At 69.6% G+C, this 56,716-nt stretch carries 57 protein-coding genes and 1 pseudogene (2 of these 58 only partly in view); 42 read left to right on the forward strand and 16 right to left on the reverse strand.

Translation table 11 applies throughout. The features are described from left to right. The 3 genes in view from VKV57_11180 to VKV57_11190 are tightly spaced (each overlapping or abutting the next) and all read right to left on the reverse strand, a layout consistent with a single transcriptional unit that may run on beyond the window. On the reverse strand, nt 1-526 hold the beginning of the coding sequence (locus VKV57_11180; GenBank protein HLW60469.1) for a molybdopterin cofactor-binding domain-containing protein. It extends 1,982 nt beyond the left edge of the window; the window shows 526 of its 2,508 coding nt (coding positions 1-526); its start codon is at nt 524-526; its stop codon lies off the left edge, out of view. Beyond that, nucleotides 523-1,017: a (2Fe-2S)-binding protein gene (locus tag VKV57_11185; GenBank protein ID HLW60470.1), complete on the reverse strand. Its 495-nt coding sequence runs from the start codon at nt 1,015-1,017 to the stop codon at nt 523-525. The genes VKV57_11180 and VKV57_11185 overlap by 4 nt, the downstream gene beginning before the upstream one ends. Next, nucleotides 1,014-1,835: an IclR family transcriptional regulator gene (locus tag VKV57_11190; GenBank protein ID HLW60471.1), complete on the reverse strand. Its 822-nt coding sequence runs from the start codon at nt 1,833-1,835 to the stop codon at nt 1,014-1,016. Before VKV57_11190 ends, VKV57_11185 begins: the two co-directional genes overlap by 4 nt. Nucleotides 1,836-2,051: 216 nt before the next feature. On the opposite strand from VKV57_11190, the gene VKV57_11195 reads away from it, so the two are divergent. From VKV57_11195 to VKV57_11285, 19 genes and pseudogenes are all read left to right on the forward strand, one after another. Further along, nucleotides 2,052-2,852 (forward strand): SDR family NAD(P)-dependent oxidoreductase, encoded by an 801-nt coding sequence (locus tag VKV57_11195; GenBank protein ID HLW60472.1) that lies wholly within the window; start codon nt 2,052-2,054, stop codon nt 2,850-2,852. A gap of 191 nt (nt 2,853-3,043) precedes the next feature. Continuing rightward, entirely contained in the window at nt 3,044-4,687 is a 1,644-nt protein-coding gene (locus VKV57_11200; protein ID HLW60473.1) for an FAD-binding oxidoreductase, read from the forward strand. Continuing rightward, entirely contained in the window at nt 4,684-6,048 is a 1,365-nt protein-coding gene (locus VKV57_11205; GenBank protein HLW60474.1) for a (Fe-S)-binding protein, read from the forward strand. The genes VKV57_11200 and VKV57_11205 overlap by 4 nt, the downstream gene beginning before the upstream one ends. 81 nt (nt 6,049-6,129) lie before the next feature. Further along, nucleotides 6,130-7,269, forward strand: a complete 1,140-nt coding sequence (locus VKV57_11210) for an ABC transporter substrate-binding protein (GenBank protein HLW60475.1) — start codon at nt 6,130-6,132, stop codon at nt 7,267-7,269. A gap of 12 nt (nt 7,270-7,281) precedes the next feature. Next, nucleotides 7,282-8,196, forward strand: a complete 915-nt coding sequence (locus VKV57_11215; protein HLW60476.1) for a branched-chain amino acid ABC transporter permease — start codon at nt 7,282-7,284, stop codon at nt 8,194-8,196. Next, nucleotides 8,193-9,206 (forward strand): branched-chain amino acid ABC transporter permease, encoded by a 1,014-nt coding sequence (locus tag VKV57_11220; protein ID HLW60477.1) that lies wholly within the window; start codon nt 8,193-8,195, stop codon nt 9,204-9,206. Before VKV57_11215 ends, VKV57_11220 begins: the two co-directional genes overlap by 4 nt. Continuing rightward, nucleotides 9,203-9,994, forward strand: a complete 792-nt coding sequence (locus VKV57_11225; GenBank protein HLW60478.1) for an ABC transporter ATP-binding protein — start codon at nt 9,203-9,205, stop codon at nt 9,992-9,994. Before VKV57_11220 ends, VKV57_11225 begins: the two co-directional genes overlap by 4 nt. After that, the gene (locus tag VKV57_11230; protein ID HLW60479.1) at nt 9,994-10,737 is read left to right on the forward strand and encodes an ABC transporter ATP-binding protein; all 744 of its coding nucleotides are present in this window, start codon (nt 9,994-9,996) and stop codon (nt 10,735-10,737) included. The genes VKV57_11225 and VKV57_11230 overlap by 1 nt, the downstream gene beginning before the upstream one ends. Nucleotides 10,738-10,742: 5 nt before the next feature. Beyond that, complete coding sequence (locus VKV57_11235) at nt 10,743-11,723, forward strand: 2-dehydropantoate 2-reductase (protein HLW60480.1); 981 nt, start codon at nt 10,743-10,745, stop codon at nt 11,721-11,723. Between the two features lie 56 nt (nt 11,724-11,779). Continuing rightward, nucleotides 11,780-11,908: pseudogene (locus tag VKV57_11240) on the forward strand (helix-turn-helix domain-containing protein). A 225-nt stretch (nt 11,909-12,133) separates the two neighbouring features. Beyond that, nucleotides 12,134-12,544: an IclR family transcriptional regulator C-terminal domain-containing protein gene (locus VKV57_11245; protein HLW60481.1), complete on the forward strand. Its 411-nt coding sequence runs from the start codon at nt 12,134-12,136 to the stop codon at nt 12,542-12,544. Then, nucleotides 12,534-14,285, forward strand: coding sequence for a 2-oxoacid:acceptor oxidoreductase subunit alpha (locus VKV57_11250; protein HLW60482.1), 1,752 nt, complete (start codon nt 12,534-12,536; stop codon nt 14,283-14,285). The genes VKV57_11245 and VKV57_11250 overlap by 11 nt, the downstream gene beginning before the upstream one ends. Beyond that, entirely contained in the window at nt 14,270-15,145 is an 876-nt protein-coding gene (locus VKV57_11255; protein HLW60483.1) for a thiamine pyrophosphate-dependent enzyme, read from the forward strand. The genes VKV57_11250 and VKV57_11255 overlap by 16 nt, the downstream gene beginning before the upstream one ends. Beyond that, nucleotides 15,142-16,506: a phenylacetate--CoA ligase family protein gene (locus tag VKV57_11260; GenBank protein ID HLW60484.1), complete on the forward strand. Its 1,365-nt coding sequence runs from the start codon at nt 15,142-15,144 to the stop codon at nt 16,504-16,506. Before VKV57_11255 ends, VKV57_11260 begins: the two co-directional genes overlap by 4 nt. Nucleotides 16,507-16,519: 13 nt before the next feature. After that, entirely contained in the window at nt 16,520-17,719 is a 1,200-nt protein-coding gene (locus VKV57_11265; protein ID HLW60485.1) for an ABC transporter substrate-binding protein, read from the forward strand. Between the two features lie 61 nt (nt 17,720-17,780). Further along, entirely contained in the window at nt 17,781-18,644 is an 864-nt protein-coding gene (locus tag VKV57_11270) for a branched-chain amino acid ABC transporter permease (GenBank protein ID HLW60486.1), read from the forward strand. Next, on the forward strand, nt 18,641-19,564 hold the full coding sequence (locus tag VKV57_11275; protein ID HLW60487.1) for a branched-chain amino acid ABC transporter permease: 924 nt from the start codon (nt 18,641-18,643) through the stop codon (nt 19,562-19,564). Before VKV57_11270 ends, VKV57_11275 begins: the two co-directional genes overlap by 4 nt. Continuing rightward, nucleotides 19,546-20,304 carry an ABC transporter ATP-binding protein gene (locus VKV57_11280; protein ID HLW60488.1) on the forward strand — a complete coding sequence of 253 codons (759 nt, stop codon included), beginning with the start codon at nt 19,546-19,548 and terminating at the stop codon, nt 20,302-20,304. Before VKV57_11275 ends, VKV57_11280 begins: the two co-directional genes overlap by 19 nt. Next, nucleotides 20,301-21,017: an ABC transporter ATP-binding protein gene (locus VKV57_11285; protein HLW60489.1), complete on the forward strand. Its 717-nt coding sequence runs from the start codon at nt 20,301-20,303 to the stop codon at nt 21,015-21,017. The genes VKV57_11280 and VKV57_11285 overlap by 4 nt, the downstream gene beginning before the upstream one ends. Before the next feature lie 31 nt (nt 21,018-21,048). Here the strand turns inward: VKV57_11285 and cofE are convergent, their stop codons facing one another. The 5 genes from cofE to VKV57_11310 all read right to left on the reverse strand — a co-directional run bounded on the left by cofE (nt 21,049) and on the right by VKV57_11310 (nt 26,742). Further along, on the reverse strand, nt 21,049-21,846 hold the full coding sequence (gene cofE, locus VKV57_11290; GenBank protein ID HLW60490.1) for a coenzyme F420-0:L-glutamate ligase: 798 nt from the start codon (nt 21,844-21,846) through the stop codon (nt 21,049-21,051). A gap of 129 nt (nt 21,847-21,975) precedes the next feature. Then, nucleotides 21,976-22,968, reverse strand: coding sequence for a TIGR03557 family F420-dependent LLM class oxidoreductase (locus tag VKV57_11295; GenBank protein ID HLW60491.1), 993 nt, complete (start codon nt 22,966-22,968; stop codon nt 21,976-21,978). 177 nt (nt 22,969-23,145) lie between these two features. Beyond that, nucleotides 23,146-24,159 (reverse strand): LLM class flavin-dependent oxidoreductase, encoded by a 1,014-nt coding sequence (locus VKV57_11300; protein HLW60492.1) that lies wholly within the window; start codon nt 24,157-24,159, stop codon nt 23,146-23,148. After that, nucleotides 24,156-25,445, reverse strand: a complete 1,290-nt coding sequence (locus tag VKV57_11305; GenBank protein HLW60493.1) for a pitrilysin family protein — start codon at nt 25,443-25,445, stop codon at nt 24,156-24,158. The genes VKV57_11300 and VKV57_11305 overlap by 4 nt, the downstream gene beginning before the upstream one ends. Then, nucleotides 25,438-26,742, reverse strand: coding sequence for a pitrilysin family protein (locus VKV57_11310; GenBank protein ID HLW60494.1), 1,305 nt, complete (start codon nt 26,740-26,742; stop codon nt 25,438-25,440). The genes VKV57_11305 and VKV57_11310 overlap by 8 nt, the downstream gene beginning before the upstream one ends. Before the next feature lie 230 nt (nt 26,743-26,972). Between VKV57_11310 and VKV57_11315 the strand changes: the two genes are divergently transcribed. Continuing rightward, complete coding sequence (locus VKV57_11315; GenBank protein ID HLW60495.1) at nt 26,973-27,785, forward strand: crosslink repair DNA glycosylase YcaQ family protein; 813 nt, start codon at nt 26,973-26,975, stop codon at nt 27,783-27,785. Nucleotides 27,786-27,842: 57 nt separating this feature from the next. Here the strand turns inward: VKV57_11315 and VKV57_11320 are convergent, their stop codons facing one another. Beyond that, on the reverse strand, nt 27,843-28,313 hold the full coding sequence (locus tag VKV57_11320) for a peroxiredoxin (GenBank protein HLW60496.1): 471 nt from the start codon (nt 28,311-28,313) through the stop codon (nt 27,843-27,845). Nucleotides 28,314-28,477: 164 nt separating this feature from the next. Here VKV57_11320 and VKV57_11325 point away from each other — a divergent pair, with 164 nt between their 5' ends. Next, nucleotides 28,478-28,921: an OsmC family peroxiredoxin gene (locus VKV57_11325; protein ID HLW60497.1), complete on the forward strand. Its 444-nt coding sequence runs from the start codon at nt 28,478-28,480 to the stop codon at nt 28,919-28,921. A 49-nt stretch (nt 28,922-28,970) separates the two neighbouring features. Here VKV57_11325 and VKV57_11330 read toward each other — a convergent pair whose 3' ends face one another. Beyond that, on the reverse strand, nt 28,971-30,350 hold the full coding sequence (locus tag VKV57_11330; GenBank protein ID HLW60498.1) for a M20/M25/M40 family metallo-hydrolase: 1,380 nt from the start codon (nt 30,348-30,350) through the stop codon (nt 28,971-28,973). A gap of 140 nt (nt 30,351-30,490) precedes the next feature. Between VKV57_11330 and VKV57_11335 the strand changes: the two genes are divergently transcribed. The 3 genes from VKV57_11335 to menC are packed head-to-tail and all read left to right on the forward strand — an operon-like array spanning nt 30,491 to nt 33,537. Then, nucleotides 30,491-31,543, forward strand: coding sequence for a M42 family metallopeptidase (locus VKV57_11335; GenBank protein HLW60499.1), 1,053 nt, complete (start codon nt 30,491-30,493; stop codon nt 31,541-31,543). A 15-nt stretch (nt 31,544-31,558) separates the two neighbouring features. Then, complete coding sequence (locus VKV57_11340; protein HLW60500.1) at nt 31,559-32,428, forward strand: GNAT family N-acetyltransferase; 870 nt, start codon at nt 31,559-31,561, stop codon at nt 32,426-32,428. Then, nucleotides 32,425-33,537, forward strand: a complete 1,113-nt coding sequence (gene menC, locus VKV57_11345) for an o-succinylbenzoate synthase (protein ID HLW60501.1) — start codon at nt 32,425-32,427, stop codon at nt 33,535-33,537. Before VKV57_11340 ends, menC begins: the two co-directional genes overlap by 4 nt. 43 nt (nt 33,538-33,580) lie before the next feature. Here the strand turns inward: menC and VKV57_11350 are convergent, their stop codons facing one another. Continuing rightward, on the reverse strand, nt 33,581-34,015 hold the full coding sequence (locus VKV57_11350; GenBank protein HLW60502.1) for a cupin domain-containing protein: 435 nt from the start codon (nt 34,013-34,015) through the stop codon (nt 33,581-33,583). A gap of 149 nt (nt 34,016-34,164) precedes the next feature. Between VKV57_11350 and VKV57_11355 the strand changes: the two genes are divergently transcribed. From VKV57_11355 to VKV57_11400, 10 genes are all read left to right on the forward strand, one after another. After that, nucleotides 34,165-34,530: a hypothetical protein gene (locus VKV57_11355; protein ID HLW60503.1), complete on the forward strand. Its 366-nt coding sequence runs from the start codon at nt 34,165-34,167 to the stop codon at nt 34,528-34,530. A gap of 115 nt (nt 34,531-34,645) precedes the next feature. Beyond that, a complete protein-coding gene (locus VKV57_11360; protein ID HLW60504.1) occupies nt 34,646-35,566 on the forward strand; it encodes a TIGR01777 family oxidoreductase in 921 nt (306 codons plus the stop codon). Between the two features lie 41 nt (nt 35,567-35,607). Beyond that, nucleotides 35,608-36,075, forward strand: coding sequence for a ribose-5-phosphate isomerase (locus tag VKV57_11365; GenBank protein ID HLW60505.1), 468 nt, complete (start codon nt 35,608-35,610; stop codon nt 36,073-36,075). A gap of 8 nt (nt 36,076-36,083) precedes the next feature. Further along, entirely contained in the window at nt 36,084-36,569 is a 486-nt protein-coding gene (locus VKV57_11370; protein ID HLW60506.1) for a DinB family protein, read from the forward strand. A gap of 115 nt (nt 36,570-36,684) precedes the next feature. Next, on the forward strand, nt 36,685-37,536 hold the full coding sequence (locus VKV57_11375) for a methyltransferase domain-containing protein (protein HLW60507.1): 852 nt from the start codon (nt 36,685-36,687) through the stop codon (nt 37,534-37,536). A 38-nt stretch (nt 37,537-37,574) separates the two neighbouring features. Then, on the forward strand, nt 37,575-39,203 hold the full coding sequence (locus VKV57_11380; protein ID HLW60508.1) for an ABC transporter substrate-binding protein: 1,629 nt from the start codon (nt 37,575-37,577) through the stop codon (nt 39,201-39,203). A 63-nt stretch (nt 39,204-39,266) separates the two neighbouring features. Further along, nucleotides 39,267-40,214: an ABC transporter permease gene (locus tag VKV57_11385; protein HLW60509.1), complete on the forward strand. Its 948-nt coding sequence runs from the start codon at nt 39,267-39,269 to the stop codon at nt 40,212-40,214. Between the two features lie 4 nt (nt 40,215-40,218). Continuing rightward, nucleotides 40,219-41,121 carry an ABC transporter permease gene (locus tag VKV57_11390; protein ID HLW60510.1) on the forward strand — a complete coding sequence of 301 codons (903 nt, stop codon included), beginning with the start codon at nt 40,219-40,221 and terminating at the stop codon, nt 41,119-41,121. Nucleotides 41,122-41,123: 2 nt separating this feature from the next. Further along, nucleotides 41,124-42,266: an amidohydrolase/deacetylase family metallohydrolase gene (locus tag VKV57_11395; GenBank protein HLW60511.1), complete on the forward strand. Its 1,143-nt coding sequence runs from the start codon at nt 41,124-41,126 to the stop codon at nt 42,264-42,266. 38 nt (nt 42,267-42,304) lie between these two features. Continuing rightward, nucleotides 42,305-43,624, forward strand: coding sequence for an FGGY family carbohydrate kinase (locus VKV57_11400; GenBank protein ID HLW60512.1), 1,320 nt, complete (start codon nt 42,305-42,307; stop codon nt 43,622-43,624). 15 nt (nt 43,625-43,639) lie between these two features. Here the strand turns inward: VKV57_11400 and VKV57_11405 are convergent, their stop codons facing one another. Next, nucleotides 43,640-43,930: a hypothetical protein gene (locus VKV57_11405; GenBank protein ID HLW60513.1), complete on the reverse strand. Its 291-nt coding sequence runs from the start codon at nt 43,928-43,930 to the stop codon at nt 43,640-43,642. Between the two features lie 320 nt (nt 43,931-44,250). On the opposite strand from VKV57_11405, the gene chrA reads away from it, so the two are divergent. Then, nucleotides 44,251-45,456, forward strand: a complete 1,206-nt coding sequence (chrA, locus tag VKV57_11410; GenBank protein ID HLW60514.1) for a chromate efflux transporter — start codon at nt 44,251-44,253, stop codon at nt 45,454-45,456. Between the two features lie 180 nt (nt 45,457-45,636). Next, nucleotides 45,637-46,278, forward strand: coding sequence for a molybdenum cofactor guanylyltransferase (locus VKV57_11415; protein HLW60515.1), 642 nt, complete (start codon nt 45,637-45,639; stop codon nt 46,276-46,278). A gap of 10 nt (nt 46,279-46,288) precedes the next feature. Here VKV57_11415 and VKV57_11420 read toward each other — a convergent pair whose 3' ends face one another. After that, on the reverse strand, nt 46,289-49,048 hold the full coding sequence (locus VKV57_11420; protein HLW60516.1) for a UPF0182 family protein: 2,760 nt from the start codon (nt 49,046-49,048) through the stop codon (nt 46,289-46,291). 41 nt (nt 49,049-49,089) lie between these two features. Here VKV57_11420 and VKV57_11425 point away from each other — a divergent pair, with 41 nt between their 5' ends. The 3 genes from VKV57_11425 (at nt 49,090) to VKV57_11435 (ending at nt 50,470) form a co-directional block, all read left to right on the forward strand. Beyond that, a complete protein-coding gene (locus VKV57_11425) occupies nt 49,090-49,401 on the forward strand; it encodes an iron-sulfur cluster assembly protein (GenBank protein HLW60517.1) in 312 nt (103 codons plus the stop codon). Nucleotide 49,402: 1 nt separating this feature from the next. Beyond that, complete coding sequence (locus VKV57_11430) at nt 49,403-49,792, forward strand: hypothetical protein (GenBank protein ID HLW60518.1); 390 nt, start codon at nt 49,403-49,405, stop codon at nt 49,790-49,792. Nucleotides 49,793-49,882: 90 nt separating this feature from the next. Further along, on the forward strand, nt 49,883-50,470 hold the full coding sequence (locus tag VKV57_11435; GenBank protein ID HLW60519.1) for a YetF domain-containing protein: 588 nt from the start codon (nt 49,883-49,885) through the stop codon (nt 50,468-50,470). Nucleotides 50,471-50,495: 25 nt separating this feature from the next. On the opposite strand, the gene VKV57_11440 is transcribed toward VKV57_11435, so the two are convergent. Both VKV57_11440 and VKV57_11445 read right to left on the reverse strand, forming a co-directional pair. Next, nucleotides 50,496-51,725 carry an FAD-binding oxidoreductase gene (locus VKV57_11440; GenBank protein ID HLW60520.1) on the reverse strand — a complete coding sequence of 410 codons (1,230 nt, stop codon included), beginning with the start codon at nt 51,723-51,725 and terminating at the stop codon, nt 50,496-50,498. A gap of 53 nt (nt 51,726-51,778) precedes the next feature. Further along, a complete protein-coding gene (locus VKV57_11445) occupies nt 51,779-52,288 on the reverse strand; it encodes a hypothetical protein (GenBank protein ID HLW60521.1) in 510 nt (169 codons plus the stop codon). 262 nt (nt 52,289-52,550) lie between these two features. On the opposite strand from VKV57_11445, the gene VKV57_11450 reads away from it, so the two are divergent. The 3 genes from VKV57_11450 to VKV57_11460 are packed head-to-tail and all read left to right on the forward strand — an operon-like array spanning nt 52,551 to nt 56,310. Further along, nucleotides 52,551-53,198, forward strand: coding sequence for a hypothetical protein (locus tag VKV57_11450; protein ID HLW60522.1), 648 nt, complete (start codon nt 52,551-52,553; stop codon nt 53,196-53,198). Continuing rightward, nucleotides 53,199-53,480, forward strand: a complete 282-nt coding sequence (locus VKV57_11455) for a hypothetical protein (GenBank protein HLW60523.1) — start codon at nt 53,199-53,201, stop codon at nt 53,478-53,480. It begins immediately after the preceding gene. Beyond that, nucleotides 53,446-56,310 carry a DNA polymerase domain-containing protein gene (locus VKV57_11460; GenBank protein ID HLW60524.1) on the forward strand — a complete coding sequence of 955 codons (2,865 nt, stop codon included), beginning with the start codon at nt 53,446-53,448 and terminating at the stop codon, nt 56,308-56,310. The genes VKV57_11455 and VKV57_11460 overlap by 35 nt, the downstream gene beginning before the upstream one ends. Nucleotides 56,311-56,328: 18 nt before the next feature. Here the strand turns inward: VKV57_11460 and VKV57_11465 are convergent, their stop codons facing one another. Then, nucleotides 56,329-56,716 carry the 3' end of a serine hydrolase gene (locus VKV57_11465; protein ID HLW60525.1) on the reverse strand. Its footprint extends 488 nt past the window's final position, so the window shows 388 of its 876 coding nt (coding positions 489-876); the start codon falls outside the window, past its right edge; its stop codon occupies nt 56,329-56,331.

The raw sequence follows: 56,716 nt of genomic DNA on the forward strand, positions 1-56,716 counted from the left end.
GATCCGCCTCGGCGAACCCCCCCGCGAGATCGCCAAACTCCAAGGAGACATTCTTGTGGACGTTGGGGACGGGACCGTCGCCGTACTCCTGCACCCGGACCTCCGTCTCCCCGACCGCATCTTCGATGGTCATGACCGCGGGGAGCGGCTCGTACTCCACCTCGATCGCCTCGCACGCCCGCTCGGCGGTCTCCTCGTCGGCGGCGGCGACGGCGGCGATGGGATCGCCCACGTACCGGACCTTCTCCAGGCAGAGCGCCTCCTCGTCTTGGCTGCTCGGCATGATGCCGAACCTGACGGGAAGGTCGGTCCCGACAATCACGGCGTGCACCCCGGGCAAGGCGCGGGCACGGGACACGTCGAGCCGCTTCAGCCGGGCGTGAGGCAGGTGGCTGCGCAGGAGCTTCCCGTAGAGCATTCGGGGAAGGATGAGGTCGTCCGCAAAATGCGTCTCGCCGGTCGTCTTCGCGGGTCCGTCGACCTTCGCCCACGGCCGGCCGATGAACCGGTATCCGTTCCCGCTCACCGGCCGTCTCCCTCCCCGCGGCCGCCCCGCATCCGTGCGGCCGCCAGTTCCACAGCCTCTAAAATCTTGAGGTAGCCGGTGCATCGGCACAGGTTGCCGGCGAGCGACTCGGCCACCTCCTGCCTGGTCGGGGTCGGGGTGCGATCCAGCAGGGCCTTCGCCGCGAGGAGGATCCCCGGGGTGCAGTAGCCGCACTGTGCCGCCCCGAGTTCGGTGAAGGCGACTTGGAGGGGGTGCAGATGGCCCCCGCCGGCCAGCCCCTCCACCGTCGTGATCTGGTGTCCCTGGAGCTCCACCGGCAGGGCAAGGCAGCTCAGCACAGGAGTTCCGTCGACGAGCACGGTACAGGTACCGCACTCCCCCAGTTCGCACCCGTGCTTGGTCCCGGTAAGCCCCAAGTCCTCGCGCAGCACCTCGAGGAGCGTCTTGTGCACCGGCACGATCAGGTCGTGGTCCTCTCCGTTGACCCGGAGCCCGAGCGTCGTCTTCACGCCGGTCTCCTCCTTCCCCCCATCGATCCCTCGCGCGGGACGGCCAGCGACGCCGACAGGGTTCTGGCCGCCGAGCGCAGCGGCCCGGCCAGTCGGCGCAGGGAGCCCGGCGAGACCCGCGCGCACACGGCTACGACGGATAGCGCCCCGATCGCCTCGGCGGAGCGAGCGGGCGTCCCGCGGAACACGGGGGCGGACAGGGCGCAGACCCCCGGCAGGTACTCCATCGCATCGATGGCCACGCCGGCCCGGCGGACCCGCTCCAGCTCCCGTCGGTAGCGCCCGGGATCTCGGATCGACCGGGGGGTGTAGGCGGGCAGCCGGGAAGGCAGATCGTCCCCGGGGGCCGCGAACGCCCAGAGCACCTTGGCGACAGATCCGGCGAGCGGCGGGAGGCGGTGGCCGTGGGGGGCGGTGACCTTGAGCTGCTGCGGAGATTCTTCGCTCGCCGCGATCACGCTGCCCGCGCCGTCTCGCAGGTGCAGCGTCACCGTCTCGCCCGACACACGGCGCAGGCGAAGCAGGTGAGGGCGCGCGAGCGCGCCGAGGTCCTGTCGATCCAGCGCCGCGCGGCCCAATGCGGCAACCGCCGGACCGAGCCGGTAGCGCCTGGTCGCGGGGTCGCGCTCGACCAGCCGGTGCCGCGCCAGCGTCGTGAGGATGCCGTGGGCGGTGCTCTTGTGAATCCGGAGGAGGCGCGCCAGATCAGTGAGGGTGCCGCCTCCCGGACCGCGGCTCAACACCTCGAGGATCCCGGCCGCCCGATCGACGGCGGGCACCGCACCGTTGTGCCTCTGGGGGACCGCGACCGCGGACATGCGTCTGTTCTCCTTGGCGAACAAGAGTTATTTGGACAGAACAACGCATACCCACGATATCCCGCGGGCTCCCGCGGGTCAAGCTCCCGGACAGACCGACAGGCCCCCTGGGGGTGGGGCCGCTTCCGGCGGGGAGGGGAATCAGGGCGCGTCGAGAACTGCGAGACCCGATCCGCTCGGCACCCGTCGACCGGATCCACGCGGAGGGTCCAAGCGATGAACCTGGGATTGGCCGGGAAGACCGCCATCGTCACCGGCGGCAGCGCGGGCATTGGCCTGGCGTGCGCGACCGCGCTGCACGAGGAAGGCGTGAGCGTGGTGATGGTGGCGCGCGACGAACGACGCCTTGCGGAGTCGGCGAGGGCATTGGCCGGGCGGCCTGGCGCGGGCGGAACTCCGGCCGTCCATCCGGTGCCGGGGGACATCGCCCGAGCCGAGGACGTTGCCCGGGTGGTCGCGGCCGCCCGCGACCGTCTCGGCCGCATCGACATCCTCGTGAACAACGCCGGGGCCGCGCGGGCGGGAGCGTTCCTGGACCTCGCCGACGACGTCTATCTCGATGCCTGGACGCTGAAGCTGCTCGGGTACATCCGCATGGTGCGCGCGGTGGCACCCCAGATGATCTCGCAACGGGACGGCCGCATCGTCAACATCATCGGCGGCGCCGGCCGCACCCCGGAGGCGGTGTTCCTTCCCGGCAGCACGGCGAACGCCGCGCTCCTCAACTTCACCCGCGGCGTTTCGAAATTCCTCGCGGAGCACAACGTCCGCATCAACGCCATCTCCCCCGGCACGACCGCCACCGCGCGCGCCGACCGGTTGGCCGCCCAGCGCGCCGCGGCGGGCGGGATGAGCGTCGAGGATGCGAAGGCCCAGATGGCCGGGGCCATCCCGCTCGGCCATCTCGTCGATCCGGCCGAGATCGCCGCCCTGACCGTGCTGCTGGTCTCGGATCGCGTGCCCTCCATGACCGGAACCGAGATCTTGATCGACGGAGGCCAGACCCCCGGGGTGTGATGCGGCGGCGGGCGGGCGCGGCGGTGGTCCGATCGGGGCCTCGCCGGCGCCGCGCCTGGAGGGTTTCGCGGCCCCCGAGTATAAGCACGGACCGGCCGGTTCTAGCTGGAGGGAAGTCGTTCCGTTCTCTGGAACGCCGGATCCGCGGGCGTGGGTGCCCGCCCGCGGGAATTTGGGGAAGGGAGTGCACCGTGGCGATCCCGGTCCTGACGCGGCCCGCCGTGCTGCCGAAAGGGGTCAGCCCTCGCACGTTCAGCCGGGCGATCCGCGAGTTCACCCGCATCGTCGGCGACCGCAACGTCTCGGTGTCCTCCGCCGAACTCGTCCCCTACGCCCACGACGTCATCATGATCCCCCCGATCTGGCCGTCCGCGGTGGTCCGCCCCGGCTCGGTCGAAGAGATCCAGCGGGTCGTCCGCGTCGCCAACGCGCTCCGGATCCCGCTGTGGCCGCTCAGCACCGGGAAGAACATCGCCTACGGGCGGATGATGGCGGTGGACGGGGGAAACGTCATCCTCGACCTCGGCCGGATGAACCGAATCCTCGAGATCAACGAACCCCTTGCCTATGCGGTCGTCGAGCCCGGGGTCACCTACGCCCAACTGTACAAGCACCTGCGCGAGCGCAACCTGCCGCTGTGGCTCGACCCCCCCGCAACGGCGCCGGGGGCGGGCCCGCTCGGCAACACCGTCGAGCGCGGCGTCGGCTACACGCCGTACGGCGAGCACTTCCTCTTCTCCTGCGGGATGGAGATCGTGCTCCCCGACGGCCGGCTGCTGCGCACCGGCTCCGGGGCGCTCCCGGGATCCCGCACCTGGCACATCTTCAAGTGGGGGTTCGGCCCGTACCTCGATGGGCTCTTCACCGCAAGCAACTACGGCATCGTCACCAAGCTCGGGATCTGGCTGATGCCGGAGCCTCCCGCCTACCAGCCCATCCTGATGACGTTCCCGAACGAGGACGACATCGGCGCGATCATGGACTTCCTCCGCCCCCTCAAGATCACGCACCTCCTGCCGAGCGCCGTGGTCGTGGCCCACGCGCTGCTTGCGCTGGCCGCGGAGGCGGACTACCCATGGCATCTCACCGGCGGCACGCGGCCGGTACCGGAAGACTGGGTGCGGGCGGAAGCGGCCAAGCGGATGCTCGACACGTGGAACGTCGCCGGCTGCGTCTACGGCTCTCCCGCAGTCGTCGCCGAGGTCGCCGCGACCGTGCGGCGGAAGGTCGCCGCCGAGCTCCCGCACGCCCGGGTGCTGGACCTGGACGAAGCGCTCCAGAGCCCGTACTGGGACCACAAGGTGCGCAACATGACGGGAGTGCCTTCCATGATCGAGTACGGCCGGCTGTCGTGGCGGGGGGGCGGGAACGCGTTCGTCGCCCCGGTGGTGCCGTTGTACGGTGCGGAGGCGGCGAAGCACATGGAGATCGCCCGGCCGCTCTTCCAAAAGTACGGGTTTGATTACATCGGCGAGTTCATCGCCGCCTCCCGCGACCAACACCACGTCATGATGCTCCTCCACAAGCAGCCGGAAGAGATGGACCGGGCCCGGCGCTGCTACCGGGAGCTGACCGACGCGTTTTGCGACCAAGGCTACCTGCCCTATCGGACCAACGTGGCATTCATGGAACACACGATGAGCCGGCTGGATCCCGTCTTCCAGGATGTCTGCATGCGGATCAAGGAGGCGCTCGATCCGAACGGCATCCTGGCCCCCGGCAAGAACGGGATCCGGCTCCCGCCCCCCCGCCGCAGCGGACGCACCCTGACGAGGCGGGCGCGGCGGCCGGCCTCGAGAAAATCGCGCCGGCCCGGCGGCGGGCGAAGCCGATGACGCGGCGGCGCGGGCCGGTCGGCAAGGACCTCACGCGTGAGATCGAGGCGAAAGGGATCAACCTCTTCGAGTGCTACACCTGCCGGCTGTGCACCGAAGAGATGAACCGGGGGATTCTGACGCTGACCGAACCCTACCGCCAAGCGTTCGGCGAGACGGAGTGGCGTCGGGACATCTTCAACGAGCCCGTCTGCCCGACCTGGGACTATTATCGCCACGAAGCGTACACGGCGTACGGCCGCGCGCTGATGGCCCGAGACCTCGGCGACGGCCTTGAAGTGGATCCGCGGGACCCGCGGATGCGGGAGGTGGTCTACACCTGCCTCCTCTGCACCGGATGCCAGGAGCTCTGCTTCTCACGCAACCGGGTGCCCCTGATGAAGCACGACATGCAGCTGCCGCGTGAGGTCTGGGATCTCCACGGCATCCTGCTCGCGAAGCGCAAGTGGCTCTTCGACAAGTTCGGGTGGGACGTCGTCCCCGCGGGGCTGCGGGCACTCGCCCAGCGCCTCATCAGGACGGGGACGTCGACCGGAGAGCCCGGGCGCGCGGCGACGCGCTGGGTGAAGGCCACGCGGAGCGGCACCGTGGACCTGAGCCGCGACGGACGGGCGGACGTCCTCCTCCTGCTTGACGGCACCGCCCCGTACGATCGGGGCACATGGCCGGCCCTGGCCGCGGCGGTCCGGCTGCTGCTGGCCTCTGGACTCACGGTCGGCACGCTCGGCGCGGATGAGATCGCGACGAGCCTCCCCGTGCTTGCGGCGGGGGACGTGCAGAGCTATCTCCGGATCAACCGGGAGGCGATTCGCCGGGTCGCCACCGTCGTCCGGCGGGCGGGGGTCAAACAGGTCGTCACGGTGGACGACACGGGCTTTGCGGCCTGGACCGCGCCGGCGAAACACTACGGGGTGGCCGAGGAGGTGAGCTTCCCCTTCGCCCATCTCATCCCGTTTCTGCACACGCTGCTCGAGGACGGACGGCTGCGCCTGACCCGTCCGGTCGACAAAGAAGTGGCTCTGCTCGACAGCTGTCATCTCGGCCGCTACTGCAAAGTGCTCGACGCCCCGCGGGCGATCCTGGCGCGCGTGCCCGGGCTCCGCGTCCGTGAGGCCCACCTCAGACGTGAATACCTCTACTGCTGCGGCGCCGCCGCGGGGGTGCCCGACGCCTATCCCGAGCAGGCCGATTGGTGGGGCCGAAAGCGCCTAGGGCAGGCCGCGGAGGTGCTGGCGCAGGGGCGCACCGTGGTGACGACCTCACCGATCTGCGGCGCGCACCTCAGACGGACCGCCGCAGCCGAGGGAACGGGCATCGAGGTCAAAGATCTGGCCGAGGTCGCCGCGCTGGCGCTGGCCTAGCTGCCCCCCGGCTCGCCGGGGGCGTTCGGCCATCATCTCAAGGGGGGGTGATGCACGTTGCATCGGGTATCGCGAAGGATCATGGTCCTCGGTCTCGCCGCCGCGCTTGCCGCCGGCGTATCCGTCCCCGCGCGGCCGGCGCTCGGCCAGGGCGGGCCGATCAAGATCGGCACGGTGTTCGCCGTAACGGGCCCGGCCAGCTCGCTCGGCAAGCCCGAGAAGGACACGGCGACGATGCTGCAGGCCCAGCTCGCCGCCTCGGGTGGAATCGGCGGCCGGCCGGTCCAGATCATCACCTACGACAGCGAGACCGACCCCACGAAAGCGGTCCTGCTGATCAAAAAGGCGGTCAGCGAGGACAACGTCGTCGCCGTGGTGGGCGGGACGACGAGTCCGGAGTCCCAGGCGATGGCGGACTACGCGATGTCCGCCGAGATCCCGTTCATGTCGGTGGCGGCCAGCACGACGTTGAGCATTCCCACCCGGGCCTGGGTGTTCCAGATGCCGCAGCGGAACGCCACGGCGGCGGCCAAGGCGTTGGAGTACCTCGTGGCTGTCCACGCGAAGACGTTTGCGTTCCTCTATCGAAACGATGACTTCGGCCAGGACGGCCTTGTCGCGCTCCGAACCTACGGCCTCCACCAAGGGGTAACGCTCGTAGACACCGAGCCGTTTGCGGCCACGGACACGGACCTCAGTGTTCAGGTCGCCCGCGCCCGGGTCAAGAATCCCGACGCGATGGTCGTGTGGAGCACGCCGCCGACCGCCTCGATCGCGGCGAAGAACATTCGCCAGCTCGGGATGAAGACCCCGATCCTAGAGAGCCACGGCATCGCCAACCGGGCGTTCATCCAGCTCGCGGGACCGGCCGCGGACGGCGTCGTGTTTCCGTCCGGCAAGCTCCTGGTCGTCGACAAGCTATCGGCAAAGGACCCGCAGAAGGCGCTTCTCCAGAAGTACGCCAAGGATTTTGACGCGGCCAACCACTACGGGGCCAATACCTTTGGGGGGCACGCGTTCGACGGGATCACGATGCTCGTTGACGCGATCCGGCACGTCGGCCCCGACAAGGTGAAGATTCGCGAGTACCTGGAACGCCTCAAAGGCTTCGTGGGAACCGGCGGGGTCTTCAACATGTCGCCGCAAGATCACAACGGGTTGACCACCAACGACATGGTGCTGGTGGTGATCAAGGGCGGCAACTGGGACATCTGGAAGTAGCGGAGACCGGGGGTGGGCCCGGCCGCGCGGCCGGCCCATCCCCCACCGACCGTGCTTGCCCTCCTGCCCCAACTGCTCCTCACCGGCATCACCGTCGGCAGCATCTACGCCCTCGGCGCCCTCGGCTTCGTGCTCATCTACTCCGTGACCGGAATCCTGAACTTCGCCCAGGGGGAGTTCTCCATGCTGAGCGCGCTCGTGTGCGCGACCCTCCTGGCGTGGCACCTGCCGCTCGGGCTTGCGGCGTGCGGGGCCATCACGGCGGTCTGCCTCGTCGGCGCGCTCACCGAACGGCTGGCGATCCAACCGGCGTTCGGCGGCGCCCCGCTCACGCTGCTCATCATCACCTTCGGGGTGTCGATGGCGTTTCGCGGCCTCGCCCTGATGGTCTGGGGCGCGGATCCCTACACGCTGCCGGAGTTCACGCCCGGCCCCCCGCTTGTGCTGCTCGGCGGGGTGCTCGTCCGCCAGGCGATTTGGGCGATCGGCCTCTCCGGGGCCGTCGTCGTCGGGTTGTTTGCCTTCTTCACCCGCACCGTCCCGGGCGCGGCCGTCCGGGCGTGCGCGGACAACGCCTTCGCCTCCCGGCTCGTCGGCATCAGCCCGCGACAGATGTCGCTCCTGGCGTTCACCCTGAGCGCCGGGCTCGGGGCGGTGGCGGGGCTCGTCATCACCCCGATCACGGGGGCGACGTACGACATGGGCCTCGCGCTGGGACTGAAGGGATTTGTCGCCGCGGTCATCGGCGGGCTGGGCAACGCCCCCGCCGCGGTCGTCGGGGGGTACCTGGTCGGCGTCATCGAAGCGCTCACGAGCGGGTACCTCTCCCCGGGCTACGGCACCGCCATCACCTTCCTCGTGCTGCTGATCGTCCTGTTCCTGCAGCGCGAAGGGCTGCTGCACGGAGCTCAGCGGAGACACGCGTGAGGCGGGACCACCTCGGCCTCCTGGTCCTGGTCGCGGCGGTCGCGGGGCTTCCGTTCGTCGTCTCGACGGCCTACGCCCTCACCGTCCTCAACATCATCGGGCTGTACGCGATCGTCACGCTGGGATTAATCCTCCTGGGATGCTCCGGCCAGATCTCGCTCGGGCAGGCCGCGTTCTACGGGCTGGGGGCGTACACGTCCGCGTTGTTGAGCCGCGACCTGGGATGGAACCCCTGGCTCGCCATCCCGGTCGCGATCGCGGCCGTCTCCGCCGCGGCTTACCTGGTGGGGCTCCCGACGCTGCGCCTGGCGGAGCACTTCTTCGTCCTGGCCACGCTGGGGTTCGGCATCATCGTCAACGTCCTGATGCTGCAGATGGTGTCGGTGACGGGGGGCGGCAACGGACTGCGGGACATCCCCGCCCTCACGATCGCCGGGGTGCGCCTCGTCACCGATCGGCAGGTTTACTACCTGATCTGGGCACTCGTCTTCGGCACCCTCGTCCTGGCCCGGAACATCACCGCCCACCGCACCGGACGGGCACTGCGGGCGATCCTCGGCAGCGAAATCGCCGCCGCCGCTCTCGGGGTCGAGGTCCCCCGGTACAAAATGCAGGTGTTCGTCCTGAGCGCGGCGTACGCCGCGCTGGCCGGGGCGCTGTACGCGCACTACATCCGGTTCATCAGCCCCTCCCCGTTCTCCCTGTACGCGTCGCTCTTCTTTCTGATCATGGCGGTGGTCGGGGGCCTGACCAACATCTGGGGGGGCCTGTTCGGGGCGGCGGCGGTCACGGTGCTCGATCAGATGATCCGGGCCCAACTCCCACGCGTCTTCCCGCGTGTGGGCGGCGAGTATCAGACCGCGATCTACGGCATCCTGCTCGTGCTGATCATGATCTTTTTCCCCCGCGGGATCGTCCGCGGCGCGCTCGACGTTCGGCACACGCTGATCCGCCCGTTCGCGCCCGGGCGGGGGGCGGACACCGAACCGGCCGAGGAGGGCCGCGCGTGACCGCCGCCCTCCGCGTGGAGCACCTCACCCGGCGATTCGGCGGGCTCATCGCCGTGAACGCGGTCAGCTTTGCGGCCGCCCCGCAGGAGATCGTCGCCGTGATCGGGCCGAACGGCGCCGGGAAGACCACCCTGTTCAACCTGATCACGGGGGTCCTCCCCGCAACCTCGGGCGACGTCTACTATCAGGAGCGACGCATCACCGGGATGCCCGCCTGGGGCGTCGCCTCGCTGGGGGTTGTCCGCACGTTTCAGAACCCGATCATCTTCACCCAGGCGACGGTCGCCGAGAACGTCATGGTGGGATGTCATCGCTGGACGCGCACCGGGCTCCTCCGGGCGGCCCTCGGGCTGCCGTCCGCGGCGCACGAGGACCGGCTGGTCTCCGACGCCGCGCGGGCGGCGCTGGACCTCGTGGGCCTTCCGGGACGAGAGCACGACCTGGCGCGGGACCTCCCCTTCGGCCAGCAGCGCCTGCTGGAGATCGCCCGATCGCTGGCCGCCCGTCCCGCCGTCCTCCTCCTCGATGAACCGACCGCGGGGCTGAGCCTTGGGGAGGCGCGGCACCTCGTCGCCCTGGTCCGCCGCCTCCGCACCGATGGAGTGACCTTCGTCGTGATCGAGCACAACATGGACGTGGTGATGGACGCGGCCGACCGCGTGGTCGTCCTCGACTACGGGGAGAAGATCGCGGAGGGCCCGCCGCGCGCCGTCCAGCGCGACCCCCGGGTGGTGGCCGCCTACCTCGGCGAGGACGCCGCGGCGCCCTCCGCGGAGCCCCGGTCGTGATGACGGCGCCGCGGCTCGAGGTCTCCGGCGTCGTCGCGAGGCGGGGCGAGGTCGAGGTGCTCCACGGGATCGATCTGGAGGTCCGGCCGAGCGAGGTGCTGGCGATCATCGGCCCCAACGGGGCGGGCAAGTCCACCCTGCTCGGGACGATCGCCGGCATCTTCGTCCCGCGCGCCGGCGCGATCGTCCTGGACGGCCGGCCGATCGCGGGGCTCTCCGCCGAGGCGGTGGTGCGGCTCGGGGTGAGCCTGGTTCCCGAACGCCGGCAGATCTTCAACACGCTCACGGTGCGGGATAACCTCCTCCTCGGCGGGTACCACCGGTACTGGCACGATCGCGCCGGGGTACGCGCCGATGTCTCCCGGCCCCGCGCGATCTTCCCGAAGCTCGCCGCCCTCGACGGGCGGCTGGGGGGAACCCTCAGCGGCGGCGAGCAGCAGATGCTCGCGATCGGGCGCGGGTTGATGTCGCGCCCCCGCCTCCTCCTGCTGGACGAGCCATCGCTGGGGCTGGCCCCCCTCGTGATTCGCGAGATCGTGCACGCCCTGGGGGAGTTGCGTCGGACCGAGGGCCTCACCGTGATCCTGGTCGAGCAGAACGTCAAGGCGGCGATGGCGATCGCCGATCACGTCTGCGTGATGGAGCGGGGCCGGATTGTGCTGCGGGGGACGCCGGCAGAGCTCCTGGCGCATCCCGGCATCAAATCGGCCTACCTCGGCAAGGGATACGAGATCGCGGGGTGATGCCGATGCGCGGACCGATCGAGCGGTGCCCCGCGGGGGCGAGGATCCTGATCGTCGGCGGGGGCGCCGTGGGAGGCATCTACGCCGCGCGGCTCGCCGGCACGGCGCAGGTCACGATCTTCGACGTGTGGCGGGAACACGCGGCGGCCATCGCGCGAGAGGGGCTCAGGCTGCACGTCCGGACCGAGGCGGTCACCCAATCGCTCCTGGTCCGGCCGGCGGCCGTCTCCACCCCCGACGCCCTGGTGGGTACGACCTTCTCCCACGCGTTGATCGCCGTGAAAGGGCCGCACACCCGTGAGGCGGTTCGCCGCATCCGCGACCATCTCGCGGGGGCGGTCGTGCTGACCGTGCAGAACGGCCTGGGGAACGCCGAGGCGATCGCGGCGGAGTGCGGCGCCCCGATCTGCCACGGGGTGACGATGAACGCGGGGGAAGTGGTCGGTCCCGGGGAGATCACGCAGCGGGAGATCGGCGGGACCTGGCTGGGCCCGCACCGCGGGGTCCTCGAGGACGCCCGTCGGTGGGGGGACGCGCTCGCCCGCGCCGGCATGGCCGTGGAGGTGCTCGCCGACCCGCGCGGGGCGATTTGGGGTAAGCTCATCTTCAACGCAGCGGTCAACCCCCTCCCCGTCCTGACCGGGATGCGCCTCTCGGGGGTCTACGCGCACCCGGACGCCTACGCGCTGCTGCGGGCCCTGGTCGACGAAGGGAGGGCGGTGGCCGCCGCCCTCGGGATCGCCCTCCACTCCGATCCGATGGCGGTGATCGATGCCCACCGGGCGCTCGGCGACGCGCACGGCCACGTGGGCTCGATGAAGCAGGACGTCGATCGCGGACGCGCGACAGAAATCGACACGCTCACCGGGGCGATCGTCGCCGAGGGCGACCGGCTCGGGGTCCCGGTCCCCGCCTCGCGAACCGTTTACCGGCTCGTCAAGGCCGCGGAAGCCCGGGCTGTGGCGGCGGCCGCGGGGGTGAGGTAAGATGACGCACGCCGGCCGGGCGCGGCAACCCGTATTACGTCAACGCGGTCGAGCGCGCCCTCGCCCTCCTGGAGAGCGTCGACGGGACCGCGAAGGGATCCGGGATCACCGAGTTGAGCCGCCGGCTGGGATGGGGGAAGAGCACCGTGCACCGCCTCTGCTCGACCCTGGAGCACCGCGGGTACCTGGTCCACGATGCGTCGACCGGCCGGTACCGGCTCAGCCTCCGCCTGTTCCAGGTGGGGAGCGCCGCGCTCAACCACCTCGATCTCCCCGTGCGGGTGACGCCGGCGCTCCGATCGCTCGGCGAGACCGTGGAGGAAACCGTCCACCTGGCCGTACTCGACGGGCAGGAGATCGTGTTTATCGGCAAGGTGGAAAGCGGACGGCCGCTCCAGCTGCACTCGCAGGTGGGCCGGCGCGCCCCCGCCCACTGCACCGCGCTCGGCAAGGTGCTCCTCGCCCACGCCGACCCGCAGCTCCAGACCCGGGTGCTGGCGGGCCGGCTCAAGCGGTACACGCCGGGGACGATCGTCGATCCCCCGACTCTCCGGCGCGTCCTCCAGGCGGTGCGTGAGCGAGGGTACGCGGTTGACGATCAGGAGTTTGAAGAGGGCATCCGCTGCGTGGCGGCGCCGGTGCTCGACTACACGGGCCGTGTGGTCGCGGCCCTCAGCGTCTCGGCCCCCGCCGGGCGACTTGGGCCCGACCGCGATCGGGGCCTGGCCGAGGTGGTGAGGGCGGCGGCCCGGCGGGCCTCGGGCGAACTCGGGCACGCGCCCGAGCGCGCGGCGGGAAGGGGCACGAGAGATGAGGTCTGACCTGACGTGGATGATCGGGGGGAAGACCGGCGAAGGCGTGGACTCCGCCGGCGAAGTCTTCGCCCTGGGGGCCGCCCGCTCCGGACTGGAGGTCCACACCTTCCGGCTGTTTCCCCCCATCATCAAGGGCGGGCCGACCGCGTACGAGGTCCGCATCGGCCCGCGGCCGCTGCACGCCCGAGGCGACCGCCTCGACTGCCTGGTCGCGCTCGACAACGACACGATCGCAAAGCACGGCGCGACCCTCCGTCCCGGAGGGTTCCTCGTCGTCGACGACGGCAGGGTGACCGGAGAGGGAGTCCCGGACGCGGTACGCTGCCCCGTCCCCCTGACCAAACTCGCCGCGGACGCCGGGGGCGCCATCATGAAGAACATGGTGGCGCTGGGAGTATCCACGCGGCTGCTCGGCCTCAATCCCGCGGGCCTGCGGGAGGCCGTCCGCCGCCGCTTCGAGTCCAAGGGGGCGCCGGTCCAGACTCAAAACGCCGCAGCGGTCGACGTGGGGTGGCGGTTCGCCGACACCGCGTGGCGCGATCGACCTGCCCCTGCCGCCTGGACCGCCGGACGGGCGGCGGGGGGCGCGGGGCCCGCCGCCACCTACTTCCTCTCCGGCAACGACGCGATCGCGATGGGGGCACTGGCGGCCGGGTGCCGGCTGTACGCCAGCTATCCCATCACCCCGGCCAGCGACATCCTGGAGTGGATGGCCGCCCACCTGCCGGCGGTGGGCGGAGCGGCGGTCCAAACCGAGGACGAGATCGCGGCGCTCGGCCTCGTGATCGGCGCGGCGTACGCCGGGGTGCGTGCCATGACCGCCACGAGCGGCCCCGGGCTCTCGCTGATGACCGAGACGATGGGGCTCGCCGGCATGGCCGAAATCCCCGCCGTGATCATCGCCGCGCAGCGGCCCGGGCCGAGCGCCGGGATGCCGACGCGCCACGAACAGGGCGATCTCCTGCACATGGTCTACGCCTCGCACGGGGAGTTTCCGCGCATCGTCCTGGCGCCGGGGAGCCTCGAGGAGTGCTTCCTCGACACCGCGCTGGCGTTCAACCTGGCGGAGCGGTATCAGTGTCCGGTGATCGTCGCCACGGATCAGGACGTGGTGCTGAAGAAGCGCACGGTCCGCGCCCTCCCCCTCGACGAAGTGCGAATCGACCGGGGTGCGCGCGTGACCGATGCGGAGGCGCAGGCGCTGGGACCGGCCTACCGCCGGTACGCGCTCACCCCCAGCGGGATCTCCCCGCGGGCGATCCCGGGGCAGCCGGGCGCGCTCTTCCTCTCAAGCGGCGACGCGCACGACGAACGGGGGACCATCGATGTGGACGATCCCGCCGTCCGCCGCGCCATGGTGGAGAAGCGGCTGCGGAAGACGCGGGGGATCTGGGAGTCCGTGGCCGGCGTGCGGGTCGAGGGCGAGGGAGACGCGCTCGTCATCTCCCTCGGCTCGCCCTGCGGGCCGATCCGCGAGGCGCTGGCGCGCCTGCGCGCGGATGGGCTGTCGATCCGCTTCCTCCAGGTCCGCTGCCTGTGGCCGTTCCCCGCCCACGAGGTCGGCCCGGAGATCGCGCGCGCCCGAAAGATCGCGGTGATCGAACACAACGCCACCGGACAGCTGGCGACCCTGATCGCGGCACACGCCGGCGGGCATGGAAAGCTCTGGCCGGTGCGGAAGTACGATGGGCTGCCGTTTTCCCCGGGCGAGGTGGAAGCACAGGTGCGCGCGTGGCTGCGATCCTAACCTTCAAAGAGTTCGCCCGGGAAAAATCGACCTGGTGCCCCGGGTGCGGCGACTTCGCCGTCCTGCGCGCGCTGCAGGAAGCGTGCGCGCACCTGGCCGTCCCGCCGCACCGCATCGTGCTGGTCTCGGGGATCGGGTGCTCGGGCAAGATCACCTCGTACTTCTCGTCGTACGGACTCCACGTCCATCACGGGCGGACGCTGCCGCTGGCCACCGGGGTCAAGCTGGCCAACCGCGGTCTCACGGTGATCGCCGCGGGGGGGGATGGCGACGGGTACGGGATCGGCCTCAACCACCTCATCCACGCCATCCGCAGAGACGTGGACGTCACCTACGTGGTGATGGACAACGGGGTGTACGGAAACACGAAGGGACAGACCTCGCCGACGACCGTCACCGGCACCGCCACCCCCTCGTCGCCGGCCGGGGCGGTGGAGGAACCGATCCACCCCCTACGCCTGGCGGTGGCGGCGGGGATCACCTATCTCGCTCAGGGCGCCAGCCACGACGTCCCGCAGCTGACCCGCCTGATCGAGGCGGGCATCCGGCACCGCGGCTTCGCGCTGATCAACGTCATCAGCCCGTGCCCGACCTACGACCGCATCCGCACCTACCAGTGGTGGCGCGAACGCCTGACGAATCTCGACACCGACCCGGCCTATCGCCCGGAGAGCCGCGATCAGGCTGCGGACGCCGTCATGACCCGCGATGCGACCATCCTCGGGTTGATCTACCGTGAAGCCGGGCGGCCGTTCGACGCCCGCCTGCCGCGGTTCCGCGCGACGCCGCTGGCCGATGAGGGCCTTGAGCCGGACACCGCCGCCGTGCGCCGCCTCCTCGCCGAGGAGCACACGCCGTGACCTTCGCCCCGGGCCCGGAACGATCCCCGGCCGGGACCGGCTCCCGCCTCGACGATCCCGCGCTCTTCGTGGATCCGACCCTGGAGTCGATGTCGCGGGAGGACCTCGTGGCCTACCAGTGGCAGCGCCTTGGGCCGATGCTTGCCCGGGTCGGAGACAGCAACCCCTTCTACCGCGCGAAGTGGGCGGCCGTCGGCGTCCCGGACGTCCGGGCGATCCGCGACTGGGAGGGGTTCCGCCGGCTGCCGTTGACCGACAAGGCGGAACTCTCTCGCGACCAGGACGCGCACCCCGTCTTCGGGAGCAACCTCACCTACCCCCTCGCCCGGTACGTCCGCCTGCACCAGACCTCCGGGACGACCGGGCGGCCGCTGCGGTACCTGGACACGGTCGAGTCGTGGGAGTGGTGGATCCGGTGCTGGTTGTTCGTGTACCGCGCCGCCGGGGTCGGGCCGGGAGACCGCGTCTTCTTCGCCTTCTCCTTCGGGCCGTTTATCGGGTTTTGGGCCGGGTTCGACGCGGCGCGGCGCATCGGGGCGCTCGCGATCCCCGGCGGGGGACTCGACACGATGCTGAGGATTCGCATGCTCGCGGAGACGCAGGCCACCGCGCTCGTCTGCACGCCGTCGTACGCGCTGCGGCTGGCGGAAGTGGCCCGCGAACGCGGCATCGACACCGCATCGCTCGGCGTCCGCGTCACGATTCACGCCGGCGAACCGGGAGCCAGCATCCCGGCGACGAAGCGCCGGATTGAGGCGGCCTGGGGGGGACGGTGCATCGATCACACCGGCATGACCGAGGTCGGCGCCACCGGCTTCACCTGTGCGGCGGGAGAGGTCCACCTCAACGAGAGCGAGTTCGTGCTGGAGGTGCTCGACCCCCTGACCGACACGATCGCCCCGGCGGGGGAAGGGGAACTCGTCATCACCAACCTGGGGCGGGACGGCTCCCCGGCGATCCGCTACCGCAGCGGCGATCGGGTGCGCCTGATCCAGTCGCGGTGCGCCTGCGGGCGCACCTTCGCCCGCCTGGCCGGGGGGATTTTGGGCCGGGTCGACGATATGCTGGTCGTCCGGGGGATGAATGTCTTTCCCAGCGTGATCGAGGACGTCGTCCGGCAGTTCGACGCCATCGACGAGTTCCAGCTGGAGGTGCGCCGCCGGGCGGCGATGACCGATCTGCGGGTGGTGGTCGAGATCGACGAACCGCGGTGGGGCGCGGCCCGGGTGGGCCAGATCCTGGACGCGCTGCGCGAGCAACTCCATCTCGCCTGCGGCATCCGCATCGAGGCGGCCGCGGTCGGGGCGGGCGCGCTGCCGCGGTTCCAGTTGAAGGCGAAGCGGGTCGTGCACATCGACTGATGGGGGTGAGCGGATGAACGCACGCAGGACACTCACGCGCCGGCAGCTCCTGGCACGCGCGGCACTCGGCACAGCGGCGCTGGCGGCGGGCGGGGCGGCCGCGCCGGCGGTGCTGGCGGCGGGCCCGGTGAAGGTCGGGCTCCTCGTCTCCTACTCTAAGGTGTACGGTCAATTGGGCGAGGATATCACCGACGGGATGACGCTGTACTTCGACTCGGTGAGGTGGACGGGGGGCGGCCGACGGATCACCTGGATCCGCGAGGACGAGGAGATCGACCCCCAGGTGGGCGTGCGGAAGGCGCGCAAGCTGATCGAAGCGGACCAGGTCGATCTCCTCACGGGGATCGTCGCCACCCCCACCGCCTACGCGATCCGCGACATGGTCCACAACACCAAGACGATCCTCATCGTCAGCAACGCCGGCGGGAACCTCCTCACTCGGGCGCGGAAGAGCCCGTACATCTTCCGGGTGTCGTTCACGTCCTGGCAGGTCAGCAACCCGTTCGGAAAATGGTTCTACACGAATGTCGCGCCGGTGGCCGTGCTCACCGCCGCGAATTACGGATTCGGCACGGAGTCGATCGCGGCGTTCAAGGAGTCCTTTCTCCCCGCGGGCGGCAAGGTCGCCGGCGAGGTCCTGCCCCCGCTCAACAACACCGACTACGCCCCCTACATCACGCAGATCCAAAAGTTCAACGCGGAGGGCTCGTACAATTTCTACAGCGGCAGCGACGCGGTGCGGTTCATCCAGCAGGCCGCTCAGTTCGGCCTGACGAAGAGCAGCCGGATCAGCGGGGCGGGCTTCATGGTGGAGCAGGACGTGCTGCCGGCCGAGGGGGCGAACGCGCTGGGGATCTACAGCCCGCTGCACTGGGCCCTCACCCTGCAGAATCCGGAGAACCTCGCCTTCACCCGGGCGTACAAAGCGCGCTTTAAGCGCGATGCCAGCGTCTTCGCGATGCAGGGCTATGATGCGGCTCGGGTGATCGTGGAGGCGCTCAACAAAACCGGCGGAGACACGAGCAACAAGGACGGGATGGTCGAGGCGCTGGCCGGAGTGAAGTTCGCGAGCCCGCGCGGTGCCTTCGAGTTCGATCCGAACACCCACAACGTCATCCAGACGATCTACATCCGCCAGGTCCGTCAGGTCGGCGGCGACATCGCGAACGTGGTGTTCGACAACCTCGGCCGGATCGCGGACCCCGGCAAGTGACCCGCGCGGCGTCGGGACGGGGCCGCACGCGTCCCGGCGCCGCGCCCACCCCCTCACCGCGGTGACCTTCTACCTCCTGCAGGGCCTCAACGGCCTCGCCTACGGGATGCTGCTGTTCCTCATGGCGTCGGGCCTCTCGCTGATCTTCGGCCTGATGGAGGTGATCAACCTCGCCCACGGCGCGTTCTACATGCTGGGGGCGTACCTGGCGCTGTCGATGGTCCGGTGGACGGGATCGTTCTGGATCGCCGCGCTCACCGCCCCCCTCCTGCTGGGCGCTACCGGGTTCTTCCTGGAGTGGGAGTTCCTCCGTCCGCTCTACCGCCGGACCCATCTGGATCAGATCCTCCTCACGTTCGGGTTCGCCTTCGTCTTCTCCGATCTGGCGCGGTGGGTGTGGGGGGCGGACGTCCAATCGCTGGCACCCCCCCCAGGGCTGGACCGCTCCATCCCCCTGTTGGGCACGCTGTTCCCATCGTATCGCCTCTTCGTCATCCTGCTCGGGGCCGTCCTGGCGGGGGGGCTGTGGTTGGGGCTGAATCGGACGCGGCTCGGCGCGATGGTGCGGGCCGGGGTGGCGAACAAGGAGATGACGCAGGCGCTGGGGATCGACATCGGCCTGGTGTTCACCGGGGTGTTCGCCTTTGGGACGGCGCTGGCGGGGTTGGCCGGGGTCATCGCCGCACCGATCCAGGGGGTCTTTCCCGGCGTGGATTTCGAGATCCTGATCGTCACCCTGATCGTCGTGGTCGTCGGCGGGCTCGGCACCCTCGGCGGCTCGTTTTGGGGAAGCCTGCTCATCGGCGAAGTGGACACCTTCGGCAAGACGATCGTGCCGCAGGCCGCCCTCGTCTTCATCTACCTGATCATGGCCGCCGTCCTCCTCGTCCGGCCGGCGGGGCTGTTCGGGGGGCGCCCCCGGTGAAGCCCGCCGCCTGGCTGGTTGCGGCGGCGGGCCTCGTGCTCGTGCCGCTGGTGTCGTCGCGGTATGTCACGACGACCCTCACGGAAATCCTCATCTTCGCCGTGTTCGCGATGAGCCTCGGCCTCCTCGTCGGGTACGTCGGACTCGTCTCGCTGGGCCACGCCGCGTTCTTCGGGATCGCCGCCTACACCGCGGGGCTCCTCAGCACCCACCTCAGCGCCTCGCTCTTCCTCACCCTCCCCATCGGGATCGCGGCGGGAGCGATGGCCGCGTTCGTGGTCGGGGTGTTCGCGCTGCGCGCCACCGGCGTCTACTTCCTCATGCTCACGCTCGCGTTCGCGCAGATGGCCTTTGCGGTGGCGCACCAATGGTCGTGGCTGACCGGGGGAACGAACGGCCTCGCGGGGATCCCCCGGCCGTCCGTCCCCGGAGTGGATATGGGCGGGACCACGGCCTTCTACTACCTGGTCCTCCTGCTGGCCGCCGCCGCGACCGCGGTGCTGGGCCGGATCGCCGGATCGCCGTTCGGGGCGGCCTTGGTCGGAGTGCGGGAGAACGAACCGCGCATGCGGGCGATGGGCTACGATACCTTTCGACTGAAGCTGGGGGCATTTGTGATCGCCGGCGCCGCGGCGGCGCTGGCGGGGGTCCTCTACGCATACTACAACGGGTTCGTCTCCCCGGACGAGCTGTATTGGACGCGATCGGGGGAAGCCCTGATCATGGTGCTCCTCGGCGGGACCGGCACGCTGGTCGGACCCGCGGTCGGCGCGGCCGCGGTGCTGCTCTTGCAGAACCTGGTGAGTTCCTACACGGAGCGGTGGACGATGATCCTCGGCGCGACGTTCGTCCTGGTCGTTCTCGTCGCCCCGCAGGGGCTGGCGGGTCTGGTGAGAGGCCGATGGGCGCGGTCCTCATAACCGAACGGCTGACCCGCCGGTTCGGCGGGGTGGTCGCCCTGAAAGGCGTCAGCCTCGACATTCCCTCCGGAGAGCGCCACGCGATCATCGGGCCGAACGGCGCGGGGAAGACCACGCTGTTCAACCTGATCAGCGGGGAGCTCTCGCCATCCTCCGGCCGCGTGCTGCTGGATGCCCGGCCGATCACGGGACTGCCGCCCCACCGCATCGCCGCGTGGGGATTGGCCCGAACGTTTCAACGGAACAATCTGCTGCTGAACCTCAGCGCCCTGGAGAACGTCCGGCTCGCCGTCCAGGCCCACACGCCGGCGACCCGGCGGCTGCTGACGCCGGCGACGCGGCTGCGCGGTCTTCTCGACGACGCGCACGCCCTCCTCGCCCGGGTCGGCTTGGAGTCGAGCGCGCCCCTCCCCGCGCGCGCGCTGTCGTACGGTGAACAGCGGCAGCTCGAGATCGGCATCGCGCTCGCCGGGCGGCCCCGCATCCTGCTCCTCGACGAACCCACCTCCGGCATGTCCCCCGCGGAGACGGCGAACATGACCAGGCTCATCGCCCATCTCGAGCGGGAGCAGACGATCGTGCTCATCGAGCACGACATGGATGTGGTCTTTGCGATCGCCGACCGCATCACCGTGCTCCACCTCGGCGAGGTGCTCGCGGTCGGGACACCGGGGCAGGTCAAAGCCCACCCGCGGGTCCAGGAAGTCTACCTCGGGGCCCCGCCCGCATCCGGCGCATGACGACCGGCCTGGCGGGAGCCGCCTCCATCCTTACCCTCGCCGGGGTCCACACCTACTACGGGGACTCCCACATCCTCCAGGGAGTGACCCTGTCGGTCCAGTCGGGAGGAATCACGTGCCTGCTGGGTCGGAACGGTGCGGGCAAGACCACGACGGTGCGGACGGTCATGGGATTCACCCCGCCCCGCGCCGGACGGATCACCTTCGAAGGCCGGGAGATCTCCGGCACCCCGCCGCACCGGATCGCCCGCGCCGGAATCGGGCTCGTTCCGCAGGGCCGCGGGATCTTCCCCACCCTCACGGTCCGTCAGCAGCTCCTCCTGGGGCAGCGGGCCGGCGGATGGCCGGTGGCGCGCATCTACGAACGGTTCCCGATCCTCGCCGCCCGCGGCGGGCAACCCGGTGCGGTGCTCTCCGGGGGCGAACAGCAGATGTTGGCGATCGGACGGGCGCTGCTGCTGGGCCCCCGGCTGCTGATCATGGACGAGCCGACGGAGGGACTCGCTCCGTTGTTCGTCGCGCGCGTGCGGGAGATTCTCGATGAATTTCGCCAGCGTGGACTCGCCGTGCTCCTGGTGGAGCAAAATCTGGGCCTGGCGCTGGCGGTCGCCGACCAGATCTACGTGCTGAACAAGGGTCGGGTGGTGTTCGAAGGTCCGCCGGACCGCCTCCGGGTCGAGGCGCGTCTGCGGGAGCACTACCTCGGCGTCTAAGCCGAGTCCGAGGCGGCGGGGCGGGGGGATCCTACCGGAACAGATCCCGAGAGGGGTCGCGCAGCAACCGACCGGCCCCGCCCTCCCCAGAGGAGACCGGGACGCCCCGGATGAGCACCACCGGGGTGTCCTCATCGCACTGTCCCTGGAGAAGCGTGGCCGCGGCGGCGAGTTCGTCGGCCACCGCCTCCACCGACGTCCGCATCGTGTACCCGTACCGATCGGGGCGCCCGACCAGGCTCACCAGCGGCTCGAAGCCCGCGGCACCGACGCAAACCCCCACCGCCCCCTCGCGGTGAGGCCGGCCGTGGCTGTCATTGATGATGACCCCGACGGACACCCCGAAGGCGGACCTCACCGCGGCTCGGATCGCGCGCGCGGAGGCGTCGGGGTCGCGGGGCAAGAGGCACACGACCTCGGGACCCGCCCCGACGTTGCTGTGGTCCACCCCGGCGTTGGCGCAGATGAAACCGAGTCGGTGCTCGGTGATCAGCACCCCGTCGTGCACGCGGACCACCCGGGTCGACTCTCCGAGGATCACCTCCACCAGACGGGGATCCTTGCCGCTCTCGCCGGCCAGGCGAACGGCCTGCGCGCCGGGGGTGATGCTGGCGAGGTCGACGAGGTTCCCCTCGGCCTTGCTGACGATCTTTTGGGCGATCACCAGGACATCGCCCTCGGACGGCCGCAGCGCAGGCGCGTCCAGACTGCGCACCAGCAGATCGGGCAGCGACATCCCCGGGCGGACGTCCGGGATCCCCGGGACGGCGATGAGGGTCGCCGCGGTGATTCGCGGTCGGGGGTGCGGGTGTCCGGTGTGGGGTTCCACCTCAATACCCACTGCTGAGGTGTGAGGTTCCGGCGTCGTCGCCACGGCGCATTCCGCGATCCGCGGGCGATCGGCAAAGCGAACACGACGGCGCGGGGGCCGGGGGGCGGACCTTTCCCCGCGACTCCCTCACGCGGAAGGCACAACCCGCCGGAGCGCGGGGAGCACTTCCTCGCCGAGGAGGTTGAGGGTCGCGCGCTGATCGACCGACGTGACCTGGACCGTCACGATGTCCGCGCCCATTTCAACCAACGGGCGATAGATCTCGACCAGCTCCGCCGCGTTGCGGGCCCACGCGTATTTTCCGATGATCTCGCGCCGGTTCATCGAATCGGCCCGCGCCCGGAGCACCGATGGATCCACCTCGTCGAGGCGCCCTTCCACCCGCAGCCCCCGCCAGGCCGCCAGCGCATGCCATGCCTCGTCCTCGTCCCGGGCCAAAATCGACCACCGCTGCGCGACCACCGTGGGTGTCGGCCGGCCCGCGTCCCGCGCGGCCCGCGAGAAGGGATCGATCACCTGCTCCCGCGCTTCCGCCGGCACCTTGACGCTGACGATCAACCCGTCTGCGAGCCGGCCGGCCAGCGCAGCGGATTGCGCCCCTCCGGCCGACATCCAGATCGGGACGCGGCCAAGCGGCGGACTGTAGAGTTTGGCCGCCTGCGTCCGGTAGAACTCTCCCGCGAAATCGAGCTTCTCGCCGTCCAGCAGACGCCGCATGATGGCGATGGCCTCCGTCATGCGACCGCGCCGCTCCTTGTGGCCGGGGAACTCCCATCCGAGCGGACGCTCGTTGATCCCTTCGCCACTTCCGACTCCAAGCGCGAAGCGGCCGCCGGACAACCGGTCCACGGTGGCCGCCGCCTGCGCCACCAACCCCGGATGGTAGCGGAAGAGCGGGCAGGTGACCGCGGTGGCGATCCGCGCACGCCGCGTCCGGGCGGCGAGCGCGCCGAGCCAGCTCCAGACGAAGGCCGCGGCCGCGGCGTCATCGACCCAGGGGTGGAAGTGGTCAGACACCATCAGGGCATCGAACCCGATCGCCTCCGCCTGCACGGCGTGCTCGAGGAGAACCTCGGGTTGGAATTGTTCGGTGCCGCAAAAATAGGCGAAGTCAGGCATCGTGCCCCCTCGGTGCGGTGCTGTGGTCGCGCCATCTCGGCACTGCGGATGGGCGAGCCGACTCGATCGACGACAGAGCGTTGCGGTGGATGCACCCCCGTCCAGCGATGCGGGTCGCGACGACGGCTCCGGACGGGAACGGGCGAGCGTGCATCACCGAAGAACCCTCACGCCCGCCTACCGCGCAGCCGAGGTACTGCGCGCAAACTCGCGGCCGACGTCGATGACCCGCCGCACCTCGGGACCCGCGGTCGCAATCGGCTGCAGAATCGGCAGCCGCACCCCCGCCCGCGCGTAGGCGCTGAGGCGGTCGAGGATTTCGTCCGGGGATCCGGCCAGGGTGAACGTGTCGAGCAGCGCATCGCCGATCTGCCCGCGCGCTCCGTCGAGATCCCCGCGCCAGAACGGCCCGGCGATCCGCCGCTTGCTCTCCGGGTCCACCCCGCTTTCGCGCAGGACGGCCTCGTCGATCACGGCGAACTGATACGCGACGAACGGGTCGCGCCGCATCGCTTCTCGGGCCGCGGCGGGATTCCGATCCACGGCGCACAGAAGGTACGCTGCCGCATCCATCGCGTCGGGGTCGCGCCCCACCCCCGCCGCCGCCCGCCGCGCGGCGCCGATCAGCCGGGTGCAGGACGCGGGGGACTCGAGCGAGCGCGCCAGATACCCATCGCAGACCTCTCCGGCCACCCGCAGCATCGCCGGGCCCCACCCCGCCAGATAGATGGCGACCGCATGCGCGGGACGGACGGTCAGCTGCGCGTTCGTGAGCGCGAAGCTCCGGCCGGCGAAGGTCACCTTCTCCCCCGCCCACAACCGGCGGAGGAGCGCGATGCTCTCGCGCATCGCCACCACGGGGTGCGGGTGCGCGATCCCCTGCTCGTCGAGCCGGGCGGGATACCCGGTGCCAAACCCCAGGATCGCTCGGCCCTCACTCAACTCATCGAGCGTCGCCAGGGACGCCGCGACGAGCACCGGGTGTCGGGTGTAGGGGTTGATGCATCCGGTGGCGAGCCCGAGGCGCTTCGTGCTCACGGCCATCGCCGAAAGGTAGCCGAGCGCGTCCCGGTTCCAGTACGCCTCGTGCACCCAGCAGGAGTCGAACCCCTGGTCCTCGGCGTACCGCGCAAACTCCACCGCCGACCCCACCGGCAGGGTCCCTCCCAGCCCGAGCGCCACCCGGCTCACGCGGGAATCGCCATCGCCACGGTGTAGCCGTCGAGCTGCAGGTACCGGGAAGCCGCCGCCCCGATCGCCGCGGGGGTGACGCCGCGGATCAACCCCGGATACCGCAGCAGGTAGTCGAGCCCCAAGCCGAACACCTCGATCTCCACCAGCGCCTGGGCGACGCCGGCGTCGGTCTCCAGCCGCAGAGCCAGCGATCCAATCAGGTAGTTCTGGGCATCCGGCAACTCACCGTTCCGCACCGGCTCGCGCTGCAGCCCCCGGATCTCGCGCACGATCCCCTCCACCGCGCGGTCGACGTTCCGCGGGTTCACGCCCGCCCGCACCGCCCAGGGACCGGCCAGGAAGCCTGCCTGAGCCCGGCTGTACACGTAGTAGGCCAGCCCTTCCTTGTCCCGCACCGTCGCGCCCAGCCGGCCCATCAGCCCCAACCGTCCCAAAATGAGATCGGCCATCATCGCCGGGTAGAATTCCGCGCTCTTCCGGGCGAACCCCGGCACGCCGAGAACGATGTCCGCCTGGCTCTTGCCGGGAATCGTCACGACCCGGCGCTGGACCGAGGCGGCGGGACCGGCCGCGGGGATCTCGATCGCGTCGACCGCACCCGATGGGCGCCACCCTTCCCAGAGAGCGGCGAGCCGCTCCACGATGCGCGGGGCGGCTACGTCGCCGACCACCGCGACCACGAGCCCCTCCGGCCGATAGTGCCGGCGGTGAAACGCGACGAGGTCCTCGCGGGTCATGGCGGCGACGGTGTCCTCCTCGCCCTCCGGGGTCCGGTGGTGGGGGTGCGCCGCCGGATAGGCGACCTCCCGGAACGCCTTCTCCGCGGCGACCCGGGTGTCGAGGCGGCTCTCGCGAATCCCGGTGATCATCCGTGCGCGCTGCTTTTCGATCTCATCCGGAGGAAACGTCGGCCGCAGCAGTACCTCCGCGATCAACTCGAGGATCCGTCCCACGTCTTCGGCCAGGCATCGCGCGGAAAACGTCACCCCTTCGAGGTCCGCACGCGCGCTGAGGGTCGCGCCGAGGGAGTCGAGCAGCAGCGCGAGGCGCTCGGATGTATAGGACACGGTCCCGCGGGTGAGCATCAACGAGGTGAAGAGCGCGACCCCGGCCTTCCCGGGGGGATCGTACATCGCCCCGGCGGGAAGGTACCCCAGCACGGTCACGGCGGGATTGGTGTGCTTCTCGCGGATCAGGGCGACGGAGCCGTTCCCGAACGGGCGGCGGACCACCAGCTCGGCGGTAATCGGCACCGCCGGCCCCCGAGCGCTGAGATCACGCATGGACCGCCTCCGGGACGCGCTCGCTCTCCGGAAGGTACCATCCGACCGTGCGGTTGCGCTCCTGGAACACCCGCCCGGCCGCCTGCTGCATCGATGCCGGCGTGACGGCGCTCAGCCGCTCCTGAAAACGCGCCAGGTAGTCGGTGTCCGCCACGATCTCGGAGCTCCCGAGGAGCACCGCCTGCCCGGACACCCCATCGGCGGCGTAGACCCACTGGGCGCGCGCCTGCTTGTGCACCTTCTCCAACTCCTCGGGGCCGACCGGCGCCTGCGCAAGACGATCGAGCTCGGTGCGGATGGCCGTCTCGACGCGCTCGGGCGCCACTCCCGGACGCAGCGTCACCCCGATCTCGAACAGCGCTGGATCGAGCGTGGGCCGGAACGAACTGCCGACATCCACCGCGAGCTGTTGCTCGACGAGCGCGCGATAGAGGCGGCTGCTCCGGGCGCCCATCGCCTCACCCCCGAACACTCCGGGGCCTTTAAACCCCGAGAGGATGCCGTCGAGCAACAGGCACGGGAAGAAATCCGGGTCCGTCGCCGCGGGCGCATGAAACACCATCTGCAACTGCGGGACGGCCCCCCCAGGCCGCCGGAGGGTGACCCGGCGTTCCCCCTCTTGTGGCGGCTCCACGCTTCGGACCGCGGGGGGCGGCGGACCGGGCGCGATCGGCTCGAACGCGTCCCGGATCTGGCGGAGGAGCGCGTCGCCGTCAAAATCCCCCACCGCCACGACGACGGCGTTGTTCGGGGTGTAGTAGGTGCGGTAATGGCGGACCAGATCATCCCGCGTCATGGCCACCAGGTCGCTCTTGTACCCGATGACCGCGTGCCGATACGTGTGGACGCGGTACGCTGCGGCCTCGACCTCCTCATACAGCGCGTACTCGGGGTTGTTCTCCGCCCCCTCACGTTCGGAAATGATCACGGTCCGCTCGCTCGCGACCTCTTCGGGGTCGAAGAGCGAGTTGCACATGCGGTCGGACTCGATACGGATCCCGAGGCCGATGTGCTCGGCGGGCAGGGTTTCGAAGTACGCCGTAAAATCCTTCCAGGTGAACCCGTTCCAACTCCCTCCATGCCGGTTGACGAGGCGGGAAAACTCCCCCTTGCCGAGCGTAGGCGTGCCCTTGAACAGCATGTGCTCGACCCAGTGTGAGATCCCGGTGACGCCGGGCACCTCGTTCCTGCTGCCCACCCGGTACCAGACCCAGAAACTGGCGACAGGGGCCGTGTGCACCTCGCGCAGCAGGACGACCAAGCCGTTGGACAGGACGGCGCGCGTTGTGGGTTCCATCGCCGAGCTCCTCTCGGGTCTCAATCCCATCCCCTGGCCGACCTTCGAACGCCGGCGGGCACGGCGGGGCCGGGCCGCGAGTCCGGGGATCGCCCTACCCTTCGGCCCCGAGGATGACCCCCCCTGCCTTCTCCAACGGGACGGGAAGGGTTCCTGCTTCCCGGCTTCGTAACCCCGTGCGGCTGCCTTCTACCATATCCGGTGGAGCAATCAGGAGCCTGCGCAGGCAGGTGACGTCTCATTTTAGAATACGCACGAAATCAGGGGCATTTGGCTTCATTCGAACCATTGGCTTTTGTTTTGCATTCACTGGCGGCCCCGGAGCCCTGCCGTACCTCTTCGAAGTCCTCGACACGCCCAGCGACAACCGCCGGTGGGCCTGGGCTTGGGGCTGGAAGGAGGCGCTCCCCACCGAAAAGCGCATCTTCTACGGCCGCGTGATCGCCCGAAAGCCCACATTTGTCTCGATGGGGTTCCTGCCACACTTCTTCGCGCTGACCGGAAACGTCGGGGATCCGGATGACTGCCGGCGGCTGTACGACGCAGGCCGGCTCACGACGTTCGGGCGGCGCGTGTACGAACTCGTCGGTGCCCGGGGACCGCTCACAACCCGGGAGATCCGGGCCGCCGTCGAACCCCACCGGACGGGGAGCAGCGGGCGCCTGCTGCGGGCGCTGGCCGAACTGCAGAGTCGATTCCTGCTCGCTCGGATCGCGGAGGTGGGGGACAACCCCGGCAACTACGCCTACGTCTGGGATCTGTTCGACCGGTGGCTCCCGGAAATCGTCGCCCGCGCGCGCGGGATCTCCCAGCGCTGCGCGGCCGCGGCGCTGCTCGAACAATACGCGCGGATCGCCGGCGCCCCGCGCCCCGAAGATGCCGCAGCGTTGTTCGAGTGGTCCCCCTCCCTCCTGGCGACGGCGCTCGCCGACGTCCGCCGCGGCGGGGAGATCAGCGTCGTCCGAGGACCGGAGGGGGAAGATCGCCTGGTCGCGACCCGCCGCCTCCGCCGACTCCAGTCCGGTCGAAACGCTCGCCGCTGACGGCCCCGGGCGTCGGCCCGATCTGCGGGCGCCGCGCGGCGATCCGCGGACTCGCGGTTACGCTGCGCGGGAGACCGCCGCCTCCACCTCTTCGTACGGGGGCTCGACGCCGGGCTTCTCCGCCACCCACGTGTAGACGACCTTGCCGTGCTTGTCGAGGACGAACACGGCACGCCGCGCGATGCCGTTCAACAGGCCGATGAAGCTGTTCTCGTAGACGTCGTACGCCTTCATCGCCTCGTGGTTGAAATCGCTCAGCATCATCTGCTTCAAATTGTGCTGTTTGGCGAACTCGGTCAGCGTGAACGGCGTGTCCGCGCTGATCCCCACGACCTGAGCGTTGAGCGCATCGATCCTGCTGTGGTCGTCCCGGAACCGGCACATTTCCTTCGTGCACGTCCCGGTAAATGCCGCTGGAAAAAACGCGAGGACCGTGGTCTTCCCGCGCAGCTCGCTGATCCGGACGGCCTTGCGGTCCCCGCTGACGAGCGTCGCGTCTGGCGCTTGCTGTCCCACCTCTACCGGCATCGTGGACCTCCTTCCATCTCGATGATCGCTTCCCAGATACCGACTGCGGCCCCGGGGGAATCGTCCGGGGTCGGCCTCCCCCCCGATATTGCCCATCCGTGAAGTATGGTACGCTGGGGGTGGCCGGTTTGCATCCCGGAACACCCCCCCAAGGAGGTCAGACCATGGCAGCGACCAGGCGCGCCGATGTAACCTGGGAAGGCGACTTGATGTCGGGCAAGGGCGCGGTGAGCGCCAGTTCCAGCAAGGTCTTTACGGCCCTCCCGGTGACGTGGGCCTCGCGCACAGAGGCGGCGGGAGGAAAGACCAGCCCCGAGGAACTGATCGCCGCCGCCCACGCCAGCTGCTACGCGATGGCCCTGTCGTTTGGACTGGCCGGCGCAGGCACGCCGCCGAAGAAGCTCGAGGTCAGCGCCACCGTGACATTCGACAAGGTCGACGCCGGCTTCCGGGTCACCTCGAGCGCCCTGACCGTGCGCGGCTGGGTCCCGGGCCTCAACGCCGAGGGTTTCCGGAAGGCCGCGGAAGGGGCCAAGGACGGGTGCCCCGTCTCGCAGGCGCTCAAAGGCAACGTCAAGCTGAGCGTGGAGGCCACGCTGGCGAGCTAGCGCCCGCGAGGTCGGCGGATCCGCCGAAGCCCATCCCTCGGGCGAACGGCTAGCCGCGGGCGCCGAACCGCTCCATGATGTGGGCCATCAGGAGCGTCGTCTCCCGGAAATCGCTGGCGCGCACGTTCTCGTCGGGGGCGTGGGCGCGCGCGTTCCAGTACCCCGACCCGACGCTGACGAGCGGGATCCCCAGCACCGGACCCACGTCGTAGGCGGGGCCGGTCCCTGCCGAGGTAGGATAGATCAGCACCTGGCGGCCCGTCGCCTCCTTGACGCAGTCGCGCACCAGGCCGACGAACGGATCGCTGAGATCGGTCCGCCAGGGGAACTCCGCCCCCAGAACCGTCACCCCGATGTCGGTGAAGCCGTGCGCGTCCAGATGCGTGCGGACGTTTCGGGCGATCTCGTGCGGGTCCTGCTCCGGCACGAGGCGGAAGTCGATCTTGGCGCGGGCAACCTTGGGGAGCACGGTCTTCGAACCCTCGAGCGTGTACCCCCCCCACAGACCGCAGATCGTACACGTGGGCGTGAAGAGCAGCTGGCGAACCGCATCCTGACCCGAGACCCCGCCGATCAGCCGGTCGACCCCGACGCGCCGGCGCAACTCCTCGACGACCTCCGGCGGGATCTGTCGAACCGCCTCCTCCTCGGCGGCAGTGGGCCGCCGGACCCGGTCGTAGTGCCCGGGGATCTGCACGCGGCCGGTTCGGTCCTTGAAGGTGCTGAGGGCCCAGACCAGGCGTGTTCCGGCGCCTTCGATGACGGCCCCCAGCGAGGAATGGAGGTCGACGCTTGCGGTCGTGGCCTCGAGCTGCAGGTAGCAGATCCCCTTCATCCCGCAGACGATGTGCATGCGCTCCTGCGGGTCGCGCTCGCCGTACTCCCAGATGCAGGCGTCGGCCTTGAGCAGGTCGGTGTGGGTCCGCGTGATCGCGCCGAGGTGGACGCTGCTGATCTCCTCCTCGCCCTCGATGAGGAACTTGACCCGGCAGGGGAGCCCGCCGCCCACGGCCCGCAGCGCCCGGAGGGCCCCGATCCGTGTCATGAAATCGCCCTTGTTGTCGGACACCCCGCGGCCGAGCAGCAGTCCGTCCCGCTGGGTCACGTCAAACGGCGGCACCGTCCACTCGTCGAGCGGCTCGGCCGGCTGGACGTCGTAGTGGTCGTAGAAGAGGAGGGTCCGCGGGGACCGCCCGTCAAACTCCCCAACGACGACCGGATTTGCGCCGTCGTGTTCGAGGACGGTCACCCGGCCGCCGCACCCGCGCAGCAGGTCGCCCACGGCCCGCACGGTCTCGGGGATCCCCTTCCGCTGCGCGGCCACCGACGGGATCCGCACGAGGCGGCGGAGATCCTCGATTCCCCCGGGCAGGTCCGCGTCGATCCGGGCGCTCAGGGCGTCGTCCACAGCGATCAGTCCTCCGTTCATGAAATCGGGTTCCGCTCACCATTGGGCGCGGCGGCGGGTTTTCCCTGGTGGGATGGCCCGCCGTCCGGCAGGACCTGTCCGCCCCTGGCGGAACTCTCAGGAGGGTTTCGGAATCCGCGCAGAGCAGACGGAGGTCGCTGGTGGAATCACGCACGCTGTTGGCCCTGTTGTCGAACGCGTTCGGCGTCTCGGGGTTTGAGGACGACGCGCGGTCGGTCGTCCGCTCGTACGTCGAAGGATACGCCGATGAGGTCCGCACCGATGCGCTCGGGAATCTCATCGCGACCCGGCGGGGGCGGGAGGGGTTCACCCTCATGCTCGACGCGCATCTCGATGAGGTCGGCGTGATCATCAGCCACGTGGAAGAGGACGGATTCCTTCGCTTTATGCCCATCGGCGGCTGGGACCCCCGAGTGCTCCTGGCGCAGGCGGTGACGGTGCGGACGAGATCCGGCGCCCTGGTCCGCGGGGTGATCGGCGCGGTCCCCCCCCATCTGCTTCGGCCGGAGGATCGCGAAAAACCGGTGCTGCTCGACTCGCTGTACATCGATGTCGCCGCCCCCTCGGCGGGGGCCGTGGCGCAGCGCGGCATCCGCATTGGCGATCCCGCCGTGCCCGGGCACGCGTGCGAGGCGCTGGGGGAGGAGTGGATCCTCGGTAAGGCGCTCGACGACCGCGCCGGGTGCGCCGTGCTGATCAAGGTGCTGGAAGCGGTGGCCGGCGAGCGCCTGGACCTGACCCTGGTCTGCAACTTCGCGATCGGGGAGGAAACCGGGTTGCGTGGCGCCCGGACGGCCGCGTATCAGATTCGACCCGACCTGGCGCTCGCGCTCGAGGGCACCGTGGCCGCCGACACCCCCGGCGTGCTCCCGCAGCGCCAGCCGACCCGCACCGGAGGAGGCCCGGCCCTGACGATCGCCGACCCGACCATCATCGTCCGCCCGCACGTCGTCCGGGCGCTGGAGCAGCTGGCGGAGCGGCATGCCATCCCCTACCAGTTCAAGCGCCCGATGTCCGGCGGCACCGATGCCGGCGCCATCCACCAAAGCCGCGGCGGTGTGCCGACGGGAGTGGTCTCGCTTCCGTGTCGGTACATTCACTCCCCGATCGGCATGCTCCGTCTGGACGACTTCGAGCACACCGTCCACCTCGTGACGGCCTTCGCTCGGGAAGCACGCGGACTGGTGAGTTGAGCGGAGGGCGGAACGGTGTTTACGGTGCGCGCGGTCGTCGACCCGGACACGATCCGGCTTTGCGAAGACCTGCAGATGCGGATCTGGGGGATGTCCGAGCGTGAGGTCGTGCCGCTTCACCAACTCGTCGCGGCGATCTCGGCGGGGGGGCTCGTGCTGGGGGGGTTCGCGCCCGACGGCGCGCTCGTGGGATTCGCGTATGCCGTCCCTGGATGGCGTCTCGGCCTCCCGGTGTGGCACTCGCATATGACGGGGGTCCTCCCCACCCATCAAGACTCGGGGCTGGGGTTCCAGCTGAAGTGCGCGCAGCGCGAGGGGGCGCTCGCAGCGGGCGTCGCGCACATCGTGTGGACCTACGACCCCCTGCAGGCGGGGAATGCCCGCTTCAACCTCGGCCGGCTTGGCGCGGTGGCATCCCGCTACCATGAGGACTACTACGGGGCCATGACCGACGCGATCAACCGCGGGCTGCCCAGCGACCGGTTCGAGGTGGACTGGTTCCTCCGCTCGGCCAGGGTCGTCTCGCGGCTCGCCGGTGTCCCCCGTGCCCCGCTGGACCTCGACTGCCCGTGGGCGCTTGCGGCCGCCGGCCCCACCTCCCCCCCCGCCCCGGGGCGGCCGCACCTCGATCTGGATGCCCCCCGCCTCCTGGTGGAGATCCCGCCCAACCTCGCCGCGCTGAAGACCGAGCATCCCGATCTCGCCGCGTCGTGGCGGGAAGCGACGCGGACGGTGTTTCGCTTCTACCTCGGCCGCGGATATAAAGCCACCGAGGCGGCCGCGGTTCCGGATTCGGACGTCCCCCGCACCGCCTATCTCCTGGAGCGAACGCCCAAGCACGTCGCCACGCTGCCCTCCGGGCAGCGGGAAGGAGCCCCGCGGTGAGAATCGAGCGCATCGAGCTGCGCCACGTCCGGATCCCCTACATCTTTCCCTTCGAGACCTCCGTGGACCGGGATGAGGCGAAGGACTGCTTGATCGTCCGCGCTTGGGTCGACGGCCTGGAAGGCTGGGGCGAGTCCCCGGTGACGATGAAGCCTTACTATAAGGAAGAGACCGTCGAGACCGCCTGGCCGATCCTCACCGGCTTCGTCATCCCTCGCGTGATCGGCCGGACGCTCGATCGTCCTCAAGAGGTGGTGGAGTGGGTCGCGCCGATCCGCCGCCACTATCTGGCGAAAGCCGGGCTGGAGGCGGCCCTGTGGGACGTGTACGCGCAGCGGCAGGGGATCTCCCTGGCGGCGGCGCTCGGCGGCACCCGAACCAAGATCGACGTCGGGATGAGCGTGGGCATCGAACCGACGATTGACGCCGTGCTCTCCCGGATCGACACGTGGCTGGGCCAAGGGTACCAACGCATCAAGGTGAAGATCAAACCGGGGTTCGATCTCGCGCTGGTTCGGGCGATCCGGGACCGCTTCGGGGGGATCCGGCTCCAGGTCGACGCGAACACCGCCTACTCGCTTCGCGATCTCTCCCGGCTCCGCGAACTCGACGACTACGATCTGCTGATGATCGAGCAGCCCCTCGACCACGACGACATCATCGATCACGCGACGCTGCAGCGAGCCCTGCGGACGCCGATCTGCCTTGACGAGTCGATCGACTCCAGCGAGGACGCGCGGAAGGCGATCGATCTCGGCGCCTGCACCATCATCAACATCAAAACCGCCCGGATGGGCGGGCTGAGCGAGGGACTGCGTTGCCACGCCATCTGTCAGGACCGCGGGATCCCGGTGTGGTGCGGCGGATTCCTCGAAACCGGCATCGGCCGCGCCGCGAACATCGCGATTGCCTCGCTCCCAAATTTCACCCTTCCCGCCGACCTCGGCGCCAGCCGGCGGTACTTTCACGAGGACATCATCGAGCCATGGGTCGAGGTCAACCGGGATGGAACGGTGGACGTGCCGACCGGTCCCGGGCTGGGATTTGCGGTCGTCGAGCGGTTGGTCGACAAGTACACGGTGCGGAAGGAGACGTTTCGAGCGTCCTGAGCGGCACGCACGCCGCCCCCGGGGATGACCGCGAAGTGCGATCCTACGGATCGAGGAGTTCGATATCGTGCCTTCTCCGAATCGCCGCCAGGGTCCCGGCTTCCGGGGGACGCCCGGACTCCCGGGGGGCCTCCGCGGTCTCCTCCAGGAAACGCTCCAGCCCGGCGGGAGCGAAGATCACCAGCACCCGCGCCGGATGCGGCCCGGGGTTCCAAAACATGTGGGGGGTGCCCCGCGGGATGAACACAAACGACCCGGCCGGCGCGCGGACCGTCCGTTCGCCCACCCGCGCCGCCACGGTTCCCTCCAGCACGTAGAGCGCCTCGTCCGAGAGCCGATGCCGATGCCGCCCCAACTCGGGGGCCCCCGGGATCGGCGCGCTCTCGACGACCGAGAACCGACCACGGGTCTCCCCGGCACCGGCCTTTGAGCGTGGCCGTCGCTCCCCGGTCGGCGAGCACGAGCGTCTTCCCTTCACCCGGCATCAGGACGACGCTCCTCGGCCATCTTCCGCCTCCCACCTCGTTGTCGATCTCCTTCTGCCCGCCCCGCCGGCCCACCCTCCTGCTCGCATCGTCCCGCGGCCCAAAGCAGGAAAGCCCCGGCGTGGCGTGAAGAAGGAGCCCAATGCGGATCCCCGCCGCCGCGGCACTTCTCCTGACCCTGCCCCTGTCGGGGTGCCTCACCTCGCTGGTGCCGGAGCATCAGGAGACCCCGCCCGCCCCCGCCAACCTGGTGGTGGAAATCTCCGGGTCCCCCGGGGTGACCTTCCAGGGTTCGTTGGGGACGGCTCCCGCCTCCAAGTCGATCGAGGGACAGGTTCCCGCCCAGTTTGCCGTGACGACGGCGGTGGCCGTCGCCGTCGCCGTGACCAAGGAGCAGGAGGAGGGGGAATTGACCGTCAGGATCCTGCGCGACGGACGCGAGGTCGCGCGCCAGACGACGAGCCAACCGTTCGGCACGGTGACCCTGGTCTACCGTGTGGCCCTGTGATGTTGTCGGCCCCCGATCGCCGCTGATGACGATCGGGGGAAGGCCGGAAGGCTGAGGGGCTTCCCCCCCAATGGACCGTGGAGACTCGCGCGGCAGATGCCGCCCGGTGCGTTCGGTGAAGATCGTCATCTCTGGGTCCCACGGACTGATCGGCTCGGCGCTCGCGTCTGCGCTGGCCGCGGACGGTCACCGGGTCATTCGCCTCCTCCGTCCGCCGTTCGCCGCCGGGGACGATCGGATCGGATGGGATCCCGCCGCCGGCGTGATCGATCGCACCGCCCTGGAGGGCCTCGACGCGGTGGTCCATCTGGCGGGAGAGAGCGTCGCCAGCGGCCGGTGGACATCGGCAAAGAAGGCGCGAATCCGAGACAGCCGGGTCGGCGGCACGCGTCTCCTGGCCCGCGCCCTCGCTGATCTGGCCCATCGACCCCGGGCCCTGGTCTGCGCCTCGGCGGTCGGCTATTACGGCAGCCGCCACGAGCAGATTTTGGTCGAAGAGAGTGCGCCGGGACTCGGCTTTCTCGCCGACGTCTGCCGTGAATGGGAAGCCGCCGCCGAGCCGGCCCGGGAGGCGGGGATTCGGGTGGTCCATCTTCGGACCGGACTCGTGCTGACCTCAGCCGGCGGGGTGCTGGCGAAGCTCCTCCCGATCTTCCGCCTCGGGCTGGGGGGGCGGCTCGGCGGCGGGCATCAGTGGATGAGCTGGATCACGCTCGACGACGCGGTGCGGGCCATCGCGTACGCGCTCAGGCGCGATACCCTGCGCGGCCCCCTCAACCTGGTCTCCCCCCAGCCCGTCACCAACCGGGAGTTCACGGAGATCTTGGGCCAGGTTCTCCGTCGCCCCACGATCGTGGCGGTCCCCGCCGTCGTCCTCCGCGCCGTCCTCGGCGAGGCGGCCGGCGAGATGCTCGGAAGCCAGCGCGCGCATCCCACGAAGTTGCTGGCCGAGGAGTTTGCGTTCCTCCATCCCGAACTGGAACCCGCCCTGCGCCACCTCCTCCGCGGGGAACCCAGGGTCCCCGCCCCCGCGTGAGGGGGCAGGGGGCGCTCCGCGCATCCGCGAAGTGAGCGTCCATGCGGATTGCGATTGCCAGCGATCATGCGGGGTATGAGCTGAAGGAAGAATTGAAGCGCATGCTCCGGGACCTCGGGCACGAAGTCCGTGACTTCGGCACCCACTCGACCGACCAAGTGGACTATCCAGACTTCATCGTCCCGGCCGCCGAAGCGGTCGCCTCCGGCCAGTGCGACCGGGGGATCGTCCTCGGCGGGAGCGGCAACGGCGAAGCGCTCGCCGCGAACAAGGTCACCGGGGTGCGCTGCACGCTGTGCTGGGAGAGCTACACCGCGCGGGTCGCCCGCCAGCACAACGACGCCAACGTCCTCTCGCTGGGCGCGCGCGTGATCGGATCGGAGGTCGCGCGCGAGGTGGTGCGCGTGTGGCTGACCTCGGAGTTCGAGGGGGGCCGCCACCAGGTGCGCATCGACAAGATCCGAGCCGTGGAAGAGCGCTACGCGGGAGCGCGGGCGCGAAAGGAGTGACTGGGAGGATGGACATCGCAGCGGCGGTGCGGTTGCAGTTGGAACGCAGCCACGAACGGGTGAAGAAGTGCCTCGCCGACCTGTCACCGGAGGAGACCCGACGCTCCCCTCTCCCCACGCTCTCGCCGGTAGTCTGGCAGATCGGGCATATCGCATTCTACGACGGCCAGTACGCGCAGAAGGCCGGCGGCGCGGGGACGGTGCCGGTCGCGTACGAGGGCCTGTTCAAAGCGGGAACCGGCGGCCAAGCCGGCTACCCGCCGATCGGCCAGATCTGGGATGTGTTCGACAAAACGCATTCCGCCCTCCTCAGGATCGCCGCGGAAGCCGACCTGGGCACCCCCGTCGAGGGCCAGATGTACGCCGACATCGGGGGCATGCTGATCTTCTCCTCGGTCCACCGCACCTACCACATCGGCAAGATGACGACGCTCCGGGCGCTGCTGGCGAAGCCCGTGCTGTTCGGGCCGCCCCTGTCCGCGCCCAGACCGTAAGGACCTCACGTCCATCCCGGGTCGCCGCGACCGCCGGGGCGACGAAGAGGCATTCCGCCGCCCACATTCCCACGAGGCAACGCACGCCCGCGCGCAGGCAGGCTGGGAGGATCGGGTGACCCAATCGCGCGAGGGGGGTCTGTCCCCCAAAAAGGAGCAGGTCGCCACCGCCTACACGCTGGCCGCCGACAGCTACGACGGCTCGGCGATGGGCTTCCGGGGCCGCTTCGGCGGCCAACTGGTGGACCTCACCAAGGTCAAGCCCGGGCACCGCGTCTTGGATCTCTGCTGCGGCAGCGGGGCCTCCGCGCTGGCCGCCGCCAGGAAGACCGGGCCGGCGGGCGGGATCCTCGGGGTGGACATCGCCCAGGGGCTCGTCGAGCTGGCCCGAGCCAAGGCGGCGAGGGAAGGCCTCTCCTGGGCGCAGTTCCGGTGTGTCGATGTGGAGGCCCTGGAGGTGCCCCCCGCCTCGTTTGACGTCGGTCAGTGCGGCTTTGCGATTTTTTTCTTCGACGACATGACCTCTCCGATCCGCACGCTGCTGCGGGCCGTCCGGCCGCGGGGGACCATCGGGGTGTCGATCTGGGGAGAAGAGTTCTGGGAGCCGTACAACACCCGATTCTTCGAGTGCATCCGGCGTCGCCGGCCCGACCTCTACACGGGCGCTCCCGCGTGGTACCGCATCAACTCCGCCGACGCCCTCGCCGCCCTGCTCCGCCGGGCGGGGGCGACGAACATCGCCGTGCGAACCGAGCGCGTCAGCCACGTCGTGGTGGGGGCCGAAGGATGGTGGAAGGTCATGTGGGGGAGCGGGTACCGGGGCACCCTCAGCCGACTGACCCCCGATGAACTCCAGGCCGTGCGCGCCGAGCACCTCCGCGAGATCCAACCGCTGGTGGCGCCGAACGGAGATCTGTCGCTGTCGAGCCCGGTCCACTTTGGCATCGCGACCGTTCCCGCTCGCTAATCCCCCACGAAGGGGCCCGCCGCGAGCGGGGGGAACCCATGAAATCAGGACGACCACAGTATCCGCGCGGGGCGGGGGGGTTGCAGATGGCCCGGATCGTGATCGGTCTTGCACTCGCGGTGAGTCTCCTGGTGGGGGCCGCGCCCGGCACGGGGGCGGCGCAGCCGGGACCGCAGCGGGGTGGGGTGATGCGCGTGGCGACCAACGCCGACCCGCCGGGGCTCGACCTGATGTGGCAGACCTCCACGATCAGCCTCGACATCAGCCAGCACGTCTTCGAGACCCTGCTCACGCTCGACACGCAACGGCGGATCGTGCCGATGCTCGCCGACAGCTATACCGTCACCAACGGGGGCAAGACCTTCACCTTCAAACTGCGCCGGGGGGTCAAGTTCCACAACGGCGCCGAGATGACGGCCGCCGACGTGCTGGCGTCGTTTCAGCGGTGGGTCGCGCTGTCCAGCCGCGCGCGGCAGATCCTCAAGGACCTGACCGAGGCGACCGCCCCGGACCGCGACACCTTCGTCGTCACCCTCAGCCAGCCCAACGGGGCCTTCCTCCCGGCGCTGGCCATCCCCAACCAACGGATGGTCGTGCTGCCGAGGAGCGTCATCGAGAAGAACCGCGACGGCACCGGCAAGCCGCTCGAGATTAAGGGCGCGGACCTGATCGGCACCGGGCCGTATCGGGTGGCGGAATGGAAGCCGGACCAATACGTGCGGCTCGTGCGCTTTTCCGGGTACGCCTCGCGCTCCGACCCTTCGAGCTACATGGGGGGCGCGCGGCACGCCTATCTCGACGAGATCCGGTTCATCCCGGTCCCCGATGACCTGACCCGGGTCGCCGGCCTGATCTCAGGCGAGTACGATCTGGCGCTCCAGCTTCCGAGCAGTGCCTACGATCAGCTCAAGGGGAGCGCGGGTGTCGTCGTCAAGATCGTCGGCCCCGGGTCCGCCGCGGTCGGCGTGTTCAACAAGAAGCGCGGCCCGTTCGTGGACGTGCGCACCCGGCAGGCGGCCTGGTACGCTATCGATCCGCAAAAGGTGATGGCCGGGGCGTTCGACAACCCGCTGATCTACCGCCTCACCTCCTCCCTCGCGGGAAAGGAATGGGGGGTGTGGGCGTTCCCGCAGATCGGCAGGGACGTGTACGACCACGGCCGGGACCTCGCGAAGGCCAAGGAATTGCTCAAAGAGTCCGGGTACGCGGGCGAGCCGATTCGGTGGATCACCACCCGCGACTACGCGTACATGTACCGATCGGCCCTCGTCGCGTCGGAGGAGATGAAAGAGGCGGGGTTCAACGTGCGGCTCGTGGTCTCGGACTGGGCGACCGTCATCTCCGACCGCAACAACCCGGACCGGTACGAGATCTTCAGCACCGGCATCGGGTTCGAGGGCGACCCGACGTCGACCGCGGCGTTCACCCCCGGCTGGCCCGGGTGGTACGACTCGCCCCGCAACAACAAGAATTACGAGGCGCTCGTCACCACGGTCTCCCCCGCCCTGCGGCACGAATTGGGCGCGCAGCAGCAGCGGATCTTCTGGGACGAAATCCCCTATCTCCGCTTCGGAGAGATCCTGACGCTCCTCGCCTACCGCCAGAACGTCCAGGAGATGTACCCCGACAACTCCTACTACCTGTGGAATGTGTGGCTGAAGAAGTAGGCGGGGGGACCGGCACGGTCCGGCCGGCGCGCGCCCGGCGGCGCTGAACCGGACCAGCGGAGCATGGCGCGCTACGCCGGACGACGGCTGCTCGAGGCGATCCCGCTCATCCTGATCGTCGCCACGTTCGTGTTCGTGCTCGCGCGCATCATCCCAGGGGACCCGGTCGCGTTGATCTTGGGAGACGAGGCCACCAGCGCGGACGTGGCCCGGGTGCGGGCGCAGTTGGGGCTTGACCGGCCGCTCGTGGTCCAGTACGCGCTGTGGCTCTCGCGGGCGGTCCTGCGACTGGATCTGGGGGAGAGCTTTTATCTCAAGCAGCCGGTCGGGCAAGCGATCGTCCAGCGCATCGAGCCGACGTTTCTCCTCGCCGCGTCGGGGGCGCTGCTGGCGATCGTCATGGGGATGGCCCTCGGGGTGGTTGCCGCCGTCCGCCGAAATACACTCGTCGACCGTGCGGTGATGGTCGTCGCCCTGGCCGGCCTGTCGGTGCCGAGTTTCCTCGTCGGCCTGATCCTGATCCTCGTGTTCGCCGTCCGCCTGCGCCTCCTCCCCTCCAGCGGCTACGCGCCGCTCCACGACGGGTGGCCGGCCACCTTACGCTACCTCGTTCTCCCGGCGATCACCATCGGCGTGGGCGGCGCAGGAATCATCGCCCGCATCACCCGGTCCAGCATGCTCGACGTCCTGCGCGCCCCATACGTCCAGACGGCGCGGAGCAAGGGGCTGCCCCGCCACCTTGTCATCCTCAAGCACGCCCTCCGCAATGCGCTCATTCCGACGATGACGGTGATCAGCCTGACGATTGCCGGATTGGTCGCCGGGACGATCATCGTGGAAACCGTGTTCGCCATACCCGGCTCCGGACGCCTCGTGGTGCAATCCGTCGCCCGGCGGGACTACCCGGTGATCCAAGGCGCCGTGATGTTCGTGGCACTCCTCTACGTCCTGGTCAATGCGGCCGTGGACGTGCTGTACGCCTACCTCGACCCGCGGATCCGCTACGACTAACCCGATGGACGCCCCACCGACGTTCCACCCGGCAGGCCATCCGTCCGACCACGGCTCGGACGCGCCGCGCCTCGGAGCGCGCCACTTCCGTCACGCGGCCCTGCGCAACCACAGCGTGCTGCTCGGCGGGGGGGTGGTCACCCTCATCCTCGCCGTGGCGCTGGCCGCCCCCCTGATCGTCCGGCACGATCCCCTGGCGCTGGATGTGACCACCCACCTCCGCCCGCCGTCGCCGGAGTACCCGATGGGAACGGATTACGTCGGCCGCGACCTCTTCGCCCGGGTGCTCTACGGAGGACGCCTCTCCATGCTGGTCGGGGCCGGGGTCGTCGTCCTGGCAACGGTTCCCGGCACGATCCTCGGGCTGACCGCCGGGATGATCCCCCGCTTGGACCCGTGGATCATGCGCACGATGGATGCGCTGCTGGCCCTCCCGGCAATTCTCCTCGCCATCGCGATGCTCGCGGCGGTCGGCCCGAGCGTGTCCAACGTCATCGTGGCCCTGGCCGTTTCCAGCACGCCGCGAATGGCCCGGCTCGTGCGCGGCTCGGTTCTGGTCGCCCGGACCCTGACCTTCGTCGAAGCCGCCCGGGCCATCGGCGCGCGTGAGGCCGGGATCATGACGCGGCACATTCTTCCCAACATCATCTCGCCGATCATCGTCCAGGCGACGTACACGTTCTCGACCGCGGTCCTCGCCGAGGCGGCGCTGTCGTTCCTGGGGGTCGGCGCCCCGCCCGAGGTGCCGAGTTGGGGCAACATTCTGTCGGAGGGACGGGCGCTCCTCGACCAAGCCCCGTGGATGACTCTGTTCCCCGGCGCCGCCATCGTCCTGGTGGTGCTCGGGGCCAATCTGCTGGGGGACGGGCTTCGCGACGTGCTGGACCCCCAGCTCAGAGGTGAATGAATGTGACCGCGACCGAACGGTACGATCTGGTGATCCGAGGCGCCCGAGTGATCGATACGGCGCAGGATCTCGACGCCCCAGCGGACATCGGCATCCGCGACGGGCGGATCGCCGCGGTGGGCCGCCTTCCCGGGGCGTCCGACCACGCCCTCGAGGCGACCGGGCTCATCGCCTCGCCCGGATGGATCGACCTGCACGCGCACGTGGCGTACAAGCTCGGCCGGACGAGCATCCACCCCGATCAGGACGCCGGGATCGCCCGCGGGGTCACGACCGTCGTGGACGCCGGTTCGTGTGGCGCGGCGATGTACGAGGCGCTGTCGACATACGTGATCCGCGGGGCGGCAACCCGCGTGCTCGCGTTTCTGAATATCTCGCTTCACACCGGTCTCGCCCCCAGACACGGTCGCTGGGAGAATTTTGACCAAAAGCAGACCATCGACATGGTCGAGCGCCACCCGGGCGAGATCATCGGGGTGAAGGTGTTGGCCAGCCGGACCCACTGTGGGGCGCTGGCCCTCACCCCGGTCAAGCTCGCGGTGCAGGCGGCGCGGCTCTCCGGCGCGCCCGTGATGTGCCACATCGGGAACGCCCCCCCGGTCATCCAGGACGTGCTGGCCCTTCTCGGAGCCGGAGACATCGTCACCCACTGCTGGCACGGCAAACCCGGGGGGCTGCTCGACCGGCGCGGGCGGCCGATTCCGGAGGCTCGCGCCGCGGCGGATCGGGGCGTGTTGTTTGACATCGGGCACGGGTCGCAGAGCTTCTCGTTCCAGACCGCCCGCCGGGCCATGGAGGCTGGCCTCCCCTTTCACACGATCAGCACCGACCTCCACGCCCGCAACCTCGCCGGCCCGGTGTACGATATGGCGACGACGATGGCCAAGTTCCTGCACCTGGGGTGCCCGCTGCGCCAGGTGATCGCCGCGGCGACACTCGCCCCGGCGGGTGCGCTCGGGCTCGAGCGCGAGATCGGGACGCTCCGTCCGGGGACCGCTGCCGACGTGACGCTCTGCAAACTGCGCGAGGGGCCGATCCGCGTCACCGACTCCGAAGGACGGTCGGAGGAGGCGCGTCGCGCGCTGGACGTGGTCCACACCGTTCGCGGCGGCCGGATCGTCTTCTCCGCGCACCCCGTCGCCTGATCCCGCCCGCCCCCATGGATCGCGAGCTGTTCCTGGGCATGGACCTTGGGTCAACCCTCTGCAAGGCGGCGGTCTGCGATAGGCGCGGGGGCATCATCGCCGAAGGGCATTCCCTCAGCCCTGCGGGGGGCGCGGGTCCGGGGCCGGAGGAGGCCCAACTTTCCGCGTGGTGGCGGGCGGCGTGTACCGCAGTGCAGGCCGCGTTCGCCGGGCGCGCCGAGGACCGGCGCCGCATCCGGGCGATCGGGGTCTCGTGCCGGTACCAGGCGGGAATCTTCCTCGACACGGACGGCAGGGCGGTGGCCGCCCCGGGCCGGATCCCGGCGACGCGCGCCCTACCCGAAGTCCGCGAGGTGCACGAGGCAAACGGATGGGGTCCGCACGGGCCGCTCGCCTGCGGGTACGGGCCGTTCCTTGTCGGGGCGGCGCTGTGGCTTCGACGCCGGCACCCCCGCATCCACCGACGGGTCCGCCGCGTCGGCGCGCTTCATGACTACATCGTCTTTCGCCTGTCCGGGGCCTGGGTCACGGACTATGCGACGGGCCCGGGGGGGGATCGCTGGCCGGTTGCCCCCTGCGCGCTCGCCGGATTCGAGTCCTCAGCCTTCCCTGCGCCCCTTCCGATGGATACGCGCGCCGGGGGCCTCGCAACGGGGGCGGCGCGGGACCTCGACCTTCCGGCGGGGATTCCGGTCGCCGTCGGGGCGCAGGACGGAGCGTGCGCAAACTTCGGCGCGGGAGCCACCGAGCGGGGGGACGGGTGTGTGACGCTGTCGACGAACGCGGTCGTCCGGATCGTCACGGGCACCCTCGTCCCCGGGGTGTTCGGGTATGTCGTCGCGCCGTCGGGACGGTGGGCGTGGGTGCGGGGGATTCCCGGCGGCGGCCGCTTCCTGGATGCCGTCGTGGCGGCGCTGGACGGGTGCCCGACTCCGGCGACGGCCGACCGGCACGCCGCACTGTCTCCCCACGAACCCAGCAGTCCTCCCGTTCGCGTCCTGGATCTCCCCGTGCGGGACGTCAAAGAAATCCCGATGCGGGTCCGAGCGCTGCGGCGAAGCGGACATGCGCCCGGGGCGATCTACGCCGGAGCGGTTGACGACATTGTTTCGGCGGTAAGGGGCCTGGTCGCGGAAGCGAACGCCACCGGCGTCACCGCGCGGCGCTACGTGCTGACCGGAGGACTCACCGCGGCGCCTCTGCTTCCGAAGCGCCTCGCCGAGGCGCTCGACGCCCCGGTGACCGCGGAGGTCCGGGAGGCCGCGGCTCGCGGAGCGGCGCGGCTCGCGGCGATGACGGTGGGGCAGCGCGCGGAGCGAATTTGGGAGGAGCACACGCCCGAGGGCGCTTCGGGATGAGGACGCGTGGGGCGCTTATTCCGGCAGGGCCGGGGGCTCCGCCTGGCCGGCCTGTTCGAGCAGCCGGGCCATCTCACTGTAGGCTTCCCGTTCTTCCTGGAGCACGAGATTGGTGACCTCGAGCCACCGGCGGTGCAGTTCGGAGGTTTCGGTCATCAAGGTGGCGAGCAGCCCGGTGAGCGTTTGGCGATCTTGACCCAAGATGGCGGTGGCCGCCTGCTCGGTCAGCTCACGGCGGCGCCCCATGAACTCCGTCACCTGGATCCCGAACACCTTGAGCACTTTGCGCGCTTCAAGGTCGTCCATCGCTGTGCCCCCCCTGCGCGACCACCCCAGCCCAGGATTCCCCCTGCCCGTGCCAAAACCCTGGTATGAAGGGCCCGGCCCGGTAGTGCGGCCCTCCCGATCGCAGTCCACCACATCCCCCGAAAGGAGGCGGGCCTTGATGACATCGGGTGCAACCCATTGTCCGGCGCGGGGGACGGTCAGATCCGCAAGACGGCCGAGCGCGCATGCGGGGGGACCGGGCCCCGCACCCGCCGCGGCACACCACGTTCGCGCGCGGTCTCCCCGCCTCCAGGGGCGGGCGGTCTCGATCGCCTCGGGCTCACGGCGGACTGACGCGCGTGGCTGACCCCGCGGCCGGAGGCGGCGCCGACCCCGGCGTGGGGCGGACTCGAGCATCGCCGCCATCGGTGTTTCGGGGCTCGCTGTGGGAGGTCGCCGCGCTGTTCCTCAAGCTTGGAGTGATCGCCTTCGGCGGCCCGGCGGCACACGTCGCGATGATGCGCCGCGAGGTGGTCGATCGGCGGGGGTGGATCGGCGACCAAGAGTTCCTCGATCTGTTTGGCGCGGCGAACCTGATCCCCGGGCCGAGCTCGACGGAGATGGCGATCTTCCTCGGCTACGTCCGCGCGGGGTGGCCCGCGCTGATCCTGGCGGGGACCCTCTTCATTTTGCCCGCAATGCTGATGGTCCTGGCCCTAGCGTGGGCCTACGTGCGGTTCGGTTCGCTGCCCCAGGGCGAGTCGGCCCTGTACGGGATCAAACCGGTGATCATCGCCATCATCGCCCAAGCCCTCTGGCAATTGTCAAAGGGCGCCCTGAAGGATTGGCTGCTCGGACTGCTGGCCGCCGCCGTCATCCTCCTTTACGCGAGGGGAGAGAGTGTTCTCGCTCTGCTCGTGGGCGCCGGCGCCTTCATGGCAATCGTACGAGGTACGCGCCAGCGTGCGCACGTCATCGCCGCCATGCCCCCCGCCGCGCTGCCGGGCCTCGGATCCGCGATCGCCGCGGGGGTTCCCTTTTCTATGCCCGTGCTGTTTCTGACGTTCTTGAAGATTGGCGCGGTGGCGTACGGGAGCGGGTATGTCCTGTTGGCCTTCCTGCGCACCGACTTTGTGGTTCACCTTCACTGGTTAACCGACCGGCAACTGATTGATGCCATTGCCGTCGGCCACCTCACCCCCGGTCCCGTGTTCACCACCGCGACGTTCGTCGGCTACCTGACCGGTGGACTCCGGGGGGCACTGCTCTCCACGTTGGGGATTTTCCTGCCGTCCTTCATTTTCGTGGCACTGATCTATCCGCTCCTCCCTCGTGTCCGACGCTCACCGACGGCGCGGGCATTCCTCGACGGCGCGACCGCGGCGGCGCTTGGGTTGATGGCAGCCGTCACCTGGCAGCTGGGGCGCGCGGCCGTCGTTGATGTGGCGACCGCGGGAATGGCCGTCGCCACTTTGGGCGCCCTCCTCCGCTTCCGCGTAAATTCAGCAGTGTTGGTGATCGGGGGCGCCCTCCTGGGGATCGTGATCAAATCGATCCCCGGGTAGCCGCCCGGTGCGCACGACGACCTCTCGAGGCTCGGCATCCCCGAGGGCAATGAAACCACGCGGCGGGCGATCCTCGGCCCCTGGCGGACCCCGCCGGACGGCGAAATTACCCCCGACGCGCGCGGCGGCGGCAGTGCGGGGGTCGGGAGGACTCGGCGGCGGCGGGAGGAACACGGTGGCATGACCCTGCGGGGTGTGATTCTCGCCGGCGGCGCGAGCCAGCGGATGGGCCGGACCAAGGCGCTGCTGCCGGTTGGAGAAACAACCCTGATCGAGGCGGTGATCGCCCGGCTCCGCGAGGCCTGCCCCCAGATCTTGATCGTCACCAACACCCCTGAGCTGTACCGCCACCTCGGGATCCCGATGGCGCCCGACGCACTCCCCGGCCGGCAATCGCTTGTGGGGATCTACACCGGGATCCTGCATGCCGACGGTCCGGTGTTCGTGTGCGGGTGCGACATGCCGTTCCTCAACCCCGCGCTGATCCGCTACCTCGGCTCGCTCGCCGATGGGGTCGACGTGGTGATCCCGCGCCATCGCAGCGAGTACGAGCCGCTCCACGCTGTCTACACAGAGGCGTGCTTGGAACCGATCCGCCGGTGCGCGATGCGCCAGGGACGCAACACGGGGTTTCTCAGCGAGGTCCGCGTGCGGGTCGTCGAGCTCGAGGAAATCAGGCGGTTCGACCCCGACCTTCGATCGTTTGCGAACGTCAATACGCCGGAGGATTACACTCGGCTGCGGGGGGCGCCCCCCGACCGGAGCGATCGAGGCGGGAAGCCAAACGGTTCCGGGGGCGGTCCCACGGACGCCGGCCGGTGAACCGGCTCCCCTAGGGCGCGCTGGTCTCCCGCTTCAGTTCCGCGAGCACGCGCCCCAGCGCGTCGATCTCCCGCCCGTAGGCGGCGAAATCACCGCTGCGCAGCGCGGCCTGCGCGCGTGCGTAATCCGCGTTCGCTTCGGCCACCAGCGCGGCCGCGCGCGTTTCCCCGGGCCCGCCGGCGGGCTGTGGGCCGGACGGGGGCGCAGGTCCCGTGGGCTGGGCGGACGCGCCCGGGGGCGGCGGGGGCCCCTCGACCGGCGTGCCGAAGATGCGGCCCAGCGAGGCCTCCAGCGTCGGCTCCATCGCGATCCGCGCCCCGTAGGCGACGATCACGCGCTTCAGCTCGGGGAGCGCACTGCCGGCGGCCTGGAGGTACAGCGGCTCGATGTACAGGAGCGCGTCGGACACCGGAACAACGAGCAGGTTCCCGCGGATGACCTGGGAGCCCTGCTGGTTCCACAAGGTCAGCTGGCTGCTGATGACCGGATCCTGGTTGATCCGCGCCTCAATCTGCATAGGCCCGAACACCGTGCGATCCTTGGGAAACCGGTAGACGAGCAGCCGGCCGTAGTGGGGCATGTCGCTCCGGCCCGCCATCCACGCCACCATGTTGTCTTTGCCCGCCGGGGTGAATGGGAGGATGAGCGCAAACTCCTCGCCCTGCGCCGGGTCCAGCTTGAGGTTGACGTAGTACGGCTCCAGGGGCTGCGCGGCCCCGGAGAACAGCTCGTTGGGAAACACCCAGAGGTCCTCGCGGTTGTAGAAGACCCGCGGATCCTTCATGTGGAACGTCGAGTAGAGTTGGGCCTGAATCGCAAACAGATCCTCGGGGTACCGGAGGTGGGCCGCGAGCGACGGCGGGAGCTCGGCGATCGGGCGGAAGAGCCCGGGGAAGATCCGCCCGTAGGCTTCGACCAAAGGATCCTGCGGGTCCACAACGTAGAAGCGGGTCGTCCCGTTGTAGGCGTCGACCACGACCTTCACAGAGTTGCGAATATAATTGAGCCCGTTGGCCGGGTGCGCGTACGGGTACCCGGCGCTCGTGGTGTAGGCGTCCACGATCCAGTACAGGCGCGCGTCGGCGAGCACGAGATACGGATCGTGATCGAAGGTCAGCATCGGCGCGATGTGGGCCACCCGCTCTCGGACCTCGCGGTGGAACATCACCCGGCTCTCGGGGGTCACATCGTTAGTGAGCATGAGTTGCGAGGCCCCGAACCGGGTCGCAAACGCCAGCTTCGCCAGTGGGGCGGAGAGGGACACCCCGCCGGTCCCGTCGTAGGACGCGTAGACGTTCTGGTCGCCCTGCGGGTAGTCGAGCTCTTTGGTGCGGGTCTTCACGATGACGTATTGATCGGCCAGCAGGCCGTAGTACAGCTCCGGCCGAGCCACCCGAAGCCCGATCGGGCTCTGCGGCGGGATGTCCTTGATGTAGAACTCGGGGAGGCCCTCCCCGGAGATTCGATTCACCGGCGTCATGACCAGGCCGTAGCCGTGGGTGAAGACCAGGTGATCGTTGACCCACGTCCGCGCTTCGGGGGTGAGCCGGGCAAGATCGAGTTCCCGCGCTGAGAGCATCACCTGCTGTTCGCGCCCGCCGATGTGGTACCGGTCGACGCCGACGTTCGTGAACGTATAGTACAGGCGGAGCCCCTGCAGCTGTGCGTAGGTGCGCAGCAGCGGCCGGTAGTCCCACAATCGGACGTTGTCGAGAACCGAGCGGTTCGCCTGCACGGTGGCCGGGGTCAGCGACTCGGTGGCGGGGAAGAGCTGCTCCTGCACCTGGTCGAGATTGAAGGCGTGGAGGGTCGCCTCGATGCTGTTTCGGATGTACGGCGCCTCCCGGTTCAGCTCGTTAGGCGACACCTCGAACTGTTGGACAAAAGAGGGATACACGCTGGTGCCCACGATCCACACGACGATCATCGCGGCGAGCGATCCGACCGCGACGCGGAGGGTCGGCAGCCACACCGAGGACAGCATCAACACCCCGGTGGCCGCCGCGAGCACCATCAGAATCCGCAGGGCTGGCAGCGTCGCGTGCAGATCGGTGTACCCGGCGCCGAAGACCGCGCCGCGCGGAGAGAAGAGCAACCCGTACGCGTCGAGCCAAAACCCCGCCGCCCGCAGCAGCAGCAGCACCCCGGCGAGGACGGCCAGGTGAACGCGGGCGCCCCGCGGGATCGCCCAGACCCCGCGCAGCATCAGCGGCGCGAGATCGAGATAGTAGCCGGCCGCAACGATGAGCAAGGCGATGAAGATCCACGAGAACAGCCAATCGTACACCGCGGTGTATGCCGGGAGGATGAAGACATAGAACCCGACGTCCCGGTGGAACACCGGATCCGCGATACCGAACGGCACGCGGTGGAGCCACAGCTGAAACGTCTGCCACGCCCCTCCGGCCGCTTGCCCGGCGAGCAGGCTGATGATCCCGGCGCCCGCCGCGAGGAGCGTGGCGGGGCGGAGCCGCACGATGACCTGCCGGTAGGTGCGGCCGCCCGAAGGCTGTAGATCGATGACCCGTGGGATCTGGCGCAGCCGGAGGAGGGGCCGGGTGTTCACCCACAGGATCACGAACACCGAGAGCGCCGCGACGAACGCCACCACCATTCCCGACACGATGGGGATCCAGAACACCGAGCGGTAGCCAACCTCGCCAAACCACAGCCACTCCGTGTAGGTGCGGGCAAGGCTCGGCAGCAGCACGAGCAGGGCGACCAGCAGGATCAGGAGCGTGCGGCGGAGCCGTCCGGGCCGGGCCGTCATGATACAATATCTCTGGCGGCCACGATAAGGAGATGCAGGCGATGATCACCAGAGACCAAGTCATCGAGGTCCTGAAGACCTGTTACGACCCGGAGATCCCGGTCAACATCTGGGATCTGGGGTTGATCTACGACATCACGATCGTCGAAGATGCCGTGAACATCAAGATGACGCTGACGGCGGTGGGATGCTCGCTGGGCCCGCAGCTGGTCGGCGAGGTGGAAACCAAGCTCCTCTGTGTCGACGGCGTCGAGGACTGCAAGGTCGAGATGATCTGGAGCCCACCGTGGACGCCCGAGCGCCTCAGCGACGACGGCCGGCTGTCGCTCCAGGCGATGGGGTTCCCGCTGTGAGATGAGCGCCGGGTTGACGGTCGTCGTCGCCGGCGACGACCTCCTCTTCTCCACCCGGATCGCGGCGGCCCTCACCCGATACGGCCACCGACCGGTTCGCGCGGAGTCCCTTCCCGCCTTCGAGGCGGCGCTTCGGGCCGGGCCGGACGCCGTCATCCTTAACCTCGCCTCGTGGACCCTCGATGCCACGGCGGCGATCCGGCGGACAAAGGGCACCCCCGGGATCCGGCCGGTTCCGCTCCTCGGCTTCTGCGGGCACGCCGATACCCGGCGCCAGGTGGCGGCCCGGGCGGCGGGGTGCGACCTCGTGGCGACGAACGGCGAAGTAACCAGTAGCCTCCAGCGGCTCCTCACTGAGCTCCTTCCCGAATCCGCGACCCCCGGCGGGTAGCCGCCGGCGCGTGCCTGGCGGCCCCGACCCTCCGGTCCTTCCATCAGGCGATCCAGGTCTCCTCCACCCGTCCGTTCGCGGAGGTGCGACATGTGGCATAACCTGTTCGTCCCGGACCTCTCGGTCGCCGAGAAGATCGTGCGCCCGGTCCTCGTGTACGTGTTTCTGGTCATCGCCGTTCGCCTGGCGGGGCGGCGAGAACTGGCGCAGCTGAACTCGTTCGACCTTGTGGTGCTGATGATGCTGGCCAACACGGTGCAGAACGCGACCATCGGCAACGACAACTCGATGGTCGGTGGCCTGATCGGGGTGAGCGCCCTACTGCTGGTGAATTATCTTGTCGTCCGCCTGTTCTACCGGTATCCGCGGATCGACCGGCTCGTTGAAGGGAGCCCCACCGAGCTGATCCGTGAGGGACGCGTCCTCTCCGGCGCCCTTGCGCACGAGGCGATCACGGAAGAGGAGTTGATGGAGGCGATCCGCAAGCAGGGCCTGGGCACCGTCGCCGAAGTCGACCGGGCCGTCCTGGAAACGGGCGGGGCCATCAGCATCGTCGCCCACAAGCCCACGCCGATCGAGGAGCGGCTCCGCTTCGTCGAGCGAACGCTCGACGCGATCAGGGAAGAACTCGCACAGGTGCACCGCCTTGTCCAATCCGGCGGCCGAGCGACATCGTAATCGCCCGACCACTCCGCGCCTGGGGCTATCCTTGAGGACGCGCCGTATAGCGGTGCGTGTACTGCAGGGCGCAGGCCGCGCGCAACGTCTGCTCGGAGTCGAATGCCGTCCCGAACCGGGCGATCGAGAACGCATCCAGGAACAGCGACGGCAGGCCGGTGTGGACGAGCTCCGCAAGCATCTCGCCGACGGCCGGACAGATCGAAAACCCGCCCACGCAGCAGCCGCTGGCCACGTAGAACCCATCGACGCTGGGCACGGCGCCCACGATCGGGCGCCCGTCGGGGGTCATCGTCGGCAGCCCGCCGCGGTGCTCGCGGATCGGAGGCAGTGCGTCGATGAGAAGTTGCTTGCGGATCGATTGGATGAGGCGTTCCAGCACGCGCATATCGAGGGGAAGATCGCCGACGGCGAAGTCGGGCGGCAACGCCTGCATGTCGTGAAACTGCGGATCGGCTTCGTAGCCGCCGATCATCAGGCCGCCCTGGTGGGAGCGCATATAGACGCCCGCGTCGTAGATCCGACAGATCGCGTGGCTCGCCTCGACCCCGGGGATGCGCTCGGTGATGCAGAGCTGATGGCGCACGGGCACGAGGGGGACGCGCAGGCCGGCCCGCTCCGCCACCAGCCGGGCCCAGGCCCCCGCGGCGTCGATGACGATCGGCGTCCGGATCTCCCCCTGCGCGGTGATGACCTTCGTGACCCGGTCCTCCTCGATGCCGATCCCGGTGACGGGCGTGTTGGGGAGGAGGGTCGCGCCTCGTTGCTCGGCGGCCCGGGCGTAGCCGAGCGGGAGCTGGCCGGGCTCCTCGATATACAGGTCTGAGGGAATGTAGGCGATGATGCGGACATCGCGGGGCCGAATCAGCGGGGCGAGCAGCGACATCTCGTCAAGGGAGATCGAGTAGGCCTCCAGGCCCAACGACTGCCCCGCGGCGATCTCGGCCTTGATCACGGCCTCATCCGGCTCGCCCCGGGCGATGCTGACGCTGCCCGATTGCACGATGGTTAGGGGCTGCCCCGTTTCCTCGGGGAAGCCCATGATCTTCTTCGCACTCAACGTCGACAGCCGCGACATGTCCGGATCGAGCTGAATCTGCTTGACCAGCCCGGCGGCCCTCGGGGACGTCTGCGAGGCGACGTCGTGCGCATCGATCAAGACGATCCCTTCACGTCCCAGCGCCGCGAGGTGATAGGCGGTACTCGAACCGAACGCGCCCGCCCCAATGATCACGACCCCGGCCTCTTCGATCACGGAGCGGCCCCGATCACGCCGAGCACCCGACGCGCATTGCGGCCCACCCGACCCTAGTGCACCGTCACATGAAACGTCGCGCCCTCTCCATTGACCACGGCGGTGATCGTGTAGGATCCCGCCGGCATCTGCACGTTGTTGCCGTAGTGCCAGTCCGCGGGCCCCGCCGCGACCCCGTACATCGTTCCGACGGGGACCGCGTCGTTTTTCCCAGCGCTCATCCCCGCAACGGTGATACGGCAGCGGGCGTCGGTGACGACCCGTCGGGTGGCCCGGGAGAGGACGTGCAACTCGAGGTGCCGCGTGTCCATGGACATCCCGGCCATGGGCATCGCGGCCATCGCGCCGCTGACCATCACCTCACCCGAGGCCGGATGGAGCTTCGCCGCCTCGGCTTTCGAGTACATCTTCTCCTCCGGGCCGATCTGCAGGACGAGGATGTAGTGGGCGGTCTGGGACTGCTGTGTGATCACCCCGGGCGGGCCCGCCCATGCCTGCATTGGCGCGCCCAGCATCCCCCAGAGCACGAGCCAGACTCCCCACCCGGTCACACGGTTCACCATCCGCGTTCCTCCCTCGCCCATCATCTCAGCACCACTTCCACGCGTGTGGTCCGGTCCCCCCTCCTTCCCGGGGGCGTATCCCGACCGCGCGATGCCCTCGACCCTGCAAATCCGCATAAGCGCAAGCGACTGTAAGCTAACCCGGCCGCTCTGCCATTTCCAAGGCGCGCACGGCCCTTGATTGAGATCGCTCAGCGATGATCCTCATTGATACAAACATATGTTCGGTATTATACTAAACCCACCGAAAGGTGGTGCTCCGATGGCGGTATCCCTGCCCATTCCTCTCCCCCAACCGCTGAGCGGCCTCGTGCTCTTCACCGGGGACGAGAGCGTCCTCCCCCTCAGCCAGCTTCTCTGCCTCCAGTATCTCGGGCGCAACGAACCCGTCGTCTTGGTGGACGGGGCCAACGCCTTCAACCCCTACCTCCTCTCCGATGCCGCCCGGGCGCAGGGGCTCGATCACCTGGGGGTTCTGGACGCCGTGCACCTCTCTCGGATATACACCTGCCATCAGTTGGAGGCGTTGCTGACGGAGCGCCTGCAGCTGGCCATCGCCGCTTTCCGCCCCGGGGCGGTGCTCTGCCTCGGCCTGCTCGACCCGCTGCACGATGAAGACGTGCCGGCTACCGAAGCGGCCCGCATTTTCCGACGCCTCGCCGCCGCCATCGCCGAGACGGCCCCCCGCCTCCCCATCCTCGCCGCCTGCCCTGATCCGGTGATCCCCTACCGCGACCCACAGGGTCTCCGCCGGACTTTCGGCGACCGGCTGTGCCGGCTTGCCCGCTGGCACTTCACCGCCCGACCGGAGGACGGGCGTGTCTGGATCTCCCGCGAGTGGCCCGACCCCGCCCGATGGGAGTGGGCGCTGCGCCTCCCCCCGGACCGCACCTTTCGAAGGAGAGTGTAGATGGGCCGTACCGTCCCGACGATGACGCAGGTGATTCAGGGTGAAGAAGAGAGCTGGGCACCGTTCCGCCGCGCGCTCCGAGCGCAGGACCGGGCCGCGTTCGACCGGCTCTTTGCCGCCGCCCGCCACTTCGCCGCCGGCGCCAGCTACGCCGCCCGTCCCGTCCCGTTCGAGGCGATCCTGCTGTCGATGCTCATCGCCGCGATGAAAGCCATCCAAGATCTGGAGATCGAGGTCGAGACGTTTCGTGCGGACCCACCCGCTCTCCGTCCACCTGTTTGACGTCTACCCCACGACAGAGGGGATGGTCATCTGGCTCCTCGCGGACGACGGCGCCCGCCTGCGGTGCCTGCACCGGTGGACGCCGCGCCTGTACTATGCCGGCAGCCGCACCGCCCTGGAGCAAGCCCAGGCGATGCTCGCCCATCTCCGCGAGGCCACCACGATCCGCCACACGATGCGGCACGACCTTTTGCGGGGCGAACTCGAGGTCACCGAGGTCACCGTCGCCGACCCCATGGCGTTCCCCCGTGTCGTCGCCCACCTCGCTCGGCTCGACGGCCTCACCTTCTATAACTGCGACATCCCGCTGCCGCAGATGTACCAGTACGAGCATCGACTGTTCCCGCTCGGCCGGTGCGCGGTCGAGGCGACCCCCGAGGGGCTGATCCAAACCATCGCGCCACTGGAGTCGCCCTGGGAGCGGGAGTACACGGTACCGCCGCTCACCGTCCTCCGCCTGCGCCTCGACGGCGACCCGGCAAATCCCAATCACGGGCGGCCGGCGACCCTCCACGTGGGTGTGGACGGCGAGGAGAGCACGCTCCTGGGGGAGACCCCGACGGACCTGCTGCAGGGCCTCGACCGATGGCTGCACCGGTACGATCCGGACATCATCCTGACCGAGTGGGGCGACTCGTTCCTTTTCCCCCGGCTCCGGCGATTGATGCAGGCGTGCGGCCACCCCCTCCCGCTCAATCGCGATCGGAGGGTGGGGATGCGAACGCGCCGGCCGCGCTCGTACATGACCTACGGTCAGGTCGTCTATACCGCGGGGGGATCGTATCTGCAGGGCCGGTGGCACCTGGACACCACCAACTCTTTCACCTACGAGGAAGCAGAATTGCCGGGACTGCTGGAACTGGCGCGCCTTGCGCGGATGCCGGTCCAGCACACGGCCCGAACGAGCGTGGGGACCGCGATCACTTCGATGCAGCTCGACCAAGCGTACCAGAACGGCATCCTCATCCCCTGGCGAAAAGCGCGCCCCGAAGCGTTCAAGACCGGCAGCGAGTTGCTCGTGACCGATCGGGGCGGGCTTACCTACACGCCTCTTGTCGGCGCGTACGATCAAGTCGGCGAGTTGGATTTCGCGGCGATGTACCCGGCGATGATGAACCGCTTCAATATTTCACAAGAGACGGTCAACTGCACCTGCTGCCGCGACGACCCCGCCGCCCGCGTGCCGGGAAGTCCCCACCATCTCTGCCGGAAGCAGCGGGGGCTCACCCCTCAGGTCCTGGAGCGAGTGCTCGAGCGCCGCGCCTACTACAAGCTCCGCCGGGCCGTCACGATCGGGGCGGAACGCCACCGGTACAACATGCGCCAGACGGCGCTCAAGTGGATCGGCGTGGTCTGTTTGGACGGAAACACACGGGTGCTCCACCGGTCCGCGGATCGGTGGCACGTCGCCCCGATCCGGGAGATCGTCAACGCCCCTCTCCCCGGCGATAGGGCCGGCATCACGCCGATTGACGACCTGACGGTCATCGGGATCGATCGTCATCTCTGCCCATGCACGACGCCGGTGCGGAACGTCATCAAAATGCCGGCCCCCTCCACCATGATCCGAGTCAGGCTGCCGTGGGGCCGCGCGCTGCTGATGACTCCCGATCACCCCTGCTACGTGCTGGACGCGGGCCATCTCCGGATCAAACGAGCCGACCGGCTCACGGCTGGCGATTGGATCCCCATGGCCACGCCCGCGGAAACACCCGCAGGCACCCGCGTGGCGGTCCGGGTTCCCCGTTTCGACGGGGCGGAAATGCCCCCGCGCGAAATGGCATCCCTGGCACTTGGGCGGGACACGCAGTGGGGACCTCGATCCGGGGTGCGACGGCCGGACCAGCCCCCGCCGCCCATCTTGCGCAGCGCCCTTGGCTGTGCACAGGTGGTACTCGTCGAAAGAGTCGCCTATGCGGAAAAGTTTGTCTACTGTTTTGAGATTGGGGGCGACCCCCCGGCGTTCTTCGTCGAAGGCGGTGTACTCACCCACAATTGCTTCGGGTACCAAGGGTACAAAAATGCGCGGTTCGGCCAGATCGAGGCCCACGAGTGCACGACGGCGCTCGGCCGGGAAACGCTCCTGCGCGCGAAGGACGTCGCGGAATCCCAGGGGTACACGATGCTGCACGCGCTCGTGGACTCGGTCTGGCTCCGGCGGCCCGGGGCCGGGCGCGCGGACTACGAGGCGCTTGCCCACGCCATCGTCGAGGCCACCGGCCTTCCGATCGCGGTGGAGGGCGTGTACCGGTGGATCGCGTTCGTCCCATCGCGCACCCACCCGCTGGTCGGCGTGCCCAACCGCTACTTCGGGGTGTTCGAGGATGGCACGGAGAAGGTGCGGGGGCTCGAACTACGGCGCGGCGACACACCGCCGATCGTCGCGGCGATGCAGCGTCGAATGCTGGACTTCCTCTTCCAGGCGAAGACCCTGGACGAGGCGCGCGCTCACCTTCCGGAAATCGCCGCGATGCTGGAGGAGCAATGCATCCGGTTGCGCCAGCACGAAGTCCGCGCTGAGGAGCTGGTGATTCGGACCGTGCTCTCCCAGGACCCCCACGAGTATGAGCGGGGCATCCCCCAAGCGGTCGCCGCCCACCACCTTCTTCAGGCCGGCGTCCCGCTTCACCCGGGGGAGGCGATCGAGTACATCATCACACACGCCGCCGCCAAGGTCCCCGGCGATCGCGCGGTCCCCTACGCGCGCCTCCCCGCGGACTGGAGCTACGACGTGGACCGATACGCGCAGATGCTCCGCCGGGCCATGGAGACGCTGCTCGAGCCCTTTCGTCGCGGCGGGGCCGTTCCCCGCCAACCGATCCGCCGGTGAGCGGCGTCGGCCCGGCCGTCACGTCATCAGGGCGTCCCAGCAGGTCCGACACAACCGGGCGATGTGCCGCTCCGCGGCGGCCTTGCCGGGGGTGCCGTCGGGAAGAGCCCACGGCACCTGCTGCGTGTACGCGGCCAGGATGAACAGCGGATCGGCCCCTGCGAACACGATCCCGGCGTCGTTGATCACTCCCGGCCCCGTACCCGTCTTGTGCGCGACTTTTGTCCCGGTGGGCAGCAGTGCCGGCAACCGCGAGTTCAGCTTCTGCCAGCTCAGGATCTCCATCGCCACCCGGCAGAGATCTGACGTGCACCCCAGACGCGCCGCCGCCGCGGGATCCTGGAGGCCCTGAAGAATAAGCTCAAGGAGCAGGACGACATCGTTCGGGGTGGTGGCGTTCATCCCG

It is taken from the genome of bacterium, assembly GCA_035307765.1.
Taxonomy (GTDB): Bacteria; Sysuimicrobiota; Sysuimicrobiia; order Sysuimicrobiales; family Segetimicrobiaceae; genus Segetimicrobium.

Excerpts from the sequence above, each read along its gene's own strand:
- VKV57_11190 (HLW60471.1), bottom strand. The coding sequence starts at position 1,835 with ATGTCCGCGGTCGCGGTCCCCCAGAGGCACAACGGTGCGGTGCCCGCC.
- VKV57_11195 (HLW60472.1), top strand. The coding sequence starts at position 2,052 with ATGAACCTGGGATTGGCCGGGAAGACCGCCATCGTCACCGGCGGCAGC.
- VKV57_11205 (HLW60474.1), top strand. The coding sequence starts at position 4,684 with ATGACGCGGCGGCGCGGGCCGGTCGGCAAGGACCTCACGCGTGAGATC.
- VKV57_11210 (HLW60475.1), top strand. The coding sequence starts at position 6,130 with ATGGTCCTCGGTCTCGCCGCCGCGCTTGCCGCCGGCGTATCCGTCCCC.
- VKV57_11230 (HLW60479.1), top strand. The coding sequence starts at position 9,994 with ATGACGGCGCCGCGGCTCGAGGTCTCCGGCGTCGTCGCGAGGCGGGGC.
- VKV57_11235 (HLW60480.1), top strand. The coding sequence starts at position 10,743 with ATGCGCGGACCGATCGAGCGGTGCCCCGCGGGGGCGAGGATCCTGATC.
- VKV57_11250 (HLW60482.1), top strand. The coding sequence starts at position 12,534 with ATGAGGTCTGACCTGACGTGGATGATCGGGGGGAAGACCGGCGAAGGC.
- VKV57_11265 (HLW60485.1), top strand. The coding sequence starts at position 16,520 with ATGAACGCACGCAGGACACTCACGCGCCGGCAGCTCCTGGCACGCGCG.
- VKV57_11280 (HLW60488.1), top strand. The coding sequence starts at position 19,546 with ATGGGCGCGGTCCTCATAACCGAACGGCTGACCCGCCGGTTCGGCGGG.
- VKV57_11285 (HLW60489.1), top strand. The coding sequence starts at position 20,301 with ATGACGACCGGCCTGGCGGGAGCCGCCTCCATCCTTACCCTCGCCGGG.
- VKV57_11295 (HLW60491.1), bottom strand. The coding sequence starts at position 22,968 with ATGCCTGACTTCGCCTATTTTTGCGGCACCGAACAATTCCAACCCGAG.
- VKV57_11305 (HLW60493.1), bottom strand. The coding sequence starts at position 25,445 with ATGCGTGATCTCAGCGCTCGGGGGCCGGCGGTGCCGATTACCGCCGAG.
- VKV57_11310 (HLW60494.1), bottom strand. The coding sequence starts at position 26,742 with ATGGAACCCACAACGCGCGCCGTCCTGTCCAACGGCTTGGTCGTCCTG.
- VKV57_11320 (HLW60496.1), bottom strand. The coding sequence starts at position 28,313 with ATGCCGGTAGAGGTGGGACAGCAAGCGCCAGACGCGACGCTCGTCAGC.
- VKV57_11325 (HLW60497.1), top strand. The coding sequence starts at position 28,478 with ATGGCAGCGACCAGGCGCGCCGATGTAACCTGGGAAGGCGACTTGATG.
- VKV57_11330 (HLW60498.1), bottom strand. The coding sequence starts at position 30,350 with ATGAACGGAGGACTGATCGCTGTGGACGACGCCCTGAGCGCCCGGATC.
- VKV57_11355 (HLW60503.1), top strand. The coding sequence starts at position 34,165 with ATGCGGATCCCCGCCGCCGCGGCACTTCTCCTGACCCTGCCCCTGTCG.
- VKV57_11365 (HLW60505.1), top strand. The coding sequence starts at position 35,608 with ATGCGGATTGCGATTGCCAGCGATCATGCGGGGTATGAGCTGAAGGAA.
- VKV57_11370 (HLW60506.1), top strand. The coding sequence starts at position 36,084 with ATGGACATCGCAGCGGCGGTGCGGTTGCAGTTGGAACGCAGCCACGAA.
- VKV57_11380 (HLW60508.1), top strand. The coding sequence starts at position 37,575 with ATGAAATCAGGACGACCACAGTATCCGCGCGGGGCGGGGGGGTTGCAG.
- VKV57_11385 (HLW60509.1), top strand. The coding sequence starts at position 39,267 with ATGGCGCGCTACGCCGGACGACGGCTGCTCGAGGCGATCCCGCTCATC.
- VKV57_11390 (HLW60510.1), top strand. The coding sequence starts at position 40,219 with ATGGACGCCCCACCGACGTTCCACCCGGCAGGCCATCCGTCCGACCAC.
- VKV57_11400 (HLW60512.1), top strand. The coding sequence starts at position 42,305 with ATGGACCTTGGGTCAACCCTCTGCAAGGCGGCGGTCTGCGATAGGCGC.
- VKV57_11405 (HLW60513.1), bottom strand. The coding sequence starts at position 43,930 with ATGGACGACCTTGAAGCGCGCAAAGTGCTCAAGGTGTTCGGGATCCAG.
- VKV57_11415 (HLW60515.1), top strand. The coding sequence starts at position 45,637 with ATGACCCTGCGGGGTGTGATTCTCGCCGGCGGCGCGAGCCAGCGGATG.
- VKV57_11420 (HLW60516.1), bottom strand. The coding sequence starts at position 49,048 with ATGACGGCCCGGCCCGGACGGCTCCGCCGCACGCTCCTGATCCTGCTG.
- VKV57_11425 (HLW60517.1), top strand. The coding sequence starts at position 49,090 with ATGATCACCAGAGACCAAGTCATCGAGGTCCTGAAGACCTGTTACGAC.
- VKV57_11430 (HLW60518.1), top strand. The coding sequence starts at position 49,403 with ATGAGCGCCGGGTTGACGGTCGTCGTCGCCGGCGACGACCTCCTCTTC.
- VKV57_11435 (HLW60519.1), top strand. The coding sequence starts at position 49,883 with ATGTGGCATAACCTGTTCGTCCCGGACCTCTCGGTCGCCGAGAAGATC.
- VKV57_11445 (HLW60521.1), bottom strand. The coding sequence starts at position 52,288 with ATGGTGAACCGTGTGACCGGGTGGGGAGTCTGGCTCGTGCTCTGGGGG.
- VKV57_11450 (HLW60522.1), top strand. The coding sequence starts at position 52,551 with ATGGCGGTATCCCTGCCCATTCCTCTCCCCCAACCGCTGAGCGGCCTC.
- VKV57_11455 (HLW60523.1), top strand. The coding sequence starts at position 53,199 with ATGGGCCGTACCGTCCCGACGATGACGCAGGTGATTCAGGGTGAAGAA.